The sequence below is a fragment of the Dyadobacter jejuensis genome (assembly GCF_003149085.1).
Taxonomy (GTDB): Bacteria; Bacteroidota; Bacteroidia; order Cytophagales; family Spirosomataceae; genus Dyadobacter; species Dyadobacter jejuensis.
The window spans coordinates 1-57,671 of the sequence record NZ_QGDT01000014.1; the positions used below are offsets into that span (position 1 = coordinate 1).

Here is a 57,671-nt window from a genome sequence, read left to right on the forward strand (position 1 = left end):
GTGCCACCGAAGTGACCCCTCGCCTTGCATGTATTAAGCCTGCCGCTAGCGTTCATCCTGAGCCAGGATCAAACTCTCCATTGTAAATTTTGTATTAATAGTTTGGCTGTTTCGAAAAACAACCATGTCTAAATACGAGTATTTCTTACTCTCTTGGTTTATCTCATCATGTCAAAGAACTAGGCCAATTGCGACTTTCTCTCTCTCTTTTCTGTTTCGCCGTCTGCGATTGGGATTGCAAAGGTAGGAAAGATTTTTAGAAATACATAAGACGGGCAAAAAAAATATTCACTTTTTTTAAAGTTCTTTATTCTTTATAAATTTATATAATCATTATACCACAAAATCCCCCTTTTTGGCCCTTTTACCCGATAAAAAACTTTTACCTTTTTTTAGGAATAGATCCGCTCAGCTATCTATTGCCAGGATTGCAGCCCTCCGTACTCCCCAAAGACCTGGCCCCATTACTTACCTGCCACTTCCTTTTATTACTATAATATGGTCCTACCCTCAACTTCTCTTAGCTTACTCGTACCACTACCTATCCAAGCCGGGGGGGTTCATTTGGCAATAGTCGGTATACCTAGGCTTCATCCTTAAAGATTCCTTAAAAGTTAGCCAGGTCCGTATTGCCCCTAATCAAAACATTTAGACTACCCTGCTCTATGTCCTCCCAAATTCCCCATCATATAATAAATGTAGCTGGCCACATGATAGGTATATCGAAGGACACTCCACCATCTTTTATCAAACTCTAAAAACATTTCGAACTTTAAGCCATTATATAGGATTACGAGATGAGCATTCCTATAAGTAGGAATAGCTATATTCCGCCGTACAGGCCAATTATTGGTCAAACCGATACTAAGTATGCCAGACATACTCCAAATAGGCTCAAATACAAAAATTGAAGGATGTGCTCAATGACTTTGTTCGTAATAAGCCTATCTAAGATCCTAGATGGAGAATATGCTGGAAATAGCTTCTTATCCACTATAAATAGAGGGGCTAAGCTCATATAAATAGCTTGGCCCCTCTTATTAGCTTCAAAAGGCTATTCGGTCGCTAAAAATGGATATTGATAACTTTTGGGTGAAACAAACGTTTCCTTGATTACCCTGGGCGACACCCACCGCAGGAGGTTTAAGATAGACCCGGCCTTGTCGTTGGTGCCCGATGCCCTGGCTCCCCCAAAGGGTTGTTGTCCTACTACGGCTCCCGTAGGCTTGTCGTTGATATAAAAATTACCTGCGGCATTCACCAGGTGTTTGGTGGCATATTGAATAGCATATCGATCGGTAGCGAATATAGCACCCGTCAAAGCATAGGGGGATGTAGCATCTATAATAGGAATGATGCCTTCAAAGTCATTTTCATCATAAACAAATACCGTCAGTACGGGTCCAAAAATCTCTTCGGATAGGGTCACGTAATTGGACTCCTTGGCTAGCAATATCGTTGGTTCAATAAAATAGCCATGCTCCTTGGTATACCCCCCTCCCGTTATTATTTCTACTGCATCACTTTTTGAAGCCTCGTTGATATAGTTCGTGATTTTATCGAAAGACTTTTCGTCTATAACCGCATTTACAAAATTACCAAAGTCTTCAACCCCACCCATTTTTATAGTAGCCAGTTCCTCAAGCATGATCGACTTTACTTCCTCCCACAAATTAGTAGGAATATAAGCGCGTGATGCGGCAGAACATTTTTGCCCTTGGTATTCAAAAGCACCTCTGATAAGTCCAATCGCCACTTCTCTCGCATGGGCCGATCGATGAGCCAACACAAAATCTTTGCCTCCTGTTTCTCCTACAATCCTTGGAAAGGATTTATAGCAATCCAGATTGTTGCCAATCGTCTTCCAAATGGTTTTAAAAACCGAGGTACTTCCTGTAAAATGTATTCCAGCAAAATCGGGATGGCTAAAAACAATATCCCCAGCGGCTGGCCCATCCACCAATATCATATTGATTACTCCATCGGGGAGGCCTGCCGCCTTAAATACCTTCATGATGACATTTGCAGCATAAACTTGTGTAAATGCGGGTTTCCATACCACTACATTACCCATTAATGCGGGTGCCGCGGGTAAATTACCCGCAATGGCCGTAAAATTGAAGGGTGTAATTGCAAAAACGAAACCTTCGAGCGGACGATATTCCATTCTGTTCCAAACTCCTTCCGATGATACCGGCTGCTGCTCGTAAATTTCTTGCATAAAATTTACATTCAATCTTAAAAAATCGATGAATTCACAAGCAGCATCAATTTCGGCTTGATAGGCATTTTTAGACTGGCCTAGCATGGTAGCCGCATTAATTTCTGCGCGGTACGGACCAGCTATAAGCTCAGCAGCCCTTAAAAAAATAGCTGCACGCTGTTCCCATGACATTGCTGCCCATGGTTTGGCGGCATGAAGCGCTTGACTTATGGCACTGCTCACATCCTTTTTATTCCCCTCATGAAAGTACCCCAATATATGTTGGTGGTCGTGTGGTGGAGAAATGACCCGTTTATTTCCAGAAAAAATCTCCTGGTTACCTATGTATTGAGGAATCTCAATTTGTTTCGATCTGGCTGCCACTAAGGCCTCTTTTAGCACAATAGTCTCTGGGCTACCTGGAGCATAGCTTTTCACTGGTTCGTTTCGAAGCTCAGGAACATTGAATTTACCGATTGACATGGTTTTTTGCTTTGAATTAAAGATTGATAGTGCTTATTGATTCCTAATTTATAAAGAATAATATAGACAATATAAGTATCATACCAAAAACTTGTAGCTTCCCTACAAGGTAAAGAAGCGCCTTCCCTCACCTTCTAACTGAGTACGTCAAGGATTATTATTTTTCGACGCGCTGAAAATATTAGACCACAAACCCAGAAAAAGTATTCCCTATACCCGGATTTTTCTCCTATAACAAGGTATCCAAAAGTATAACACGTAAATGCTGCGGTGATTTTTTGCTCCCGTTATTGGCCAAGTTACGGCACTCCCTTCAATATCCGCCTTTTCTTTTATTTGCTACTCATTGGTCATGGGGCGGGGAAATCCTGGTAGATACGTTTCAGTTCGGTTTTGATAAAGGGTATATCATCCCGCAAATCAGGGTATTTTTTAATGATGGGGTCGATAATACTGCAAAGTTCATCCAGCGTAAGTGATTCGTTGTTGCTAGAAGTTCTTAAATTTGCACTTACATGCATGCTTTCATAGTATTTTGAAAAGCTTAGCACCTTACCAACAGTGTAAAAAATTAATATAATTAATCTATAGAATATTAACTATATTAATTTTAGATAACTACATTTTTTATCACTTAAAGCCATGCATGTTGGGCCAGTTTGAATTAATAAAGAAAATAATAAATGATATTCTATAGTACAAAAACCAGCAGTCATAAAGCCAAGCTGGAGGAAGCTATTTTTAGGAGCCTACCACCCGACAATGGTCTGTATATGCCCGAGCATATTCCCTCCCTGTCCCAGGCTTTTCTGGACGATATTCAAAATAAGACCTTTAAGGAAATAGCGATAGAGGTAACTCATACCCTCCTTTCCGACGACCTTACTCGTCAAGAGGTAGTGGAGATTATCGATTTGGCCTACGATTTTGAAGCTCCCACCCAGAGAATATCCGAGGATGTATATGTTTTGGAATTGTTTCATGGTCCGTCTATGGCCTTCAAAGACTTTGGAGCTCGGTTTATGGCCGCCTTGATGTCCTATTTCCTAAAACGTAATAATAAGGAGCTCAATATATTGGTGGCTACTTCCGGCGATACGGGGGGAGCCGTGGCCCAGGGCTTCTTCGATGTACCCGGCATTTCAGTCACCATACTTTATCCGAGTGGTAAGGTAAGCGACATCCAGGAAAAACAATTGACTACTTTGGGTCATAACGTACAGGCTCTAGAAGTAGACGGTACCTTCGATGACTGTCAGAAGTTAGTGAAGGAGGCGTTCTTGGATCAGGAGCTCAATGAGCGCTTTAATTTGGCATCGGCCAACTCCATCAACATTGCCCGACTCATTCCTCAGTCCTTCTATTACTTTGCCGCCTATGCGCAACTTAAGCAGCTGGGCAAGCCCATCGTCTTTGCGGTGCCGAGTGGAAATTTTGGTAATTTGAGTGCAGGCCTTCTGGCCTTCCGTATGGGACTGCCTGCAGCACATTTTGTGGCGGCTACTAATAAAAATAACGCGGTACCTCGTTATCTGGAATCGGGAACGTACAATCCCTTGCCGTCTATCGAAACCATATCCAATGCAATGGATGTGGGCAACCCGAGTAACTTTGTCCGCCTGACCCGATTCTTCCAGGAAGATCTGAATTTGATTAGAGAAAAAGTATCGGGTTACTATTTCGACGATTCCCAAACCCGAGATGCCATGCGGGAATTGAATGATGCTTTAGAATATATAGCATGTCCCCATACGGCAGTAGCTTACCTGGGACTTGAGGCTTATCGAAAAGAAAGTAACTCCGATTTTGTGGGTGTCTTTCTATCGACGGCCCATCCGGCCAAATTCATCGATTTGGTAGAGCAAACACTGGGAAAAAGCATAGAAGTGCCAGAACGACTCCAAAAACTGCTTTCTCTTCCAAAAACAGCCACTAAGTTATCATCCGACTTTATATCTTTTAAAGATTTACTAATCAGCACTTTAAGCAAAAAATAGACAAAAACAAAGCCGATTAGAATCGTCTGTAGCAATTCTACACGTACGATCCCTCGCTACAAACAAAGGAAAAGGGGCGTAATTTTCATTAATTTGAAAATTACGCCCCTTCTTTTTTTTAATGGGAGACTAGTTGACCAGATCCCCTCTCAAATTTCGAAAACGTTTTCGTGCTTCGGCAATATGAATACTGCCGGGGTATTGCTCCAGCAATTTTTGATATTGCCTCATGGCTTCATCCTTGTTTTGGAATTTCTCCTCATAGAGCCTGGCCATTTCGAAAAGGCCGTCGTCGCCCAATATATCGTGCCCAAACTTTTGAGTGAGGATTTCTAGATTCTTTAATGCGGCCTGATTGCTGTCGAGGGTAATGTAAGTTTTAGCACTCAACCATAATAGTTCGTCGGTCAGGCTATGCTGGGGATACCTGGTCAGCATAGCCTGGAGGCTATCCAAAGCCTGATACTTTTTATTCTGGAATATCAGCAGTTCAATATTGGCATATTCCCCCATGGCCGTTTCACTACTATCGAGTCCGGTGTTGTCCATGATCCGTAACGAAAGTTCATTGGCGTCATTGGCGATTTCGCGGGTAGTGGCCTTTTTTAATATATTGAGTACGTCTTTGGCCAGGTCAAAATCTCCCTTATAATAATGGAGCTTGGCATTGCGTAGCTTGGCTTCGTACCCTAGTTGATCGTCTTTCTGCGATTTTTCTACCTGAGAATAAAGCAAAGAAGCCTCCCAAGGCTCCCCTTTTAAGAGGTATATATCGCCCAAATCCAGCTTGCAATGGTCTACAAAGCTGGATTCCTTACTCCCGGCAACTATCGCCTGATTGAGGGCCTTTATGGCATCATCGAAATTGTCCTGATAAAAGGCGTATAAATGGGCTAGGTTGCGCAATACCTGCACGGTTCTATCGTCCACCCCGAGCTCCTCCAGGAGCTTCTGATACTGCTCCACGAGCTTGCTTACCTCTTTCTTATTAATCGGAAAAGTATTCCGTACCTTTTGTTCCCGGGCAAAGATGGCCAATCGGCGGGCTATGGGGTAGACTTCCTCCCCCTTATGCTCCTTGACTAGGTAGTCGAAAATAGATCCCGAATTGCCATAATCCTGATTCTGTAGGGCCAGCATCCCCAAGTTATACAGCCTTTTTCCCTTATAGTTAAAGCGTTTATCCAGTGCTCTTTCCTGTATAAAAGCCTTATAAAAATCCTTCTTTTGTATTTGGTACCAAATGAGCAATTCACTATAAAACCCCTCGTTAGGATACGCCTGGATACGTTCGTACAGAATCTTCTCTAATAACAATTGCTCTTCCTCGGTTTTGAGGAAGTCCTGAAACATGTTTTGAACGATCTGGATGTTCTGATAGCGGGTACCATACGAAAGGAGTTCATCGATCATTTTTTCGGACTCGTCCAGTTCTTTATAGATACTGGCCACCTCTAGCTGAAAGAGATCACTCCGCTTAGCCTTGGTTCGGGCATCGTTAAGAGCAGCCAGTGACAATTCTGGATGTTGCAAACGGCGAAACTCTTCGGCCAATTGTCGATTCTGATCGATCCCTATATTAGGACGCTCTATGGCTTGTCCAAACTTTTTGAGGGCTTCCTGGGCCTTCCCTTGGCCCTCTAACAGCACTCCCCAATACAATAGGTACCAGCTCGACTCGGGTCCATTGGCCTTGCTTTGTTTTTTAAATAGCTTTTCAGCTTCATTCCAGGCCTTCAGCCGAATACTACATTCGGTATAATGCCTGAGGGAAAGCATATCGAAATCGTCCTGAAGGTAGGTTTGATAGAGGGCAGTAGCCTTGGCGCAATCGTCCGTTTTAAAGTATTCCTCGGCCAGCTGGCGCTCGCTCTGGGCCAGCACCGGGCCGGCCGCCCCGGAAATTAAAAAACTATAAATAACTCCCCTTATAATTTCCCTTTTCATAATAGAAAAAAATCTTTTTCCTTTTTTATTATCTTTCTCTAGCCCTGTGGATATGTCGATAAATAGCTTATTCACTGTAGATGCACATAGTTATTCACATTTTGTGGATAACTATGTGGGTTTCTCCACATAGTTATTAGTTACTTTCCACTTTTAAGTGCTTGGTTTACAAGATATGCATTTAATTATCGACATCATAGTGTGTATAACTATAGGAATTGCGTAATTTTGGTTATCCACAGAATCTATAGTGTATCAACGGGCTGTTAACTCTGAGTTGGATGTGAATTGTCCACTGTAGGTGACGCTCCACGTTTTTATCCACATATATACGTGGTTATCCACAAGGTTGTTCACAAAATTCAGTCGTTTTCCCACAGATTTTCGAACTTATTCACATACTTATCCACATATTGCGCATAAGTTTTAGGTTTATTGTGGATTATCCACGGTAATATCAATGCCACTAATCTCAAAATTGCTTTTGAGATGTAATTTTTCAGGTAAAAAAATCACGGTTTCGGGTTGAAGCCCCTTTTCTAGGTTCCCACTATCCCATTTTTGGTTGCGGTTGCTATCAAGGGTGAGTCGTAAGTAGTATTTTCCTTCGGGAATGTGGATAAAATGGTAGGGGTATTGGAAGGTCTGCTTAACAACCTGGTATTTTTCATCGAGCAACTCGATGATTACCGAGGTGGTCGAGTCTGCATTTAGGACGGTGCCCGATAGGGTTGCGTAGTCCTCTGGATCCAAAACAGGATGTTTCAAATGGGTGAGTGGCAAAGTATCTTGTTCTACACTGATGACAGCACCCAAGGGAATTTGCCATTTCAGACTGTCTATAGCCTTGGTATTTCCTTCTATTTTTAGCTCGTTATGGTAATCGTTCCAGGTTTGTTTTAGATCTGTAAGCGGTATATAAGTGACGCTATCGGTATAGAGTCGGATGGAATCGGCATCGAGAAAGGCAATGGGTTTGTTGAATTTTAACGAATAGCTAAATTCGTTGGCCAATGGCTTATTATTTTGCGGCTCCGTTGCCATGGTAAAGGGTTCTTTTTGCGGTGTTTTTCCCCTCTGTTGTTGGAAGGCAATTTTCTGTTGAAAGGTGCTATCTGTACCCAAAGAGTCGGTTACCTGGAGGTTTACAACTACCGTGTCGGAGTGGGGTTCTATGTTAAAGAATTTGATCTGGTTGGTTTCGCGGATATGGGGTAGGCTATCGGGGGTTTCGAAGCTCACCCTCGCTTTTTCTATTCCTTTGTTAAACACTACCGTATAGTTATTGACTTTGGGCAAGGTGCGTTGGATACGGATGGGGGTATTATCGGAAATGGCCATGGTAAGGTTGTAATTGGTGGAGTCGGCATCTCCGATAATATTTTCTTTTAAAAAGCCGATACGCTCGTCTTTTGCATTATAGAGCATATTTCTATTCTTATCTTCAATGGCTATGAGTCGGTATGCTTTTACCTGAACGTTTTCGATGCTAAATATGCCGGAGCTGTCGGTTCTAGAGAAGTAATAGGGTTTCGTTTTAGCCGGATTTAGTGTGTCGGTAGGGAGATACAACCCTACCAATACATCGAGGATGGGTTGATTGGTTTTTACGTCTTTAACCTTTCCGTATACCCTACCCGAGTCGAGCTTGGGTCCAGTGCTGAAAACTAGTTTTAGGTTTTTGGCGGGGTTTTTCTCTGCATAATCCTTAATTCCATCTCCAAAATTGAGGGTATAGGTCGTGCTATCTTCAAATTCCTTTTTGAAGTTAAGGATGACGGTTTCGCCGTTTAATTTGTAAGAATATGGATTATCAGCCTCCGGGGTTATCACCAGTTTCTGGTTGAGGTTGTCCACGATTACATATTCATCGAAAAGCAGTTCTACCCTATTATCTTTAAAATTAATGGTTCGATTCGGAGGATAGCTTTGGAGCAATATGGGGGCTAAGGAATCTTTTTTTCCTCCTGTTGGGGCCACTACCTGGGCGCAACGGCCAAAGATAAGCAGACTAATAACGGCTATGAATACGGTTCTTAAAATCATATTTGTAAAGATAAAAACCCCCAATACGACACTGGGGTATTGAGGGTTTTAGTGATGAGTGATCGATTTATTGAGGGGATACAATATATATTAAACTCGAGGTATTGTACGCTTGTGTGGGTCCCTTACGGCCCTTCCAGTTCGATAAGGAGCCTACCTTAAGGCTTTCGGCTAAGCCTGTACTCCCCTGTTGATATTTACTACTTAGCATACTTACATAGTAGGAGTCGAACCACATGGGGTCTATCCGCTCTATCTTCAGCTGATGTTTTTGTAGAAGCTTATCCATTGTGGAGGGAGTGAAATGGTACAGATGTCGGGGAACGTCGTAAGCGGCCCAAAACCGATGGTAATGTTGGGCATCATAAGATCCGGGATTAGGCACGGCAATGATGATTTTTCCCTTAGCCGTTACCCGATTTCGGAGCCAGTCTATGGTTTCGTTGAGCCGGTGTACATGTTCGAGAACGTGCCACATCGTTACGATATCGTAGTCTCCTTGGAGCTCGTCAATATGTGTTACAATTTCCGATTGCGTCTTTTGTTGGGCCTGTTTTCTGGCTTGGGGGTCTGGTTCTGTTCCGTTAATGGTCCATCCGTTTTGCTTACAGATCTGCAAAAAACTACCGGTACCACAACCCATATCGAGTAGGTTTCCTTTGGATGGTACGAGGCCGTTGATGAGTTTTAGTTTCTGATGGAGGGTATAGTCGCGGACCAGATTATAGGCGCGGCTCATCAAGTCTTTGGCCTCGTCGTGGTGCGATATATAGTTTTCTGATTGGTAAAACGCTCCTATTTCTTCTTCTGCCGGACGCGGGTTGGTAAACAGAAAATGACAGGCATTACACTGTTGTATCTTAAACTCCTGATGGGATACGGTATAATCTTCTACGTTCAAATAGTTGCTAAAACTATTGGTGGAGCATATGGGGCAATTGGTTATTTTTTCCATGTTTTATCGTCCTATAAATAGCATAAGTACCGAGATATCGGAAGGGCTCACTCCGCTTATTCTGGAGGCCTGTCCGATGGTGGTAGGCCGCGTTCTTTTTAATTTTTCCCGGCCCTCATAGGAGAGAGAGGTTACGGCGTCATAATTGAAATTTTCGACAATGGACAGGTCTTCCAATTTATTCATTTTCTCTACCAGCAGCATTTCTTTTTCTATATAGCTGTCGTATTTCAAATGTATTTCGGCCTGTAGGATAGCGTCGGCGGTATAGCCTTCCAATAGCTCCTGTATTGGCGGGTGTGCCTCCAGGATTTTGGCAATGGTGATCTGAGGCCGCTTAAGAAGTTGGTACAAGGAGGTTTTTTCTCGAATCAATGAGGTGTCGAGACGTTCTAACGCCGGGTTGATTTCGGCCGGTTGGTATTTGTGTTGGCTTAGCTTTTCGGATAGCTCGGCCATTTGTTTTTCTTTTTCCTGCACTTTTTCTAGCCTTTCTTGGCTTGCTAAGCCCAGGGCGTGTCCTTTGGCAGTAAGCCTGATATCGGCGTTGTCTTGGCGCAGAAGGGTCCGGTATTCGGCCCTTGAGGTAAACATGCGGTAGGGCTCTTCGGTGCCTTTATTGATCAGATCGTCTATGAGTACGCCAATATAAGCCTCCGATCTTTTAAGGGTAAAGGGTTCTTTTTGGTGCACATTTTGGTGGGCGTTGATACCCGCCATAAGGCCTTGGCAAGCGGCCTCTTCGTAGCCGGTAGTTCCGTTGATTTGTCCCGCAAAAAATAGATTGGAAACCAAATGGGTCTCTAAGGTCGACTTCAACTGGGTCGGCGGAAAGTAATCGTATTCTATCGCATAACCAGGACGGAACATTTTGGCATTTTCGAAGCCTGGAATTTTCCGCATGGCCGCGTACTGTACATCCTCGGGCAGGGAGGTGGAGAAGCCATTGACATATACCTCTACGGTGTCCCATCCTTCTGGTTCTACAAATATTTGATGGCGGTCTTTGTCTGCAAACCGGTTGATTTTGTCTTCTACCGAAGGGCAATAGCGTGGGCCGATTCCCTTAATACGACCCGAAAACATGGGCGATTTTTCGAATCCAGTTCTAAGGACTTTATGAACCTCCTCGTTGGTATAGGTAATCCAGCAGCTTCTTTGTTTGGCCAAAGGCTGGGTATCGGTATAGGAAAATTTGCTGGGTATTTCGTCTCCGGGTTGTTCTTCCATTTTCGAATAGTCCAGGGAGCGTCCATCAACCCGAGGCGGAGTTCCTGTTTTCATACGCCCCGATTCGAAGCCCAGGCCTACCAATTGTTCCGTCAATCCGGTGGCCGATTTCTCCCCGGTGCGTCCCCCACCAAACTGCTTCTCTCCTATATGGATCAGACCATTCAAAAACGTACCATTGGTAAGGACTACGGATTTGGATCGGATCGTGATGCCTAAGCTCGTAACGACCCCGCAGGCCTTGCCGTCTTCGAGTACTATTTCTTTGGCGGTGTCTTGCCAAAAATCCACCCTGGGATTTTCCTCCAAGGTATTGCGCCATTCTTGGGCAAAAAGTACTCGATCACTTTGGCATCGGGGGCTCCACATCGCCGGACCTTTAGAAAGGTTTAGCATTCGGAATTGGATCATCGTCCGGTCGCTAATGATCCCGGACTGTCCACCGAGGGCGTCTATCTCCCGGACGATCTGCCCCTTGGCTACGCCTCCCATGGCGGGGTTGCAGGACATCTGTGCGATGGTATGCATGTTCATGGTGATCAGCAGTACCGAGGACCCCATGGTAGCTGCGGCTGCTGCGGCTTCACATCCGGCGTGTCCGGCACCTACTACGATGACGTCATATTCTGGAAACATAGTATTTTACTTTTTGTGGATTCACTTTTGTGAAGTGTTCCACGTGGAAATTTTTTAAAATAATAAGAGATACTCATCCTCTTTGGCGCGCATGACCTGCTTTAGGTCTGGAGTGGTATCGTCAAAACCAAGTAGGTGGAGTAGGCCATGTACCAATACCCGCCTCAGCTCGGTTTCAAAGTCGCTATCAAATGATTCGGCGTTTTCTCTGACCCGGTCGATGCTGATATAAATATCACCCTCCACAATGCCCTCCTCTTCGCTGTTGTCGAAGGTGATAATGTCGGTATAATAGTCATGATCGAGGTATTCCTTGTTGATCTCCAATAGGTAATCGTCCGAACAGAAAATATAATTAAGTTCTGTGATTTTATAATCGTTTGATACACAGGTGTTTGTGAGCCATTTTTTTGTTTTGACTGGCTTCGGTATGTCAAATGCGACTTCTTCCTGGAAGAACTGAATCATGTATATTATAACGTGAAAAGGTCATGGTAATATATTCGTTTAGAACGAATTGAAATGAAAATTAGCGCAAAGATACTAAGTAGTTTATAAACTTAATGGGGGGAATTTGGGTAGGGAACTACATTGAGGCGCCTCCAAGTCCTTAGGGAGGGCCATTTATGCCGTAAAAAGGGAGGATAGCCGTGGTGGAGGGGATAAAAAAGATTCTTGATACCATGGAGTACGAATCCGTTTCTGGTACCAAGAATCCTGATTATTTTAATTTACCGATTCGTATTTTTTAAAGTACTGGTCCACCTCTTTTTTGTAATAGGGGGAAAATGTGGGGGGGATCGTACGAAGCAACTCCGTCTGTTTTTCTTTTTCTTTTATAAATTTTTCGAAGGCCGCAGGAGGTTTTCTAGGGAGCTGCCTAGCCGCTTGAGCCTTGCGTTGCTGATCCTCATCTTGCTCTTTCATGGCTTTCTCGGACTCTAGTAACCGTGTTTTTATTTCTTGGTTCCTTTTGATCAAGTCCGGGCCGATGCGTTTGTTGACCAGGTCCGTTTCGGTTTGGTCCATTTTGTCGGCAATTTCTTGTAGCTCCTTTTTTAGCTGCTGGCCTCCAGGGGTTCCTTTCTGTGCGTTTATCAAGTCCTGCACCATCTGACGGATCCGCGCTTGCTCGGCCGCCATACGGGCCAGTTGTTCGGACTGGTTGCCTTGCCCCTCCTGTCCCGATCCCAATTGTTTCATTTGCCCATTGAGCTTTTCTTGCTGCTCCCCTATTCCGGGTTGCTGGCTCTTTTGTTTTCCTTTTTTACCTTTTCCAGCCCCCGGCATGGCCATCGCCATCTGCTCTTGCATTTGGTTGAGCACGTCGCTGAGCATAAGGGCCAGGTTGTTCATGGAGGTCATGGCGGCCTGTTGCTGAGCCGTGGCCACCGGCAAGTGGCGTTCGCGGATATTGGTCATGCTACCGTCCATATAGCCCTTCATATCGTTGAGCTCTCTGGTCACGAAGGTCTGGATTTGTAGTACCCGATTGGCCAGCGCATAGAGGCTATCTTCTACTACCTTGGCATCGTCTTGTAACTTCAGCTGCTGCTGTCCCAATTTTACGAATCGCGGATCTTGTAAGCTTACTCCTCTGAAGTCCTTCATCAGCTGCTCCTGATCGAATGAAAGCGTGATCAGGTTTTCGAGGATATCCCTCAGCGCATCTAGATCCTCCTGCATTTGTTCCATTTCCATCGACTCCATCGATGCCGACATAGCCTGCGCGGTTTGCTTCATGGCTTTGGCCGCTTTTTTCATAGACTGTGAGGCTTTTGAGCTGTTCTTTTGGCCCAACTGCTTCTGGCTCTCTTGGAGGCTCTCAGAGGCCTCTTTTTGGCTTTCCTTTTGAGTGTCTACGGGTTGGTCTATCTCCTCACCCAGCGATTCTATTTCCTTAATAGATTCTTGGGCCTTTTCATATTCCTCCTTAATTTCCTGTTGCTGCTTGCTTAGGTTCTGTTGTTCCTGGTCCTTCTGAGTTCCTTGCTGTTGTTTTCCATTCTCTTGGGTTTTATCGGACAGTTGTTCCTCTTGCTCGGCTAGCTCTTCCAGTTTTTCGGCGAGTTGTTCTACCTTTTGCTCTAGCTGCATCTGTTTAAAGAGCTTCATAGTGCGTTCCAGTTCCTTCTCTAAGTTTTGTTCTTTATTGCGCAGCTTTTCCAGGGTACTGTTTAGGCGCTCGCTCTGCTTGTTCTCCAGGAGCTTCTTTAGTTCTTCATAAAGCTTTTCGGTGTCTTTGTCTAGCAAATCGTCCATGAGCTTTTGTAGCTTTTCTATTTTTTCCTGTAGCTCTGGACTTTGTTGGTTAAACTGCCTGGCCTTTTCAAATGTCGATTTATTTTGTTCCTGTAGGTCTTTAAGTTCCTGGATGAGCTCCTCTCGTTTCTTGAGCAGATCTTCCATTTGTTTTTGCTCTTTAAAATCGAATTCCTTATTGCGCTTGAGGCGGTCATCAATTTTTTTCAGATCCTTTTCCAGACTTTGGGCCTTTTGCAAGGCCGACTGCATTCGTTGTTGGGTGGCTTCTTCCGATTTTTTAAGATCGGCAGCCAATTCATCTTTGCTGGGAACCGTAAACTGTACCGATCTGGATCGGGTGCTCTTCGGGCCATTTACCCCATCGTTGTCGGATACCTGTACGAAGTAGGTGATCCGGTCTCCGGCGGCTAGCTGGAGGCTATCTACATACCATTGAAAGAAAAAGCTTTGATTATTGACTCCATTATTGAACGGTATGGGGATGCTTTTGTTGGGAGACGCGGCCTTCTCGTCCTTGCGTTGTAAGGCGTAATGAAGTTTCAAGTTCGAAAAACCATAATCGTCTCCAATGGTACCTCCTAGCACGAAATAATTATACAAGGTGGTATCCTGAAAATTCTCCAGCGTAAGGCTGGGGTATTGGTCGGGGATGACCTGTATGGCATAGGAAATAGGTTCTGGAATATGGGCGTCGTCATTGGTGAGCAACATCTGGTAGGCCGTCGACTTCACCGCCTTCTGCTTGATTCTGAAACCGCCACTCTCTATTTGTTGGGCCCTGTATAGAGTGGAATCTCCTTGTAGCTTAAGGGCCAAATCACCCGTTTCGGCCGTATTGAATGTCCATTCTATTTGAGTGCCTTCTGGGATGGTGAGGTTGCCTACATTCTTCAGTGATTCGCTGGGTTTTTTCAAGTAGGCCGGGTATTGCAGTCGAACATCGAAAGATAGTAAGGAAGGCTTAGCCAGGACCTGTAGCGTATAGTCGTCGGAAGTAAAACCTGCAGCCTCCAAGGAAAATGGAATGTCCCTTTGTACATTTTTGAATTGGTAGCTGTACCGCAGCTCATCGACTTTGTTGAGTTTGAATCGGCTGCCATTTTGAAGGATATAAACGGCCTGTGGGAGTGCCTCCCCTTCAAGGGTTAGCTGAAGGTCAAAGTCTTCGTTTTTGAAAGCTTTTAGCTCCTTATTTTCAATCTTAAAAGTAAAAGGGGCATAGGTGAAGTTCTTCTGAAAATGAATGATACGATCGGAACTTGTTGTAAAAAAAGTCGGATTGAATAACAGGATTGCGGCAATAGCTCCTAGTGGATAGAGGGTATATTTAAGCCACTTTTTGTTTTCGTTAAAATGAATGGCGTCCGAAAACTTTACGATCAGCAACTGGTTCGACTTCTGACGTATGCTGGCTTCGATCAGGTCGGTTTGGGTTCCCGTAATATGTTGCAGCTGGAGGGTGTTTAAGAGTTTGTCTCCGATATCTGGAAAGTGACGGCCTATCTGAAGTGCCGCATCTTCATCGGATAGAGGTTGCTTAATTCCCCACAAATGGATGAGGGGTTGTATGACCCATTGAAAAATACAAAAGGCTAAAACTCCCAGGAATCCAAATAATAAGCTACCCCTTATATACGAATTAAAACGCCCATAGTATTCTAGGGTATTGACAAACAAGTAGGCCGTTAGCAGCAATGCCACGGACCAAATAAGCCCCTTGAGTAGCCTATTTTGGTAATACTTCTGTCGGTATTCTTGTATCCTACCCAGTAGTCCACCCATTCCGGTATTGTCTGTTGCCATAGTTGATGGGTATTATCTTTATATTTTTAAAACGTCTATGATCTTAGTAACGTACCTGAAATCGTTTCCGGATACGGTTTGGCTAGTATATTTACGGTATCCTGTTAGTAAATTAAAAAATAATTTGTGGTTGCGTCGATATACCATTTGAAACTGTAATTTACCTATTTCGTTCCTTATATTTCATTTTGCAGGTTTTTTTAAATCGGTAAGGGCCGCCAAGTCAAGGAAATCGATGGTAAACGAGTTAAGACATAGTAATGGTAGGCTTTCCATCGAGTCGATAGGTTAGAGAATCTTTGATGCCAGGTCATATGGAGTAGGTAAAAAAGGTTTTTTTTAAAAATAATAAAATTTTATTCTGGAGATATAAGGGTGTACAGTTGCTTTTCGTATCAGTATAGTTGTAGAGCAAAATATTATACTTGGGTTTAATGCTCCTCATGCTAATAGGAACCAAATAATGGGAGTAACTAAAGCATTGGTATTGCTTTATTTCAACGGCCAACTCAACAACAAACAAAGTGTTAAGGTGGAGCAGTGGCTTAAAAGCGATCCGAATCACACACAACAGGCCTTGCACTGGCTGGCGCAAACAGCGTCCATAGATGAGGATTTGCAAAAGGAAATAGACCTCAAAAGGAGTGCTGTTTGGGAGAGTTTAGCGATACCCATGGCCGCAGACTTTAATATTGATCCGATTATTGTGCCGCTATACGATAACCGGTCCCATGAAAAGAAGGCCAACAGAAACAGGCTGAGATGGGCCAAGATCGCTTGCTCGGTAGCCTTGGTTTGTGGGTTTATCGTATTTTGGTCGTGGAGTCGACAGTCGGTCGATTTTACTACGGCCTATGGGCAAGTAAGTCGGGTTGTGCTACCCGATCGATCGGTGGTCGTCATGAATGGTAACAGCAGTTTACGTTATTTAGGATATCAATTACCCTCTTTTCTGCAACAATCCTTTCCACGAAAGGTTTGGTTAGAAGGTGAAGCGTTTTTCGATGTTAGGCATACCCTCGCCAACGATCCGTTTATAGTATACCTCGACAAGGGGAAGTCCGTTCAAGTGCTTGGCACCACCTTTAATGTGTCGCAACGTGGGAGTCAAAGTCTAGTTTCTTTAAAAACCGGAAGCATCGCTTTTGGTTGGAATGAAAATGGAGAAAAAGAGAAAATAGTACTGACCCCGGGGGATTTGGTGGAAGCCATAAATAAAGGAAATGGGGGGCAGATCGTTAGCAAAACCAGAGTCAATCCTGCTTTGTTCGAAAGTTGGGTACATGGCAAATGGGAATTGGATGCCACCACTTTGGAATCTCTATTAGCAAGATTGGAGCAGAGCTATGGGGTGAAAGTGGCGGTGAGCAATACCTCCTTACTGAAGCATACCGTGTCGGGTTCAATCCCAACGGGGAACATAAGCACCAATCAACTGATTGAATACATCGCTAGTTTATTTGACCTGCGCGTCGTAAAACGGGAGAAGGACATACTATTTACAGAGCAAGAATAAGTGATTTTTAAAGGGGAGCTGGGCCGCATCCGGTTAATTCCTACAGGTTTTAATTTTTTCTAATTCTCCACACTATAAGAAAGGGAGAACAACTTGGAAGCGAGTTTGAGCCTTATGGTTCTTTTGAAAAAAGGACCATAACCAACTATGTCCAAAAATACCGCACCTTTAACTACTCATCTAAATATGAAGACAACTTTAAGAACCTTATTTTTTCTGACGGCGGGCTTGATGGTTATGGCAGCGCCCTTACTGGCACAGTCGTATACTGCCTTTGCTAATCTGGATGTCCCTAAGACGCCACATTCGAAGCGCCAACCCCAAGGGGTGTTATTGAAAGACTATTTGAAAGAAGTAGAAGCTAAGTACAGGGTATCTATTGCCTATTCTACCGACATACTGAAGGACTTACGAGTCAATGCCTCGGTTCAGGAATATGTTCAAAAACAGGCCGTCTTGGAACATAGCCTCAATAAGATTTTAAAGGAATATGATATTTCCTATCGCAAATCGGGAGAGGGATTCTACATTTTGTATCCCACCAAGCCCAAGCAAGTTAAAGATACCCCAAAGGCCACAGAGCCCACTAGTATGCGTTTGGAATCCTCGGTGAAGCATCCGGATAATATACCAGCCATGGTGGTTGTAGCAGGAACGGTAACGGATATTCAGAATGGAGAAGGTATACCGGGAGTTAATATTTTGTTGAAGGATACCAATTTAGGAACCGTGTCTGCGGCCGATGGTAGCTATCGGCTCGAGCTCCCCGACCAAGGGGGAGTGCTCGTATTTTCCTATATAGGCTATGTGACTCAGGAGGTACTAATAACCAACCAAAATAAGCTGGATATACAATTACAAGAAAATGTGAATGCTTTGTCGGAGGTGGTAGTGACCGCCTTGGGGATTGCCAGGGAAGAAAAGTCGCTGGGTTATTCCATCCAAAATATCGATACCAAAGGCATCAATGAGGCTCGGGAGACCAATTTTGTAAACTCAATGCAAGGAAAAGTTGCAGGGGTTCAGATTACCGGAGCATCCGGTAATATTGGCGGATCGTCCAGGATTACCATTCGTGGTTCTAATTCTGTGTCGGGCAATAATCAGCCGCTTTTTGTAGTGGACGGTACCCCCATGGATAATTCTAGCTCCAACTCGGTGGACACGCAGTCGGGACAAGGGGGGCGCGATTATGGAAATGCCGCCCAAGATATTAATCCCGATGATATCGCCTCTATTTCTGTACTAAAAGGTCCCAGTGCAGCGGCCTTATACGGTTCTCGAGCATCGAATGGGGTAATCCTCATCACCACCAAAAGTGGGCAAGGGAAGCAAGGGTTAGGGATTACCTTCAACTCGAGTACCACCCTCGACAAGGTATATATGCTTCCAAGTTATCAGAATCAATATGGTGGTGGATTTAAGCAGACCTTCGATACGTATAATGGTGATCCGGTAGTCAACTTATCGGCCGATGAGAGCTGGGGCCCCAAGCTGGACGGGCAGCTGGTACGACAGTGGGATAGTTTTTTTCCGGGTGAGAACTACGGTAAGTTCACCCCTTGGGTCGCGCATCCCGACAACGTAAAGAATTTCTACCTTACTGGTAAAACTTTTAGCAATAATATTGCGCTGGTGGCTGGTGGAGAGCAGGCCAACTTACGTATCTCTTATACCAATGTGGATCAGAAGGGTACGTTACCGAATAGCAGCATGAAGCGCAATACCTTTAGTATCAACTCTTCTGCGAAACTTTCGCCTAAGTTGACGGCATCAGTAAAAGCCAATTATGTCAATACTTACTTGCATGGCCGACCGGTTACTGGCGATTATACCGGTACCGGTGCCATGAGTGTGGTTTCCTCCTTTAGTACTTGGTTTCAACGACAGGTGGACCTGAGTGCGATGCGGGATTATCGGGCTCCCGACGGCTCCTTGCGAAACTGGAACCTGAAAGGTCCCGATGATTTAACTGGTTTTTACTGGAACAACCCCTATTTTGAGCTCTATGAAAACTACAGTGATGATACCCGGCAGCGAATTTTTGGGAATATTTCACTGGCCTATGAAGTTACGCCCCATCTAACAGTAACCGGCTTTGCCCGTACCGATTTTTATGATCATCGTATCCAGGAAAGAACGGCTGAAGGACATGTCAATGGAAGCATGTATCTTTCCGACAACCGGAAGGTTCAGGAATACAATTATGAGTTTTTAGCTCAATATAACAGGGAGTTGGGTACTGATATTAGCTTTGCTATGAATGTAGGAGCGAATGCCCGAAGAGAAAAATACAACCAAAATTACGGCCGCACCAATGGGGGGTTGAATGTGCCCAATTTCTTCAACCTTCAGGCCTCTGTCGATCGCCCCGATATTACGGATTATTATCGAGCTCGTTCGGTCAATAGTGTCTATGGGAGTGCGACGGTGGGCTTTCGCGACCTGCTATATTTAGAAGGGTCTTTACGAAACGACTGGTCGTCTACTTTGCCTATCAACAACAATGCCTATTTATATCCCGCCGCTTCGTCGAGCGTAGTATTCTCCGAACTTCTTTCCAATTGGGATTTCCTTTCTTTTGGCAAGCTCAGAGCCAGCTGGGCGAAGGTAGGTAACGATACTGACCCCTATCGGCTAGGCATTACCTATTCGCCAAATACTCCTTTTGGGAGTCATCAAATTTTTAATGTTCCCGACGTGCTCAATAACGCCGTCTTAAAGCCCGAACAAACGCATTCTTACGAGATCGGTACGGATTTGAGATTCTTTGGTAGCCGTCTTGGCTTCGATGCCACCTACTATTTTGTATCGACTACCGATCAGATTCTGGATTTACCAGTTTCCTCCACCACGGGCTATGGGTATGCCATTGTAAATGCTGGTAAGATTACCAACCGAGGTTTTGAAGTGATGCTTACAGGTACTCCGGTGAAAGCAGATAATGGCTTTAAGTGGGATGTGGTCCTGAATTGGGCCCGCAATCAGAACGAAGTGGTGTTTCTTGCCGATGGACAGGACAATTATCAGCTAGCCACTTCTTACCGTAACCTGTCTATCAATGCTAGAGTAGGCCAGTCTTACGGTGCTTTAATTGGTACTGGTTTTAAACTCAATGACCAAGGAGAGCGATTGGTGGATAGCTATGGGTATTATATGAAGGAGACGGGTAAAGTATTGGGCAACACCCTGCCCGATTTTACAGGGGGGGTGAGCAACAGCTTTAGCTATAAGAACCTTACTGTAAGCGCTCTAGTCGATTTTCGCAAAGGAGGCAAAATATACTCGGTGACCAATGCTACTGGAACCTATGCCGGACTGTTAGCCGTAACGGCCGGTAATAACGACAAGGGCAATCTGCAGCGTTCTCCTGTAAGTGAAGGCGGAGGATGGCGGGCCGACGGGGTGTTGGAAAGTGGAGAGCCTAACACCACCTATATTGACGCTCAGAACTATTGGAAAGACATTAGAAATATAAATGAAGCGAGCGTTTTCGACGGGTCTTTTATTAAGCTAAGAGAAGTACGAGTAGGGTACCGTGTACCCAAAAGATGGATCAGCAAGACGCCATTCCAGAACCTATCTCTATCCTTAGTAGGACGTAACCTGGCAGTTTTCTTAAGGAATACTGACTTGTTTGATCCTGAAACGACCCTGGGTTCGGGTAATATACAGGGCATTGAATCGGCTCAATTGCCTAGTGTGCGTTCCTTGGGCTTCAATCTTAATGTTTCCTTCTAATCTAAAGTCTTACCGCTATGAATTTACGTAAAAACAACCAATTTTTTTACTTGATGCGCGCCAGCTGGCGGGTCTGTATTCTGGGCTTCTTTCTGGTGTTTTGGACTGGATGTGACAACGGTTTTGAAGAACTAAATATTGACCCAAATAATCCTACTAAAGTCCCGTCGGCCTACTTGCTAAGTAGTGCCCAACAGAATTTGATTAAAGAGATATTTGGGATGGCCAATACCTCTGGAAAGGATGTGATGGGCATGCGCTACATCCAGATGTGGTCTTCCACACTCTATACCGAAGAGGATCGCTATGTTGACATCGAGAGTGATTTTTCTACGATTTATAAGGGGGGCTTGACAGATCTTTATGAGTTGATCCGGCTCAATACCGATCCCAATACTGCTGTAGATGCGGCCCTATCGGGTCCTAACCAGAACCAGATAGCCGTTGCGCGTATCATGCGTGCCTGGACCTTCCATACCCTTACCGACATTTGGGGGGATATCCCTTATTTTCAGGCGGTACAGGGCCTAGACTTCCCTACCCCAGTATATGACCCTCAAGCGGATATCTATGCAGATTTGATTGCCGAACTGGATGCAGCAACGGCCGAAATGAGCCTAGAGGCGGGTAAAATCCAAGGTGATATTATTTATGACGGTGATATGGCCAGCTGGAAACGATTCGCTCAGTCTCTAAAACTGAGAATCGGTATGCGGATGTCGAAAGTAGATCCTGCCTTGGCCGAAAAAACGGTGACAGAAGCTCTTGCTAGTGGGGTATTTACCTCCAATGAACAAGGTGCCAGCTTCCAATACCTGACGGCTCAACCTAACTACAGCCCCTGGTACTACAGCTATTATGTGGGTACTCCTACCCTAGCTGTCGCCAATACCCTCATCGATCAGCTATTGGCTCTTGAGGATCCCAGAATATCAAAATATGCCAAAATTCCTGATAATGGAGGACAGTATACCGGGATTCCTTATGGGGTGAGTGCCGCCGTAGCAGGAAGTTTTGGGAATAAGAATGTTTCCTTCCCGAGCTTAGAAGTGCTATCTGCCGACGCCCAACGTAGTTTGATGTCCTATTCCGAGGTACTTTTCATAGAGGCAGAAGCCGCCGCAAGAGGCTGGATAACCGCCGATGCGGCCACCTTATATAACGATGCCATTGCTGCTTCTATGCGCTATTGGGGAGTGGATGAGGAGGATATAGCCCCTTACCTGGCCAAGTCAGAAGTTACTTTTAACGAAGCGAACTATGCCAAATCCATTGGGGAACAAAAGTGGCTCGCATTTTATATGCAGGGGGTGCAGGCATGGGCCGAATGGCGCAGGTTGGATTATCCGCAATTATTACCTGCTCCCGATGCTGCCAACGGTAGAGGTATTCCCCGGCGAAGGGGCTATCCCTTAGAGGAAATAAATCTGAATCGTGAAAACTATGCCCAAGCCATTGCACGCCAAGGAGCCGATTTGCTTGAAACGAGGATCTGGTGGGACCTAGAATAGCCCATGTTACTGCCCAATATATCAATTTATTATATCAACTTTTTCTTTACTCTTATGAATAAACTACGCTTGATTGTCTCGGTACTGGCCTTAATCGGGTCCACCGTGTTCTTTAGCCAATGCGAAACTTCGACGGCCTCAGGGGATAGCTCTGCCTCGGACCCTCGCTACGCACATCCACTGGACCCTCTCGATTCCATTGAAATTAAAATGGTGAAAGAGATATTATTAGGTGAAAAACTTTTTGGCAAGGACCGGTATTTCTCATTTATCAGCCTAGCCGAGCCACCTAAGGCTGAGGTACTGGCGTATGAATCAGGAAAAGGGTTCCGTAGAGAGGCTTTGGCGAGCGTCTACGATTTTCCTAAAAACTTACTGCTAGAAATAAAAGTGGACTTGAATGGCAAACAGGTACTTAAAATAGACACCATGGTGGGGCAGCAGCCGGTAGGGTTGCTCGGTTTTAAGGCCGATTCCATTGTACTCAGTCAAATAATGCCCGCCAATAAAGAATGGGTAGCCGCCTTGGAAAAAAGAGGGATATCTCTGGATTCGATCAGCTATCGAACCAATACGGCTGGCGATATGGGGATAGGCCCCAAAGAACATCGGGAGGAAGTGGTATCGGCTACCTATAAGAATAAGTCTCTTAGGAATTTAGGAATAACCGGATTGGCCGCTTTTGTAGATCTTACCGACCGTAAAGTCCTTAAGGTCGTCGATGATGGGGTGGGTTTCGATACGCCTATGAATATCAATTATTTTAAAGAAGATTCGGCTATTTCTACCACTCCAGATACCAAGCCTATAGAAATACAGCAACCGGAAGGGGTAACTTATGAAATAAAGGGGCATGAGGTGATATGGAACAACTGGAAGTTCCGATATGGAATTAGTGCTCGGGAGGGACTCATTATTTATCAGGCTTCCTTCCTTGACAACGGAGAATGGCGCTCGGTGATGTACCGAGGTTCTATGCCCGAGATGGTCGTAAACTACGGCTCTCCCGATCTGAAAACGGCCTCAAATAACTTTTTTGATGTGGGTGTTTATCGGCTAGGCCAAAGCCGGGCTAGGCCCATGGTTCCGGGTTCGGATGTACCCGCCAATGCTACATTTTTGTCTACGGTGATACAAAACGATACGGGTAAAGTAGCTCCCTTTGAGCGGGCAGCGGCTATTTACGAAGAGCTGGATGGTCCCTTGTGGAGACATAATAAAGTGAGCGTTCCCGCCACGAATCTGGCTATTAAATATTTCACCACCATCGGAAACTATGATTATGGGTTCAAATGGGTCTTCAAACAGGATGGTAATATCGATATTGTAACCGAATTGAATGGTATCGTTCAAATTCGTGGGGTTCATCGGACTAACGACCTTCCTGGTTCGCAAGATGAGACTTATCAGGGAAGTTATTTTGGAACCCTAGTAAGCGAACACGTGGAAGCGGTCAATCATCAGCATTTCTTTGTATTCCGTTTGGATATGGATGTAGACGGGCCCATCAACACGGCCGGGGAAATGAATACTATAGCCGTTCCGTCTGGTCCATCCAATCCTTATAACAACTCGATGGTGACTCAAATGGTCGATTTTAAGACGGAGAAGGAGGCTCAGCGATCCATTAGTGCGGGTACCGCAAGGCATTGGAAGTTTATGAATCATGCCAAAACCGATATTTTTGGACACCATTCTTCGTATATGCTGATGCCAAGTGCGGGAGTGAAACCCTTGGTCAATGAAAAGGCCTCCTTATTACGACGTGCTGGTTTTCTCAAAAATCATATGTGGGTAACCCCCCTCAATGAAAATGAAATATACCCCGCCGGTAAATATCCTGCTAGTAATATGCAAGACGCTGGCCTTCCAACTTGGACGGCCCAGGATCGGGATATCGAAGACAAGGATATAGTGCTGTGGTATGTAGCCGGGATTACTCATATCGTACGGCCCGAAGAGTGGCCCATTATGGCTCCCCATTATATCAAGTTTACTTTGATGCCTTACGGTTTCTTCGACCAAAACCCGACCGTGAAGATGCCTGACTTAAAAGAAGATAAGTTGGCGGCTAAAAAGGACGCCTTATCTAGGGCCTTTGAGTTAGCTGCTATCAATAACTTGCCCGTATGCGTCACGCCGTTGCCCACCACGAAAACTAAAAATTAAAGATTTTCCGGATTATAGATCAAAAAGGAATGAGCGTTTCGCTTGTTCCTTTTTTGTGCGTATAGTATTATCGACCAGTTAAATTGTACATTGCTAACATTCTGGTTTACAGCCTAAAATTATATATTCGGATGTTTCTTATATGGGCTGTGATTGCTTAAATTTATATAAATAACCCCATCAGTTTTTTTATTGCTAGCGTAGAAAATATGAGGAAATCTATACTTCCAGACCGAGAATTATCATTGCTTCTATCGGAAGGTTGTGGAGAAGCATTCAAGATATTATTTGAAAGAAATTACACTACGCTGGTTCGGGTATTAGGGAGATACTCCCAGGACCCCAACCAAATTCAAGATTGGATTCAAGAAATTTTTGCTAAAATTTGGGAAAATAGGGACCGGTTAAAGGAGTATGAAGTAGAAAATTTTACAGGCTACTTGGTCGTATCGGCGCGGAATCAGGCTTTGCGATTCATCGAAAAGAGGAAGCAAATGGACCTCGTATTTCAAGAGCATTTGAGCCATATGGAGATCGCCGACAATAACTTGGCGGAATCCTTAGATCGTGACGACCTACATGATGCTTACCTAGTTGCCGTAACTAAAATGCCCAAAAGAGTCCAGGAAGCTTTCTTCCTCAATCGAGAAAAAGGGCTTACCTATGGAAAAGTGGCCGAGGAACTCGGCACTTCCGTTAAAACCGTAGAGGCTCAGATCTCCCAGGCCATGCGGATACTCCGTAAGGAATTGACCGTATTTTTGAAGTAGGCTGGGGAGGGGGGGCATGTTCCTACGTATTTCATAACCTAGTTCAGTTCATATTTCTCCCGGTATAGCGTTGGACTTATGCCTATTTTCTTTTTGAATAGCCTTGAAAAATAGGGCGGATATTCAAAACCCAGTTTGTAGGCTACCTCTGCGATGGTTAGGTGGGGGTTCAATAGAATATTTTTGGCTTCATCAATCAGATACCATTGCAAATGTTCTGTCGAAGTTTTTCCTGTTTCTTTTTTTAATGTATCGCTGAGGTAGCGCTGCGATACCGATAGTCGGTCGGCGATTTGCTCAATGCTAGGGATGCCTTTCTCTTCTAACTGTCCCGAGTCCAGATAGCTCTCTAATTGCTGATTAAAACGCTCCAATAGATTATTGGATAGCTCTTTTCGGTTGAGAAACTGCCTTTCGTAAAACCGATTGGCATATTTTAAGAGTGTAGTCAGTTGCGAAATAATAATGTCTTTGCTGAATTCATCTGGATTGTTCTGGTATTCCATATCTATACTTTCCACAATAGATTCTATCTGTTTTTCTTCTTTTGGAGAAAGGTGGAGGGCTTCGTTGACCGTATAGGAAAAATAACCGTATTTCTTAATCTGATGCGCCAATTCAGAACCTTTCAGAAAATCTTCATGAAAATTGATAGAAAAACCTTTTTGTTCAATCACTACGCTTTTATCCCATTGTATGACCTGCCTTGGAGCAATAAAGAACAAAACACCATTTGTAAAATCATATTTGCTGCGTCCATAAGTTAGGCTTCCTTTAACGAATTTCTTAAAACTTATGGAGTAGCATTCATTGGTAATTGGTGGTGAACTCTCCTTCGGGCATGGCAGAAAACCCTTATCAATGGCCTTAAAGACACTAAACATGGGGTGTTCTGGCCTTGGGAGCTCTAGGTATTCAAGGTAGGCGGATAATGTTTTAAAATGTTTCATCTTGCTTTTTTTAATTCCTGTTGAGCTTTCAATAGCTGCGTGTTGTAATTATCGATTCGGGCATGTGCGGTACCATCAATGAGCAAAATGACCACCAACATCGCCATAGTGGTAATCATACTGGCGCGCCAAACTGGTGAATGGACGAATAAAAGCACGAGGGAACAAGCCATCATAAACAGGGGAATGGCCGTAAATACTATGGTTTTGTATTCCTTTAAAGTTGAATCGGCCCGCTTGAGTTCAGCTGCTACAAAAGCCGGCGCATCTGATTTATAAGCCATTTCAAATTGTGTTAGTCTTGATTTATTGGTAAAAAATAATCCAAGCCCAATGATTGTTAACAATCCACCGGCTACCAAAGTGGGGAGAATGTAGGCTTTGGCCATATCGGTTTTTCCTAACTGCCAAAATCCCATACTAGCTGCCAAAAAGAGCCCTCCAAATACTATGAAAAATGGGGTCGAAAAAAGTTCGGCTTTTGCCCAATCTGTTGCTGTTTTTAAAATATCCATGACGGTGTTTTTATGATTTATATTGGTTAATATACGGCCTCTTGTTAATCTTTTTGTGATTTTTTAAAGCATCTTTTCGATCAAGGAAAAGGTCCGGAATGGCCCTGCATGTCTTTTAGGTTCTACTGTATGAAACATCATGGTGACTGCAATAGATGGTTTTTGAGGCCAGCTATAGGCCAAGTTTTTTAACACAACAGTCTGTCTCTAATGGTTGGTTCAGCTGCGATTGGAACCAATTTTTTTGGAACGCTTAACACCCTCCTTTTAGAAACGCCACTTGTAGCCTACTGCCTCTTCCGATACTTCCCACAACTTTTCTGCTACACTTTTATCCTTTGCATGAGGCTCTAACTTGCACGCTCCAACGGGTCCGGTCCAATAACTTCGTCCTGTAGGTCCATAAAATCCACTTTGGTCTAAGTCCGTTTCTGTGGCACACATCAATTCAGGATAGGCTCCTTTCTCTGCCGATTGTACCAAGGGAGTTAACTTCATGATCTGCCACACGAAGCGTGTCATTAAGCTTCCGCTAGTTTTAATGAGCGAAGTAGCCGAGGCCCCTGGGTGGCAGGCATATACTTTTACGGTATCCTTGTCCGCTTTTTTTAGTCGGTCCTGCAATTCGTATACACACATAATTTGAGCGAGCTTGCTTTGGCTATATACTTCATTGGGGCCATAATTATTATCCCAGTTCATGTCCTCAAATTGTATGGTTCTGATGCCCAAGTTATAACCCATACTGCCTACAACGACAATACGTCCTGCAGATTCTTCTATTCGAGGGTAAAGTAATGCTTGAAGTAAAAAATTACCATAGTGATTTACACCCAACTGACTTTCAAAACCATCCACCGTAAATGTCTGCTTGGGTACTTGTGCAATCGCCGCATTGCAGATGAATGCATCGATTCGGTTAACCTTTTCCAGTACTTCCGTGGCTGCTTTTTTCACTGAAGCCTGTTGTGCTAGGTCCATCTGGATATTCATTACGTCGATGGAGTTACCAAGATCATGTTTCAAGGTGGCTATGGTTTCCTTCGCCTTGCTAAGGTTGCGGTTGAGCATCACCACTCTTGCCCCCTTCGACAGCAGTATTTTCGAGGCTTCGAACCCAGTACCACTGGTGGTTCCTGTAATAACGAAGGTTTTACCGCTTAAATTTTTTATTCTATCGGGTGTCCAGCCCTGATTGCCAAATTGATTCGTACGCATCTTTTCTTTTTTTTGTTTAAACAAAGTACGATACATTTTCCAGGTGAGGGCTTATACACAATTCCGAAAACAGTATACTTTTTGGTTCAATGATCCGAATAGCTCGTTCATCCCCTAATTATGCAATCAACACCTGACTTAATCGTCCGAATCCATGGACCAGTTTGCAGCCTCCACGAGCACCAAATAAGGATAGGAACCTGACAGCTGTTTTATATTTCCATTCGTCCGGGGTCGCTCACGACTCGTAACTGAAGTTGCTTGTGCCGTTAGAAGTCTACCACATCTGGGTCTATAATACTTCTTGAACCCTGAAAGGGCCGATTTGGGCTGTCGGCATAGGTATTAGGTGTTAAAAGCGGTCCGCCGCGCGGTCAAAGGTATTTAGGAGCCAGGAGTTAGGTATTAGGAATGGGGTGAAAGGATGAAGGTGGTCCGCCGCACGGTTAAAGGTCTAAGGTTAAATGCGGCCGCCGCTCGGTTAAAAGGCTGCGTTTATAGCCTCCAGCGTAATAAGTTCATCAACGATTGCCTAAAGCCTAAGGCCTAAAGCCTAATATGGTTAAAATCGGTCCGCCGCGCGGTCAAAGGTATTTAGGAGCCAGGAGTTAGGTATTAGGACTGGGGTGAAAGGATGAAGGTGGTCCGCCGCAACTGTTAAGAGGCTGTGTTTATTGCGTACAGCCTATAGCTTTTCAAAGGAAATGAATCATAAAGCCCTATCCGCCGGATCTTGTCGAAGGCCTACAGATTAGGTTTTAGGGGTTAGGTATTACGTAAGGTGTTAAATGCGGTCCGCCGCTGCTGTTAAGGTGCTGTGTTTAATGCCTACAGCATATAGCCTACTGCTTACAGCTGAAAAAATTGCTTTCCACAAGTTTTTGCATTGCTACGCCTTTCGTTGAAATGTTGGCTCATCGTTAGCGCTCATCCACTGGCGGTCCTGTGTCTACCACTGCTTGTAAACCCCGGAGGGGTGTCCTATTAATAGCAAAACAGGATTCCTCAAGTTCACGTAGCCCCAGCGGGGCGACATGGTGGCCATTGCGGTTGTATGTTAGGTGTTAGGTAAGTCGTTAAAAGCGGTCCGCGGCGCGGTCAAAGGTATTTAGGAGCCAGGAGTTAGGTATTAGGACTGGGGTGAAAGGATGAAGGTGGTCCGCCGCAGCTGTTAAACCCCGGAGGGGTGTCCTATTAATAGCAAAACAGGATTCCTCAAGTTCACGAAGCCCCAGCGGGGCGACATGGTGGCCATTGCGGTTGTGTGTTAGGCGTTAAAAGTGGTCCGCGGCGCGGTCAAAAGTTAAAAGTTAAAGGTTAAAAGCGGTCCGCCGCTGCGGTTAAGGTGCTGATTTTAATGCATATAGCTTACTGCTTACAGCTGAAAAAATTGCTTTCCAGAAGTTTTTTGCGTTGCTACGCTTTTCGTTGAAATGTTGGCTCATCGTTAGCGCTCATCCACTGGCGGTCCTATCACTACCACAGTTGCTGAACCCCGGAGGGGTGTCATATTAATAGCAAAACAGGATTCCTCAAGCTCACGAAGCCCCAGCGGGGCGACATCGCGGTCATGACGGTTTTATGTTAGGTGTTAAAAGCGGTCCGCCGCGCGGTCAAAGGTATTTAGGAGCCAGGAGTTAGGTATTAGGAAAGGGGTGAAAGGATGAAGGTGGTCCGCCGCAACTGTTAAACCCCGGAGGGGTGTCCTATTAATAGCAAAACAGGATTCCTCAAGTTCACGAAGCCCCAGCGGGGCGACATCGCAGCCATTGCGGTTGTATGTTAGGCGTTAAAAGCGGTCCGCGGCGCGGTTAAAGGTATTTAGGAGCCAGGAGTTAGGTATTAGGAATGGGGTGAAAGGATGAAGGTGGTCCGCCGCAATTGGTAAACCCCGGAGGGGTGTCCTATTAATAGCAAAACAGGATTCCTCAAGCTCACGAAGCCCCAGCGGGGCGACATCGCGGTCATGACGGTTTTATGTTAGGTCTTAAAAGCGGTCCGCCGCGCGGTCAAAAGTTAAAAGCTAAAGGTTAAAAGTTAAAGGTTAAAGGCGGCCACCGCGCGGTTAAAAGCGGTCCGCCGCTGCTGTTAAGGTGCTGAGTTTAATGCATATAGCATATAGCATATAGCTTACTGCTTATAGCTTAAAAAAATTGCTTTCCAGAAGTTTTTGCCTTGCTACGCCTTTCGTTGAAATGTTGGCTCATCGTTAGGGCTCATCCACTGGCAGTCCTGTGTCTACCACAGCTGCTGAACCCCGGAGGGGTGTCCTATTAATAGCAAAACAGGATTCCTCAAGTTCACGAAGCCCCAGCGGGGCGACATCGCGGCCATTGCGGTTGTATGTTAGGTGTTAAAAGCGGTCCGCCGCTGCTGTTAAGGTGCTGAGTTTAATGCCTACAGCATATAGCTTACTGCTTACAGCTAAAAAAATTGCTTTCCACAAATTTTTGCATTGCTACACTAATTGCTTAGTGACCTTTTTCTATGTAGCGGGAGCTGGCCAGGATCGCCTGCCCGGTCGCCCCATCGATCTTTGTGTTATGAGCCGATCGAGCGGAGGGATTTTGTGTATTGTGATAAAAAACCAAAAGGTCACTAATTGCTTAGTGACCTTTTTCTATGTAGCGGGAGCTGGCCAGGATCGCCTGCCCGGTCGCCCCATCGATCTTTGTGTTATGAGCCGATCGAGCGGAGGGATTTTGTGTATTGTGATAAAAAACCAAAAGGTCACTAATTGCTTAGTGACCTTTTTCTATGTAGCGGGAGCTGGCCAGGATCGCCTGCCCGGTCGCCCCATCGATCTTTGTGTTATGAGCCGATCGAGCGGAGGGATTTTGTGTATTGTGATAAAAAACCAAAAGGTCACTAATTGCTTAGTGACCTTTTTCTATGTAGCGGGAGCTGGACTCGAACCAGCGACCTTTGGGTTATGAGCCCAACGAGCTACCAACTGCTCCATCCCGCGGTGTTGCTGAATTGGAGTGCAAATATACAACAATTTTTTGCTAGTAAACAATTGTTTGCGTAAATATTTAAGGATACTTTTTTGATGGATATAACCTTTAGGGATCTAACTGGTTCATTGATAGGTTGTAAGCCTGTCGGTGGTTTTCCTGATGTCTTATGCCTTTTCGGCTGGGTTTGCCTGTTCTATTGGGGCCTGCGCCGTCCTTGGGCCCATTTTCTTCGAATGGTTTTGATGGCCGTTATGGGCAATGTGCCAGGATACTGTTTTACGGCTTGAGATATATCAATGGTTTATTGGTAGTTAGGGATAGCAATAGGATGGATAGAAAACCGTAGTTTTGTGCAAATATTGGTAGAACACCCCACTTCAAGCCGAACTTGTTGGAGTCGATAAGAGCAATGTACCCACTATAGTGGCTCAGATCAAGGCTTTTATAGATCAACTTAAGTATAAGTCCCATGGGCAGTAGCTGGTATATGGAAGAAGAGACGGGGTTTTGCTGAAAAAAGTAAAAAGAAAAAGAATAATGGAAAATAAAGAAGAAAATGTCCTCCATTTAAGAGACTACCGCGCTGGCTTTGTGAGCATCATCGGCAAACCCAATGTAGGGAAGTCGACGCTGATGAACGTGCTGGTAGGCGAACGGATGTCGATTATCACCTCCAAGGCCCAAACCACCCGTCATCGGATTATGGGAATCCTCAATGGTCGCCATGAGGATATCCCTTTTCAGTTGGTGTATTCCGACACCCCTGGAGTGGTAAAGCCCGCTTATAAATTGCATGATTCTATGATGACCTTCGTAAAAGGGTCTCTAGAAGATGCTGATGTGGTGCTTTTTGTTGCCGAAATAGGAGAAAAAGCCGCGGACCATGAGGTAACACCCTTATTGATTCGTACCGATGCTCCGGTGGTCTTGGTACTGAATAAAATAGACCTATCCGACGAAGAGACCGTCAACAGGAAAATCGCCGAGTGGGAAGAGGCTATTCAGCCCGCGGCTATCATCCCGATTTCGGCCCTCTTGAATGCGAATATCCAAACGCTCTTCGACGCCGTAATTACCAGGTTGCCGTTTCATCCCCCCTATTTTGAAGAAGATGAACTAACCGACAAGCCTGAGCGTTTCTTTGCTTCGGAAATTATCCGTGAAAAGATCTTTTTAAACTACCGCCAGGAAATTCCATACAGCTCCGAAGTGGTGGTTACCGAGTTTAAAGAAAAAGAGGATATCATTGTGATCCGCGCTGAAATACTCGTCGAGCGTAAAAGTCAGAAGGGTATTATTATTGGGGAAAAAGGCGAGATGCTTAAAAAGGTGGGTACCCAGGCCCGCCAGGATCTCGAGGCTTTCTTTGGCAAAAAGGTGTTCCTGGAGTCACATGTTAAAGTAGAACCCGACTGGAGAAGTAAGGAAAATAAGCTTCGTCAGTTTGGATATGGTGAATAAAAATTAAACAAGGAACGGAGGGAAAAGTAGCAACTTTTTCCGGATCAATTAAAAATGCATTAGCGCAATTATGGCAAATATAATTTCAATCGTAGGTCGTCCGAACGTCGGAAAGTCGACCCTATTTAACCGGCTTATCGAAAGCCGTAAGGCCATTATGGACAACCAAAGTGGGGTGACCCGCGACCGCCATTATGGGTATGGGGAATGGACTGACCAATATTTTACCGTGATCGATACGGGAGGCTATGTGGTGGGGTCTGAAGATATTTTCGAAGGAGCCATACGCGACCAGGTAGAACTGGCCATCGAAGAGTCGACAGTCGTCCTTTTTATGGTCGATACCATGACGGGCCTCACCGACCTGGACAAAGACTTTGCCAATGTCCTCAGAAGGTACGACAAGCCGGTTTTTTTGGTAGCCAATAAGGCCGAAACCAACGAACGTTACCAGTCGGCGGTAGAGTTTTACGAAATGGGTTTGGGGGACGTCATCTATCCCATTTCTGCTCAAACGGGCTTTGGAACCGGTGAGCTTCTGGACGAAGTAGTGAAGCACTTCGAGACGGCCGGTATAGAGGACCCCGAAGCGGGACTACCCCGGATCGCCATTATGGGGCGCCCAAACGTGGGGAAGTCTTCCTTCCTTAACGTGCTTACCGGTACCGATCGCAGTATTGTTACAGACATAGCCGGCACCACCCGCGACGCCATCCATACGCATTATAATGCCTTTGGAATGGAGTTTATTTTGACCGATACAGCCGGGATTCGTCGTAAGTCGCGGGTTAACGAAGATATAGAGTATTATTCGACGCTTCGCTCCGTAAAAGCCATGGAGGAGTCGGATGTATGTGTGGTGCTTATCGACGCTACGCAAGGGCTCGAAGGCCAGGATATGAATATTATTGGCCAAGCCGATAAGGCCAAAAAAGGAATTGTGATCATGGTCAACAAATGGGATCTGATTGAAAAGGATTCCAAAACCGCCGATACCTATAAGAAACAACTCCTTGAAAGGTTGGCTCCTATGAACTATATGCCTATCATCTTCGCTTCGGTGGTCGATAAGCAGCGTATTCACCAGGTTATCGAAACCGCCATGGATGTGTATCATAACAAGACGAAGAAGATTTCAACTTCCAAGTTGAACGAGGTGATGCAGGCTGAGATAGCCAAATACCCCCCTCCGGCGCATCGAGGCAAGTATATCAATATCAAATATATGATTCAGCTGCCTACTCCTTCGCCCACTTTCGTGTTCTTTAGTAGCAATCCTAAGCATGTTAAAGATCCTTATCTGCGCTATTTGGAAAATCGCATGCGGGAAAACTTTGATTTCTCAGGTGTGCCTATCACGATTTTCTTTAGGGAAAAATAGCGTAACCACGCTGGCAACCAGCATTTTTCTGGGGTTAGCCATCCATATTTCGAAATGCCTGCACCTGTTGCGGGCATTTTTTTTAATTATTCTCTCTCCCTCTGCAACCTTCTTGCCGCGTTTTACATCTATTAGACTACATATTCTTGTTTAAAAAGTTAATTTTTCAAAAAAAATATTAAAAACAAGGTACTATGTATTGCAAGATACCAGATAAAACACATATATTTGTAAGGTCAATTAGTTAAGTCCAAATGCCTATCGTATTTCTAAACAATTGAAGATCCATAGCCATGAGAATTTTACTTTCATTTATACTGATACTATCCCTGTCCCTTCAGGCGCAAGCTACTGGGTATGCTCATAATATGTTTGTAGCTCATAAAAAGTTACAAACGGTGAAAGAGGCTCCGTCGGCCAGCAAAAAGGAGCCAAAGGCTACCTCGGTTGCCCGTGTTAAAAAGCCCGTAAAGCCTGCTCAGGCGAGTCTGGTCGGTTCCGACGAATGGAGCGACAAAATGCAGGGTTATAGGACACTGAACCAAAGAATACTACACGAAACACGTCTTTCTTTTTTCGAGTCGGAGGAAGAGGAGTCTAGTACGACAAAAACCATTATTTCGGCCTTGATAGATGGGGTTAAAAGAATGATATTATCCGTATTAGGAGTTCGAAGTTAAGGGATGCTTCGTGTTTTTAGGGCCTAGGGCCTCCTTAGAGGCGTCCACAAAACAAAGAATTTTATTTTTAAATATCTATTGGAATCGGAAAAGGTTACTTTTTCGATTTTTTTTGGTGCCTAGGGGTAACACTTTTCTAAAGTCCTCCCTGTTATGGGTACCTCTGCCAATTACGATCTAATTAAAAATAGAGTGTTCAGCAAGCGCCTTTAGAAAAGATTAATTTTACTACCTAAGAGTTTGATCTTCAGAAGGTACAGCAAGCCATGGGGCTTCCCCATGGCTTGCTGTACCGTTAAGCTACTACATTGGTGAGTGTACCAATAGGTTCAATCGTGATATGAACGATATCGCCACTTTGCAGTGTAAAGCTCGATGGGGGTACGATGCCCGTTCCCGTCATCAGATAGCACCCTGTAGGGAACGACAGTTCTTTAAAAAGATAGTGAAGCAGTTCCTCTGGGGTACGCTTCATTTGGGAGAGGGTTACCTCCTCGTTAAAGACCTCTTCTCCCCCCCTTATGATGGAAAGGTCCACGACGGTGTCGGGAGCTAGGGGACTAGGGGTTATGTATAGGCAAGGTCCTAGGGCTGCGCTGCCGGTATAGGATTTGGCCTGAGGTAAGTAAAGGGGATTTTCGCCCTCAATGCTCCTCGACGACATGTCGTTACCGATCGTGTATCCAACCAAGGTACCATCGGAAGTAGCAAAAAGGGTAAGCTCGGGCTCGGGAACATCCCAGCTCGAATCCTTGCGGATGCGCACCTGGCCATGGTTGCCTACCACCCGCCAGGCGGTCGATTTGAAAAATAATTCGGGCCTGTCGGCGTCGTAAACCCGGTCATAAAAGCTTCCTCCTCCGGCTTTTTCCGATTCTTCCATACGGGCTGTGCGGCTTTTGTAGTAGGTTACCCCCGAGGCCCATACTTCTTGGGTTCCTATCGGTGCCAAGATATCCGTAATCGGCTGTTCGTCGGATAGGGGAATGGCTATCAGGGTGGTAGTTTGCCCTTGTAGCCAGTCGTACAAGTCGTTACGATTGACTACCTGGTCCCAGTCTGTCTCGTGCAGTCGGTAATACTGATCCTCCTGCTCGAGCAAGATCCCATGTTCGGTTTTGTATAATTTCATCGGATTTGGCGTTTAATACATGCTATAAAAGTAGGTAGAACGTGTACTCTACCCTACCATCCAGTACGAATCCAACGGTTCTTTGGACTATTATAGCCGAACCTATTCCTCTGTAATTTCCAATATTCCTCTATGGCTTTTAAGGCAACTTATGTTTTAGGAAGTCGGCGGTATGGTTGCCTTCTAGCTGGACCATGGCTTCGGGAGTACCCTCAAAGCTGAGATATCCTCCGCCCTCACCTCCTTCGGGACCCAAGTCGATAACCCAGTCGGCACATTTAATAACCTCCATATTATGTTCGATAATAATCACCGAGTCGCCCTGTTCTACCAAGGCATTGATGGCCTTTAGCAGTTTTTTGATGTCATGAAAATGTAAACCAGTGGTCGGTTCATCGAAGATAAACAGGGTTTTGCCCTTGTGCCCCCCTCCTTTCCCCAGAAATGAGGCCAGTTTTACCCGCTGTGCCTCGCCCCCGGACAGGGTGTTCGACGATTGGCCAAGACCAATATACCCCAATCCCACCTCTTGCAAGGGCATGAGTTTTTCTACCAGCTTTGGCTCCGAATCCTTAAAAAAGGCGATGGCTTCGTCGACGGTCAGGTCCAGTATATCGGCAATGTCTTTGCCATCGTACTTTACTTCCTGCACCTCTTGCTTAAAACGCCGGCCGTTACACCCCTCACAGGTCAGGTAAATGTCGGCCATAAACTGCATTTCTATCTTCACCTGTCCTTCACCCTGGCATACCTCGCAACGGCCACCGTCCACATTAAATGAAAAATGAGATGGTTTGTAGCCTCTCGATTTGGAGAGCGGTCGCTCGGCCATCATCTGGCGGATGTAGTCATATGCTTTGATATAGGTAACCGGATTGGAGCGTGAAGACTTTCCTATCGGGTTTTGGTCGATCATCTCGATGGCCTCAATCCTGTCGAGGCTGCCCGTAAGCTCCGTAAAGCGGCCTACTTCTTCGCTGAACTCCCCCTTGGCACGCATCAGCGCAGGGAAGAGGATTTTTCGGATCAAAGTAGACTTTCCTGACCCACTCACGCCAGTCACCACCGTGAGGCTGTTAAGGGGTATCTTTACGTTGATATCCTTGAGGTTGTTCTCTCTGGCTCCCTTAATTTCAATAAAATGCAGGGCCTTACGCCTCGAATAGGGCAATTCGATACGGTCATGATGTAGCAGAAAATTGAGCGTATAGCTTGTCTGTCCGTTGGTAAGGGAAGGAAGGTCTTCTGCACCTTGAAGATCCTGCCACGACCCTTGAAAAATGAGCTCTCCCCCTCCTGTACCCGCTTCAGGGCCAATGTCGATGATCTGATCGGCGGCATGCATCACTTCTTCTTCGTGTTCCACCACAATCACCGTATTACCCAAGTCCCGTAGCGATTCTAATACCCCTACGAGGCGTTTCGTATCGCGGGGGTGGAGGCCTATACTGGGTTCGTCGAGGATATACATGGAGCCTACTAAGGCACTTCCTAGGGAAGTAGCGAGTTTGATGCGTTGGAATTCGCCTCCCGACAGGGTGTTGGTGAGTCGGTTGAGGGTAAGGTAGCCCAAGCCCACCCGACACATATATTCAAGGCGGGTTTCTATTTCTGTCAAGATCCTACGCGCAACTTGTCGGTCGTTTTCGGTTAGTTCGATATCCTGGAAGAAGCTGGCAACCTCATGAATAGGCTTTAATACCAGGTCGGTGATAGATTTACCTCCAATTTTGACATAGGAGGCATCTTGCCGTAGTCGGGAGCCCCGGCATTCGGGGCAGGTGGTACGTCCCCTATAGCGGGAGAGCATTACCCGGTATTGGATTTTATGGGTCTGGCGTTCTAGCTCGGCAATAAAGCCATGGATGCCGGTAAAGTATTCATTACCGTTCCAAAGAAGCTCCTGCTGCTGGGGCGATAGTTCCTTATAGGGTCGGTGTATTGGGAAATCAAATTTTCCTGCATGCCGTACCAAAGGGGTGAGCCACTCGCTCATTTTTTCGGTACGCCATGGGGCAATGGCTCCTTCGTATACCGATAGGTTTTTGTCGGGGATGATCAGGTCGGGATCTATTCCCAAAATTTTCCCAAAGCCTTCACATCTTTTACAGGCCCCGTAAGGGTTGTTAAAACTAAATAGATTGACAGACGGCTCTTCAAATACGATCCCGTCTAGTTCGAATTTATCGGAATAGGTACTGCTATTCCCTCCGTACACCTGAACGATACAGACCCCCTCACCCTCAAAAAAGGCTGTCTGTATGGAATCGGAAAGTCGGTATTGGGTATCCTCATCGTCGTGTCGAACGCTGGCACGGTCGATCAGGACGAAAAACTCTGCCGTTTCATCGGCCAATTGGTCGGAGTCCTCCAACAGGGTTTCTATTTGAGTTACTTCTCCGTTGCGAATGACCCGGTTATATCCTTTCGATAGGAGCAGTCCTAGCTCGACCTCCAAGGAACGCTCCTCACGGAGTATCAAGGGGGTTTGAATGAGTACACGGGTACCTTCTTCCAGCGACAAAATATCGTTGACTACGTCGGTTACCGTGTCTTTCTGTACTTGCTTGCCAGAAATAGGCGAAAAAGTATGGCCAATTCTGGCGAATAGGAGTTTGAGGTAGTCGTATATTTCGGTGGAGGTCCCTACTGTGGAGCGGGGGTTACGCGTGTTTACTTTCTGTTCTATAGCAATGGCCGGAGAGATTCCCTTAATATATTCTACTGCCGGCTTTTCCATACGTCCTAAAAACTGACGGGCATAGCTGCTCAAGCTCTCTACGTACATGCGTTGCCCCTCGGCAAAGAGGGTATCGAAGGCAAGAGAAGACTTGCCGGAGCCCGATAGACCCGTAATGACGACCAATTTGTTTCTGGGAATGGCTACATCCAGATTCTTAAGGTTATTGACATTGGCGCCTTTGATAAGAATAAAGGACCTAGGGTCCAGGGTGTCGAATTCATCGGCTTTTACGCGTGACAGGGTCAGTTCAGTCATAGGGTTATTCAAAATCAACGTTAGGGTCAAACCTCTATGACCCGATCTGTTACTAAACCCAAAAATCGTACCTTTAGTTTAGCTTTCCTAGTAAGGCCTTTGCCGAATAGCCAATTTAAGGGTTTAAGACTGCCATCAATGAGGCATAGAAGGCTAGTTTTCTGCTAATCGGACCAGTACGATCCCGTAATGTTCGTAGTAGGTATGCTCAATCTGGAATCCCTTTAGGCTCGCCTTCCGGCCAAAGACCAGGTCGCCAGGGAGTGGGGACCGCTCTTGAGCAAACTGTGTGGCATAGTAATAGAAGCTGGGGTTATAATGATTCATTACGACGATGTTCGTAAGTTCCTTTCTCTTGGCCAATAAGGCGGCTTCTTTTACGGGAGCTTGTAGTAAGGCGCCTAACCGGGGCATCCACAGTATATTGACAGTTACTAAGGTGACTGCTCCTATCATGATGGATCTGAGCTCGAGCGGAATCGATTTGAGCCATGCTGCCAGTAGGAGTATCCCTATCAAAGCTCCCATGCAAAGGGCGTAGGTGAATGAAAAGACATCGGGAACCCCGGCAATAATGTCGAGGGCGTAGGCGTCATGGATGGTGGGGGTGACTCGGTGTACGACGAAAGGTATCGTAGTGAGTAGAAACATGAAGAGGAGTGACGGCCATACCAAAGGCAGTGACTTGGCTTGGGTCATATACCAGCCCCCAATGGCGCACAGAGGGGTGTAGCCGTAGATGATATAATGATGAAGCTTGGTTCCCGACATAGAAAAGAGAACAAAAACGAATAAGAACCAGAGCAACAGAAAGGAAAACCAGGAGTCGTGCAACAGGAATCTTACCCGCCCCAGTGCCCTTAGCACGACGGCCGTGAATGGTAACAGTCCCAAAATTAGGACCGGTACGAAGTATAATATTCCTCCATAATGCCCCTCAAAGGCGGTTTGGAAGCGGTTTACGTTATGGGAGAGAAAGAACCCGTTTATAAAATCAATCCCTGATGCCTGATAGGCCAGGTAGTACCATGGGCCTGCAATAGCCACAAACAGCAGCAGGCCTATAGGATCCCAGATTTTCAGAAGGAGGTTCCAGCGATTCCAGCGAAGCAAGAAGAGAAGAAAGGTAGCCCCAGGAACGAGCACGGCTATGGGCCCTTTGGCCAGGAAGCCAATGCCCGTAAGTACAAAGAACATTCGCAAAAACTTCTTGTTTATCCCCTTGTCTATTGCTTCATAGAGGCAGAATATGGCTCCGGCTAGCGTGGCGTTGAGCAGAGAGTCGGCCAAAGCGGCCTTCCCAATGATGGTGATTTGCAGGGAGGAGGCGGCGACGAGGGTGGCAAAAAAGGCCGCACTTTCACCAAGCCTTCTTTTACAGAAGAGATAAATGAACGTCATCCACATTAGCGCAGCCAGGGCCGAAGGGAGGCGCATGGCCCATTCGCTCCAACCGAACACTTCCGCGCTGGCATACTGTAACCAATTGGTAAGAGGGGGTTTGTCGAAGCGCTGTTCTTGGTTGACGAACGTGGAAACGAAGTCGTTGCGAAGGACCATTTCCCTCGTTCCTTCGGCAAAGAAGGCCTCATCTTCATCGAAAAGTGGGGCTTGGCCTAGGCCCCAAAGAAAGCCAAATGAAACATATAGTATTAAAATTATTTTTCTGCTGGTGGGGGTGAGCTTCATAGGGGCCAATTGAAGATATCAGGATTAGACGTTCCAGGCACCACTGTCCAATGCTCGGGCAGGTAGGCGCTGAAACCAATATTTACAGGCGAAAGTTGAACCCAATGCGAACCCCAAGCCAATCATAGCGCCTATCCATACATCGGCCGGAAAATGCGCCAGGAGGTACATGCGGGAGAAAGCAACGATGATGGCTAGCAGTAGGCAGATGAACTGAATGGTTTTGTACTTGCTAAATAACGCTAGGCACATAAAAACGGCAAAGGCGGAGGTGGTATGTCCTGAGGGGAAGCTTCCGTGGTGTAGCCATTCGATACCGGGGGTATGGTGTAGGTAGGGTAGTTTTTGGGCCAAAACTACTGGCGGTCGATAGGCGTCGGCATAGACCACCCGCTTAAGAAACTGAACCAAGAGTCCCGAGACGATGTAGCTGATCAGAATTGAGATTCCGAGCCTATAGGACCCTATAAGGGCTAGCAGCCCCAGCACTACGCAGAAAACACCATCACCCAGAAACGTTAAGGGGGGGATGGTATGGTCTAGAAACGGGCTCCAATGTGCGTTGATCGCCAACACCATGTTATTTTGACCTAAAACGGCCTGTAATAAACCAAAAGCTACCCAGACCAGGCAAAAGCAGGTGAGGAGTAGGCGACGGGAAAGTACAATGCTTTTCATAGCCTGATGGTGTAATTAACGTATCGATTTGGTGGTAGTCTGCAGGGCTCCAACGGCTCGGTCGAAAATAGGCTGAGCCAAATGTTCGAAATGGGTAACATCCGACATGCAATCGGTAAGGATGACCAGCTTTTTTACGAGTTCGGGGGCATAATCGATAATTTGCTGTATGCTGGTAGCCACACAGTGCGACCGAGCCTCACCACATACCAGTAGGCGATCGAAGGAGGAGAGCCGGTCTAGCAAAGGTTGGTTGAGAGAGGTGCCCTCGTCGCCGGCAACGGGTACCTGAGCGCGGAAAATACCGAAGTGTTCGCTCAAAGGGTTGAGTCCTTTTACCACGGCCGTATAGTCCCGGCCTGTCCTGTGCGACCAGCTCACGATGGCCTCTGCAATAGTAGCGTCCAGGGCGGCACCTGGAGTACCGATGAGGCAATGTTCGGGCCATATAAAGTGCTGGAAACTACCTTGTTGCTCCAGAGTGTCCAGATACTGAAGTACGGCTTCGGGCTGTCGGCGGGGGATCCACCGGCCTTCTCTCACCGCCTGTGCCGTTATACGGGTAAAGGGCGCTACGGTGGTGCCATTGGGGTCCTCCCAAAACAACGGATGCGCTATGTCCATAACCCGATGCTGGTCAAGGCTCACGAAGATTTCGGTGATCTGCTCCCCCTGTTCACCAATGAGGGCGGCAATACGCTGCACGTCCTGCTCGGCGCCAGGCACATATAATGCACCATTTGGATGGCAGAAATCGTATTGCGCATCGATGATCAGTAAGGCCGTTGTTTCGCTCATATAGGACGGTATTTTTAGTAGTATTTCCCTAAAGTTCCAAAATTCCTAAAAAGAAACCTGAACCGACCCTATCGAAAGGTTAAAAGATCGTTAATTTTCGATATTTTGTGGTAGGCCGATTTGCCGGGCGTACATTTTGGAGCAAAGGGCATAGATCCATTCTAGCATCCGGTTTATATCGCTTAGGTAGTCGAAACGGTAATCATCTTGCAGGCGGTTAAAGGCCGTCAATACGGTGTTGGCCTTTTTGGCTAGGTATAGGGCACAGGTGTCGGCGCGAGAGGAATAAGTCTTTAGTAGGTCCTGCTGGGCCTCCATGATGGTAAGCAACAAATACAGGTTCAGATCAAGTGCTGCCGATTTATCCTTGGTGATTTTGACGTGATAACTAATAGCCCCACTCAGGTCGCGCATGTCCATCATGAGCCAGCCAGGGGTGTCATGACGCCTAGCCGCTGTGCGGTCTATTCTCGAACGTATTTCGTCCCGGCGCTCCTCCAAGGTAGTCCCCTCTTCAATGAGTTCGAAATGCAAGCGGTCCACAAGCGTACTATCTTTAGCCACTAATCGTAGGAGGAGTTTGTCCTTTTCTTTTGTGGGCATTTGTAGGATCGCCGTTTTTAGTGCGTTGGGTAAGGCCATTAATAAGGTGTAATTGATGTATGATTTGTCCTGTAAGTATAAGGCCATCTCAGCAAAATGTCAATAAATAATAGGGGTAAGCGCCTTAAGTCGTAGTCAGTTAAATAGTTATACAGGGAAAATCTGTCGTTTTGTTTCTATATTTTTTAGATTCTACGTTAGAATAAACTTGGTGGTAGCGCCCCTTTAATCATTCGTTTACAAATAGAAAAGGCGGAAATTTCATAAACTTAATAATTGCGTCTAAATTGCAGCCTTTTCACTTCAATGACATTGAAAGTAGTTTATGATTTCAGTAGCCATGTGTACTTATGGAGGGGAAAAATACTTGCCCCAACAGCTTGAAAGCATTGCTAATCAGACGATTCGAGTAGATGAGCTGGTGGTTTGCGACGATCGTTCTAAGGATAGCACGATAGCGGTTTTAAAGTCGTATGCCGAAAAATTACCCTTTCCGGTACGAATCATTCAGAATGAAGAGAATTTGGGGTCTACCAAGAATTTTGAAAAGTGTATCTCACTTTGTGAGGGAGATATTGTGTTTTTAACAGACCAGGATGATATTTGGCGGAGTGATCGAGTAGAAAAGCAGCTCAATTTTTTAGAAAAGCATCCCGAACAAGATGCCGTTTTTTCGAATGCTATGATGATCGACGACGACTCCCTGCCCACCGGAAAGACGATCTGGGAAGAGATTGAGTTTGATGCACGAAAGCAAGAAAAATGGAGACAAGGAAAGGCGCATGAAATTCTTTTTAACGGATTTGTCGTTACTGGTGCCACCCTCACCCTACGCAAAAGCTGCTTGGAGCGTTTACTCCCTTTTCCAACCCATGTACCCGACCTCATTCATGATGCTTGGATCGCCATGGTATTGGGCTTAGAGAATAAAATTTCCTTTATCCCCGAAAACCTGATAGACTATCGCATACATGCCAGCCAACAAGTAGGGTTCGGAAGCAAGACCGATTATGTGAGCCTGAAGGAACGCATGTCGAGAGGGAGGGATGAAAAACTGGTTCCACTTAAGGAAAAGGCAGAAAAGCTTAACGACCTATATGTACTATTACGGTCCATTCCTTTCGTGCCCCGGGAGAAATTGATAAAACTATACCTAGCCAAAAGGCATTTTGAGAGTCGCTCCAGTTTACCTCATAACCGATTTTTGCGCCTCACCCCTATTATGAACCAAGTGGTAAGGGGTCAATATATTTTTAGTAGCAAGGATTGGTGGATACCCGCCATCGGCGATCTTTTGGAATAACCACCCCTATGATGTCCCAAACCGAGTCTGAAACCAAGCCTTCCGTTGTAGTCGTTATTCCGATCTATAAGGTGAGTTTGACAGAAACCGAGAAAAGGTCTCTTCGGCAATGTATGCGCGTATTATCGGCTTATCCTATCCGGCTGCTAACGCCCGAAGGGTTGCCGGTCGGCACTATTCTGGCGGAATACCCCCATCTAGAATGTATTACTTTCGAAAAAACGTACTTTGAAAGTATTGCAGGATATAATTCACTATTGACTTCTGCCGATTTTTATCGTGCCTTTTCGGCTTACGACTTTATGCTCATCTATCAGCTCGATGCCTTTGTTTTCGAAGATCGATTGGCCGAATGGTGTGCTGCAGGTTTCGATTATATAGGCGCGCCCTCCTTGCACCATCCCACCTACGACGCCCTGGAAGAGACGCAGGCGCAAGATTTTGCTCAGGCTTTAAACAGCCATAGAGTGGTACTTAACGGTGGACTTTCATTGCGGCGTATCAGCGCGATGATCCGCTATCTAAAAATTTATGCGTTGTTTTATCCCGTTTGGAGGGGCAATGAGGACATGCTTTTTTCACAGGAAGCTACTCGCTTATTACCCATGAAAGTTTTTCTGAAAACTCCCAAATGGAAGCAGGCCCTAAGTTTCGCCTTTGAGAAGAGCCCTGCAGCCTCCTATAGCCTTACCCAGCGGCGCTTGCCCTTTGGATGTCATGCCTGGGAGCGATACGACTATGCGTTTTGGAAACCTTTAATGGCCGCATCGGAGGCTGGGCTTTAACAATTTTTAACAAACTATAAGCGTTAAATTGTCGTTTTCAGTGGGAATCGTCAACATAATAGTAAACGAGAACTATGAAAATCTATTCCATCATCTATGTGATAGCCCTATCTGCCTTAGCCTTTACGGAGTCCTGGGGGCAGGTAACGGAGTCGCCTCGGGTAGAGGAGCGATCGGTGCAGGACGTGACCATCAAACGGGTGGAACTTACTGATCGGTATACCATTGTGCACTTGCAATATGTGGATCGTCAGCGGTCTGTTCAGGGAATGCCTATTCCGGGAATGCAACGTAATGGGGCCACTATCTGGCTCGATCCGGAAACCAGGCTGTACAAACCCGGAGAAATTAATACGAAATTTAAGTTGATAAAGGCGGAGAATATCCCCACCAAGTCCCAGCGTATGCCGGTAAAAGGGGGACAGGTGGTCGATTTTGTCGCTTATTTCGAAAGGTTGAGTCCTGGGATTGAGGTATTCGATTTCTATGAAGGGCGGGCTACCAACCCCAACGAACAAACCTGGAACTTCTATGGTATCCATATCAAGAATCCTAAAAATAAACCAGCAGAGAAGCCGGTAAAGGTGGCTCCAAAGCCAGCGCCCCAAGCAACAGAGCCCCAATTTATTGAGAACCCCGACGAGGTGGCCGAGGAGCCTGTAGTGCAGAAACCGATTTTTGGCCAGCTGCAAGGAACAATTTATGATGCCCTTACCAAGGAACCCATACCGGGGGTGATCCAGTTCAGCGAAGCAGGCGACTCCCTGTCGGTACGTACCACCTCGGGGGCATACCGGGTAGGGCTAGACCTCACCCAGGCCTACACCTTTCGGGTAGGTGCCAAAGGGTACTTCGGCGAGGCGTTTACCGTGTCTCCTGCCGATTCGTCAGGGGGGCAACAGTTCACTAAGGACCTATTCTTAAGGCCTATTAAGGTAGGAGAGTCCTTGGCCATGTCCAATATTTATTTCGCTACGGGGAAGTACAGCCTATTGCCTGAGTCGACACCGGGGCTGGAGCGGTTGGTGCAGCTGATGGAAGAAAACCATACGATGCAGATACGAATTGAAGGGCATACCGACAATGTGGGCGACTTCGACAAAAATCTTGAACTCTCGCGGCAACGGGCCGAGGCCGTCAAAGATTATATGGTTCAAAAAGGAATAGATGCCAGCCGTATTGAGGCCAAAGGGTATGGGTCTACCCGTCCTGTTGCCAAAGACCAATCGGCGGAGGAACGTAGCCGAAACAGGCGGGTAGAGCTGGTAATTACCCAAGAATAGGGGTCGTTTGCGTCTTTTTTTGTACAAAAAAAGGCCTCAAAAACGGGCAATAGCATCGGGTGTTTAGGCATTTAACCCCCTATCCCTCAGTTTTTTTTGATAAGTATTTGACAAATCCAAATACTTTTCTACCTTTGCAGGCCTAAATTCGGAGTAAAGTAGATTTTATAGCGCAATAAATTGATATACAGATGAAACGTACATTTCAACCTTCAAATCGCAAGAGGAGAAATAAGCACGGTTTCCGTGAGAGAATGTCTACTCCTAACGGGAGCAAAGTAATAACCAACCGTCGTAAGAAAGGACGTTGGAAATTGTCAGTATCTGACGAAAAACGTCATAAGCAATAGGTTCTGTTGGACGGTTGTAGATCGGTTGAAAGCGCGGCTTTCAGAGTCAGCCCTATTCATTAATTAATAAGACTGGCCAAATCATTAACAACTTGAAGCAAACTTTCAGCAAAAGTGAACGTTTATGTAGCCCCAAGATCATTGGAAGGCTATTTCAAAGGGGTAGTTCGGAAGTGCACACGTTCTACCTCTTTCCTTTTAGGGTCTTGTATATCTACGACCCTGAGCGTGAGGCGCTCCCTACACAAGTGCTATTTTCAGTTTCCAAAAGGCAATTCAAAAAAGCCGTAGACAGGAACCTGATCCGACGACGCTGTCGTGAGGCCTTTAGGCTTCATAAATCCCAAATGTATACCGTTGACCCCGCCTGCCGCCCGGCATATGTGGCTTTTTTGTATCTTGCGAAAGATTCAAGCACTTTTAGCGTTATTGATACGGCTATGGAGAAGTTGCTCGGCCGATTGGTTCGAAGCTCCGAAAGCCAACCCTAACGCTTTCCATTATTCCTGAAGATCCATGAGAAAATACCTTCGTACGGCCTGGTTGGCCCTACCCTTGCTCGCTGGCCTGGCACTGGTGTCCTTTCGCCAAGATGACCGGTTATTTGAAATAGCCAAAAATCTGGATATTTATGCGACGCTATTCAAAGAGTTAAACGCCTACTATGTCGACGAGATAAATCCCAATAAACTCATCAAATCGAGCATCGACAATATGCTGAAGACGCTGGACCCCTACACGGTGTACTATGCCGAGGATGATATAGAGGATTATATGACGATGACCACCGGGAAATACAATGGCATAGGAGCCATGGTGAGTTCGGCAGAGGGTAAGCACCAGGTGATGATGGTGTATGAAGGCACACCTGCACAGAAAGCTGGACTACAGCTCGGCGACGAGATCATCAAAATCAACGACGTGGATATAGAGAATCGGGAGGACTTCGACACCGGCAAATTGCTGAGAGGACAGACTCAGACCAGTGTAAAATTGACGATCCGGCGTTTTGGAAATCCTACTCCCATCGTGATCAACTTAAGCCGCGATGTGGTAAAAGTTACTAACGTACCCTATTATGGCATGATCGCCGACGGAGTCGGGTATATCGATCTTAAAGACTTTACGGCGACCGCCTCAAGAGAGGTTCGTAATGCCTTCCAAGAATTGAAGGGTCAGGGAATGAAATCGCTGGTGTTGGACCTTAGAGACAACCCCGGAGGACTGTTGAATATGGCCATCGAAATATCTAATATTTTTGTGGCCAAGGGCGAGGAGATCGTTTCTACCAAAGGCAAAGTGAGCGAATGGAACAAGACCTATACCGCTTATAACCCGGCATTGGATACCGAGATACCGATGGTTGTGCTGACCAACAACCGCAGCGCTTCGGCAGCGGAGATTGTAGCCGGAGTGATGCAGGACTACGACCGTGGTGTTTTGATAGGGCAGCGCACTTATGGCAAGGGATTGGTACAAACTACCCGCGACCTTTCCTTTAACACCAAAATGAAGATTACTACTGCCAAGTATTATATACCCAGCGGCCGATGCATACAGGCCATCGACTACAGCCATCGCAATGAAGACGGTAGCGTAGGGAAGCTCCCCGACTCCTTGATGACCAGCTTCAAGACCCGTAATGGCCGGGTGGTTTATGATGGAGGTGGTATATTGCCCGATATTTTAACCGAAAGGGAGACCTACTCCCCATTGGCCATCGCTTTGGGGCGCAACCGACTGTTCTTCGACTATGCCGTAGAATACCACTCCAAGCACGCCACGATAGCCACCGCCGCCAAATTCCACCTGAGTGATGCCGAATACGATGCGTTTGTGAAATGGCTGTCCGATAAGGAGTATGACTATACCTCCCAAGTGGAGCGTGACTTGGCTAGCCTCGAGGAGTCGGCCAAAAAGGAGAAGTCCTACGAAAGTATTCAAGGGCAACTGGCCGCCTTGCAGTCCAAGTTAACGCATAACAAAGACAATGATTTACAACTCTTCAAGGCTGAAATTAAGAATATTCTCGAAGAGGAGATCATTAAACATTATTACCTTGAAAAAGGAATGAGAGAGGCTTCTTTTGAGGAAGACGAGGAAGTGAAACAGGCCCTTGCCTTATTCAAAACCCCTACCCGTTACAAGGAAATATTACAAGCGAAATAATTTAAATGCTGACCGGGTGGTGCCTACCACCCGGTACACCTTTTTTATATGCTCCTTCTTAGCATCGACAGTTCTACCAGAGGCTGTTCTGTAGCCCTTTATCAAGACCAAGTTTTGCTGGCTACCAACGACTTGTTTACCGACCGGTCGTCGTCGGCCATGCTCACCATCCTTCTCGACAACCTGGTGCGGTCCACGGGCCATAGCCTGCACGATCTGGATGCCGTAGCGGTGGCCAAGGGACCCGGATCCTATACGGGGTTGCGGGTGGCAGTCTCTACGGCAAAGGGGCTTTGCTTCGCCTTGGAAAAGCCCTTGTTGGCTGCCAATACCTTGGCGGGTATGGCCCAGCAGGTATATGGGTTTTTCTCTGACGACACCTGGTTCTGCCCCATGATCGATGCCCGAAGGATGGAAGTGTATGCAGCCATTTACAATGCCCAAGGACAAGAAATGGAGCCCACCAAGGCCATAATCCTGGATGAGACTTCATTTGCGGAGACCTTAGACAGTCATCGACTGGTGTTTTTTGGCGACGGTGCCGCCAAATGTAAGCCACTCTTAGGAGCGCATCCTCAGGCTATCTTTCTGGACGAAGAGATTCGTCCTAGTGCGAGTACCATCGGAAAACTAGCCCTTGCCGCTTATGAAGCGGGTGATTTCGAGGATTTGGCCACTTTTGAACCCTATTATCTCAAAGATTTTATGTCGCCAAAGCCCAAAAAGTCGCCTCTGATTCCTTAATGTGCGTTTTATTTGGGGTCAGTCCAAACATTTTTTTGATGAGGGTTGTTAGCTAACTACTACCCATCAACCCAACCGAAAGGGGTAGCAATCAGATCGATCATATGGAAAACGAAACAATTGTGAATCGAGTGGCTGGCAGCGGCTTGATATCCTTAGACTTGGAAGATTATTACCACCCAGGTGAACGGGTGATTTACGATATAAAAGACAACCTTTTTCAAGGGATGATTCTCAGAGAAAAGGACTTTCGAGAGTTTCTGAAAGGTCATGACTGGGCCACTTACACCGATAAGAACGTGGCAGTGATATGCTCCGAAGACGCCATAGTGCCTACCTGGGCCTATATGTTGTTGGCTACCAAACTGGAGCCCTATGCCCATTCCGTGGCTTTTGGTTCTTTAGAAGCACTCGAAGCCCTGCTTTTTGAGGAGGCTATCAGAACCCTGGATATCGAGCCCTTCCGCGACAAAAAAGTAGTGGTAAAAGGCTGTAGTAACAAGGCCGTACCTACCTCTGCCTATCTACAAATTACCCTGAAGCTTAAGCCCGTGGTTCAGAGCATTATGTTTGGGGAACCCTGTAGCACCGTGCCGGTATATAAAAGGCCTAGAGCCTAATGGGTACTGTTGCCTAAACATTCACTGTAGAAAAGAGTGCTATGCAGTAACTGCTGTTTGCACATGGTTAGGATTTTATCCTTTACCCCATTCAATTCCCTTCATGTTCATTGGCAGGCTTCTTGGATTTTGTATAGGCACAAAATAGCGCGATGCGCTAGTCAACGGTCATTCTCGGCCGTAACCCTGCTCACTTATCGAATCAAAAAAAATAGCCAATATATAACCCAAATACTATGAAATTATCTTCCTTGTTTGCCGGAGTGGCCTTACTGGCGGCATCCTTATGCCTTGTTTGTTGCGGACCGGCAGAGGAAAAATTCCCAGAAGAGCTTGTCCAGTTCAAACCCTACGCCAAAAATCCGATTTTTGAAGGCACCGGAAATCCAGAAAACTGGGATGAGGTGATACGTGAAAGGGGTTATATTCTAAAAGAACAAGACCAGTATTATATGTGGTATACGGGGTATACCAAGGCTACGGGCGAGGAGATGAAATACCTTGGGCTGGCCACTTCCGACGACGGGTTATCATGGACGCGATATTCGGAAAACCCTATTCATACCACTTTATGGATTGAAGATATGTGTGTGATCAAGGAGGGGAAAACGTATTATATGTTTGCTGAAAGCAAGGACGATATAGCGCATATGCTGACCTCCAACGATCGTATCAACTGGAATGACCAGGGCTACCTCGATATCCGAATGAAAGACGGCACTCCCCTGCCCAAAGGCCCCTATGGAACTCCAACAGTCTGGAAGGAAAATGATACCTGGTACCTATATTATGAACGTAATGATGCCGCAATATGGTTGGCTACCAGCGAGGACCTTAAAGTGTGGACCAATGTGCAGGACACGCCTGTACTAGATGCCGGTCCTGAAGCGTACGATGCTTTTGCGGTGGCTATGAACAAGATTATTCAATATAAGGGCTATTATTATGCGTATTACCACGCTTCGGCATTCGAGGACTGGCACGAATGGACGACGAATATAGCTGTGTCGAAAGATTTGATCCATTGGGAAAAATATGCGGGTAATCCCATTCTTGGCAATAATATGTCGAGCGGTTTTCCCCTCTTCGATGGGCAACAGTACCGTTTTTACACCATGCATCCCGATGTCAGGGTCTATTTTCCCGAGGAAATAGACCCTTAAAGTGGCAAAATCTTGTTGTTGGTTACATAACGGCAAGCTTGTTTCTTGGCCCCTACTCCGATTATAGATAATTGCGGTTAACCGAAGCTATTTCATAAGATGGTCGACCCGTATGCTATCGGCATATATCTTTAAAATGATCTTCTTTTCGACAGGATAACCATTGGTATAGTATCCAAATTGGTGTGTCAAAGTGTCGATGCTGGAGGCCAACCGATACTGGAGCATATAGCTACCGTCTGTGTTGGGCATTGATTCAAAGCCAAATGGGACTAAAATAGTGGCTCCAGTAAGGAGGCTATATGCCTGTGTAATGCCTTCCTTTTGATGATTGGATAGGCGTAGAAAATCGATGTCCTGAGGAGAATGGTTGTTTATTTCGATGACCACCTCTCGAGGCGCGTCGAGGATCTGACAGCCACCAAGCATGGCTAAAAGGACGATGATGCCGTATCGGTACATGATTGAAGTTTGCGTGTGTCTAAAATCGATAGATCTGTTAAAGGTAGGAAATACATCCTTGCCGCTGGTTTTTATTGAGTAGGCGGTGTTGGCTCCTTGAGTAGCCGAAAGCTCATGCGGTGGAAGGGGGTGGTACCATGCAGCTTTATGGCGGATCGGTGTTGGAGGGTGGGATAACCTACGTTTTGCTCCCATCCATACTGTGGATAGGTGTTGGCCAGGTCAGCCATTAAGGCATCTCTGTAGTTTTTGGCCAAAATAGACGCTGCCGCAATGGATAGGAACTTGGAGTCGCCCTTTACGATGCAAGTATGGGGGATCATCGGAAAGGGTACGAACCTGTTGCCGTCGATGAGCAGGTGCTCGGGACGAAGCACAAGGGCATCTACTGCCCGGTGCATAGCCAAAAAGCTCGCTTTTAAAATATTGATCTGATCTATTTCTCGATTATCGACCTCGGCAATGGCCCAGGCCAATGCCTCCTTACGTATCTCTTGGTCGAGCAGCAGTCGTTTGGCGCGGGTGAGCTGTTTGCTATCGTTGAGGTAAGCATGGTGGTAATCGGGCGGCAGTATCACGGCGGCGGCTACAACCGGGCCAGCCAGGCAGCCTCTACCGACCTCGTCGAGGCCTGCTTCGGTGATATTGGCAGTATAATAGGGTTTTAACATCAATCTTCGAGAATATTGGCCATAAAGGTGCATTTGGTTCCAAAAGAAATGAGCAACAAGGTAATGGCCCAATAAAGGTATATACGGTAAAAGTCTTTTGTATCGCGGGATACTACATCCTTGGTCTTTATTTTTTCTAGCTGGTCTATTTGTTCGAATACCGAGGCTAGGGCGTTATTGTCGGTAGCTCTGAAAAATTTGCCATCGCCAATGGCTGCTATTTTCTGTAGCTCTCCCTCATCGACCAATGCGGACCTCCGCAGGAGGGTATCGGCTTTGGTGGGTGACTTTGGTAGGCCCACAGCAATGGTATAGACGCGTATTCGGTAGGCTTCGGCGAGCTGTGCCGCCGTTGTAGGGCCTAGGCTCCCCGAAGTATTGTCCCCATCACTGATCAGGATAGCCACCTTGCTGGCCCCACTGGTTTCGCGCATACGATTTACAGCCACAGCCAAAGCACTCCCTATGGCCGTTCCGGGTATGGGGATCATGTCGGGTTGAATTTCGTCCAGAAAGCGACCGAGCAGGTCGTAATCGGTGGTGAGAGGACAGAGCGAAACGGCCTCTCCTGCAAATATGACCAGCCCAATGCGGTCTTGTAGCCGGCCTTTAATAAACTTGCTTGCGATGGATTTGGCCGATGCTAGTCGGTTAGGGCTGAGGTCCTTCTCCATCATAGAATCCGATATATCCATGAGTAGCATAATATCGATCCCTTCTGAATACTGGTCGGTGCGCTCCGATATGACCTGCGGCCTTGCTAGGGCTATTAGCACCATAGCTATGCCCAGGGCTGCGGTGACCGGCTGAAGGTAACGTAACAAGGTAAGCCACTCCCAAGGACCGCTAGCACGGGAATAGGTCATTACCAGTTTCTGTTTTCGTTTCCGATGTAGCGCATTTCGTAGCCAGAAGAAAACGGGGATAAGCGGTAAGGCGAATAGGAAATAAGGATACTCCCAATAGTAATTACGAAAAGTGTCGTAGCCAAACCATTCAATTGAAAACCAGTCCTCCATAGTTCATTAAGCCGATTGGCGTTCCAAGATTTGTTTTCTTCTATTCTTATAAATTTTAGTGCCGCCGTCTTTTAGTACCTCCAAAAAGACGTTCATTTTACTAGACTTTACCTGTCCATAAATAATGCCGTCTAAGTTTCTGAGGGCTTCTGCGAGCTTGGCATCGGGCATGTTGTCGATAATCTCCCGGGTGGTGTAAGTGGCAAAGGGTTTTTTCTCAAGCCTTTCCAAATAGTTTTTCCAAATAATGATCGCTTTTTCAGCGTCTTTGGTGTTTTCTTTTTCTCTGGTACTGCGCAGGAGTCTGTTGAAAGAGCGGAGGTATTCCAAGTGTCGGCGTTGCAATTTCAGCAATTGCCATTGTTTGTAAATATCTCGACCAAAAACCCAGTAGATCAGGGTTCCAAACCCTATCACCAAGGCTAAAGTACCCAGCGCCACCGAGACGTTGAATTCGTCTTCTAAGGGGACGAGTACGGCCATAGGTTCTACAGCAGTTTGATTTTGGAGGAGTATTCTATCGGCGTTTTTTAAAAAGAGGGTGTCGGGCTTGCAGAATATCTGGGTGCAATCGCGTCCGTTGTATAAAAATAAAGGGAGGCGTAAGGACTGGATGGTAGCCACTTCAAAACTAGTCAGTTCGTACAAGGCACTATCGAGGGTAAGGCCTCCGTCGGTTACCGAGCTAAAGGTTTTCTTGCCGACCATTTCGAAAGGGGCGAAGTCGTAGGTAGAGTCGGGAAAGAAGATTTCATCGGTAGTTGCATGCCGGTAACTGAGGGAGAAATATACTGGGCGCCCTATCACCAGGCTATCGTTCAAAAAATACCCTACGGGCTGCTGATTTACTTGTGCCTCTGCGAGCCCAATGCTGAGCCACAGAATAAGGGCACAGAGGGCCCCTAAGCCCTTGGTAGCAAGCTTGGGTGAGTTGTGGGGACGGGGGAGTCCGAGGACAGGTATGATGTATAAATAATGGCGCATTTCAGGAATTAGTAGCTACCCCGCGCGCATAGCGGCGCACCTTAAACATATGCAGCAAAGCGGGGATATAGTCTTCTTGGGTATTGATGGCGATGTAATCGGCCCGGTTTTGGCGGCATAGCCTTTCTAGTTCCGTACATCTGGTTTTAAAACGGTTTAATCTTTCTTCTCTATACTGATTCGATGAGGTGTTGACCCATACTGTTTGGTCCGATTCGGCATCATATACCGGGATGATGCCCAAATGAGGGAGGGTCGTCTCTCGCTGGTCGTATAGATGGATCACAATCAGATCGTGCTTTCGGGCTAGGGCCTTTAGGTTGTGCTGGTAATTGTCATCGATAAAATCTGAAATGATAAAAATCAGGCTCCGTCTTTTCAGCACATTTAAGGCGATATATATGGCTTCGGTAATATTGGTTTTGGCCGATACCGGGTCTATTTTATATATTTCGGACAGGACTCTATAGCCATTTTTCATGCCGGCGGTAGGTCTAATATAGCGCTCGTTCCGGTCAGAAAAGCAGAGGAGCCCTACCCTTGTAGCTTCCTGAATGGCCGAGAGCGTCAGCACGCCACAAATTTCCTTGGCAACGTCCAATTTTAGTCGGCCGGTCTCCCCTATTTTTTGAGAAGCACTCACGTCAAGCATAAAAAAGGCGGTCTGTTCCTTATCTTCTTTGAATATTTTGATAAAGGTACCATGCCCTTTGGCAGAGGTATTCCAATCTATAGCCCGGACGTCGTCGCCGTATTGGTAGAGGCGCAGGTCGTCAAATTCAAGACCGGAACCCTTAAAAACGGAATGGAAGTTACCATGACGTTCGCTGGTTACGGCCTTTCTCATGCGAATTTCGAACTTACGCAACTTGCCTAAAAACTGTTCAAACATAGGATTTGCGAAAAAATCACCAACTTTGTGGCAAATTGGACAAAAACAAAGATAAGGATTTTGAGAGTCACTAATCGAACCCATCAGAATTTTACCCGAATACTAGCCTTGATACTGGCTTGTGGGGTGTGGTTGGCGGCCTGTACCAATGAGGATCAGGTTCCTTCCGGAACGCTTTCTAAAGAAAAAATGGCGGGTATTTTGGCCGATATTCACCTAGCGGAAGCACGAATTACTAAATTGCAGCTCAAAACAGTCGATTCCTCGGCGATGGTCTACGAAAAGTTGAAGCTGGATATATGGAAAAGGCATCAGGTAGATACCCTGCAGTATAGGACGAGTTATGAATTCTATGTGACCCACCCTAAGCTGATGAAGGAAGTTTACGAACAAGTAAAAAAGAATTTGGAGAGGCGGGAGAAGGAGAAGAATATTAAAATATAGGTATTAGTCACATTTTAAATCAATCAAATCAAGAGCCGTGAACCAAAGTATTGTCCTCATTCCTACCTATAACGAAATTGAAAATATTGAGGCTATTATTCGTAAGGTCTTTAGCTTAGCCCATCCCTTTCATTTATTGATTATTGACGACGGCTCGCCAGATGGCACCGCATTGGTGGTAAAAAAACTCATGGAGGAGTTTCCGGATCGACTCAACCTGGAGGAACGCCAAGGTAAGCTCGGGCTCGGAACCGCCTATATACATGGTTTTAAATGGGCTTTAAGCCGAGGATACGAATATGTTTTCGAAATGGATGCCGACTTTTCCCATCCTCCCGAAGACCTGGTAAGGCTCTACCAGGCTTGTGCGGTCGATGGCAACGACATTGCCGTTGGGTCGCGGTACATCAAAGGAGTTAATGTGGTCAACTGGCCTATTAACCGGGTGTTGATGTCCTATTTTGCGGGTTATTATGTGCGTACCGTTACGGGTATGCCTATTATGGATCCCACTGCCGGTTTTATCTGCTACACCAGCAAGGTGTTGAGAACCATCGATTTAGATAAGATTCGGTTTATAGGCTATGCTTTCCAAATTGAAATGAAGTTCAACGCATGGAAATTTGGATTTAAAATCGTGGAAGTACCCATTATTTTTACCGACCGCACCCTGGGAGCCTCCAAAATGTCGGCAGGAATATTTAAGGAGGCTATCCTCGGAGTGATAGCCCTTAAAATTAGCAGTTATTTTAAACGGTATATCCCCGATCAGAAAGTTCTGAAATAGCCAGCCAGCTCATCAGTCCCGTAGAGATTTCCAAGGCCGACTCGTCGATGTTGAAGGTAGGCGTATGTACTCCAGAGACGATCCCCTTGGCTTCGTTGCGGGTACCTAGCCTGTAAAAGCAGGAGTCCACCACTTGGGAGTAAAAGGCGAAGTCTTCCCCTGCCATCCATAAGTCTAGGTCTACAATATTTTCGGCACCCATATAAGAAGTGGCGGCGGCTCTTACTCGGCGGGTAAGTTCGGGATGGTTCTTCAGGAAAGGGTAGCCACGTACAATCTGAAAGTCACAGCTTCCTCCCATGGATTCGGCCATCATTTCGGCCATCTTTTTCATTCTTTGGAGTCCGTCTTCGCGCCATTCTTCATCTAAGCAGCGCCAGGTTCCCTGGATATTCACTTCGTTGGGAATGACGTTCGTTACGCCGTCCGCTATAAATCGGCCAAAGGATAGTACCGATGGGTTGGCCGGGTTACGGTTACGGCTGATAATCTGCTGCAAGGCCACTATGATATGAGAGGCCATCAGCACGGGGTCTACCAGCTGGTGGGGTGCAGCGGCATGGCCCCCTTTGCCTTTTACGGTCAGGTATAGTTCGTCGGTACTCGCCATGTACATGCCCTCACGAAAGCCTATCTTACCTACCGGCACATTGGGCGCTACATGTTGGCCAATCATGCTAGCAGGCTTAGGGTTCTCTAAGACCCCCTCTTTTATCATGATCGAAGCGCCTCCAGGGGCTTTTTCCTCGGCCGGTTGAAATACCAGCTTGAGCGTCCCTTCAAACTCTTCTTTTAGTTGACTAAGAATATTGGCAGTACCCAGCAAGGAAGAGGTGTGTACGTCGTGCCCACAAGCATGCATCACACCGGGATTCAGCGACTTGTACGGGACGTCGTTGGCCTCCTGAATGGGGAGAGCATCCATGTCGGCACGTAGGCCTACTATTTTGCTGCTGGGGTTGCGGCCTTCTATCAGCACCACCAATCCGGTACCTGCCACTCCTTCTTGAGGCTCTAGGCCATAAGATTTTAGCTCCCTGGCTACGAATTCGGCGGTTTTATGTTCTGCAAACGAAAGCTCGGGGTTCTGGTGAAGGTGGTGACGGTTGGCTATTACCCGTTCCGATTGTTGTTTTGCGAGTGCCTTTATCTTTTCTTGTATGTCAATCATAGATCATCGTTTTTAGTTTCGGTACTATTACGGCCATTTATTCCCGTAAAGGTACAAAGTTAAAGTGGCTGTGCCAGCCCATGAAATTGACAAAGGAGGCCTCAATTTTTTTTTCCGTTCCCGAATTACCTGCCCTGCTTTTAAAGGACTTTAAGAAAAAAAGGTAATTTTGGCAACAAATTATCAATCTATAACATCGAAATGACACACCAGGATTTTCTTCAATCGTTAGTTTGCCCCATTACGGGAGGCCCCCTTAAGTTATCGGAAGACAGTAAAACGCTTACGAGTGAAGACGGCACTACCTACGAGGTAGGGGATTCGGGCATTGTCAACATGCTATATCCCAAAGAGTTACTTCCTGGTGATGCACGTGAGCAATACCTGTACGACCAAGCGTTTTTAAGGTATGACCGGGGTGTTTCCTGGGTGTTCGAAACGCTGAATCACTCGGACGAAGCCGCTACTCGGAAGTTTTTTATAGACCTG

The 57,671-nt window shown here is 46.0% G+C and carries 43 protein-coding genes, 1 tRNA gene and 1 rRNA gene (1 of these 45 running past the window's edge); 21 read left to right on the forward strand and 24 right to left on the reverse strand.

Annotated elements, in window-relative coordinates; all coding sequences use genetic code 11:
• Together CLV98_RS23795 and pruA are read right to left on the reverse strand one after the other, a co-directional pair.
• Nucleotides 1-84: ribosomal RNA gene (locus CLV98_RS23795) — 16S ribosomal RNA — on the reverse strand; the annotation flags it as partial.
• A 970-nt stretch (nt 85-1,054) separates the two neighbouring features.
• Nucleotides 1,055-2,686, reverse strand: a complete 1,632-nt coding sequence (gene pruA / locus CLV98_RS19540; RefSeq protein WP_109677150.1) for an L-glutamate gamma-semialdehyde dehydrogenase — start codon at nt 2,684-2,686, stop codon at nt 1,055-1,057.
• A gap of 683 nt (nt 2,687-3,369) precedes the next feature.
• On the opposite strand from pruA, the gene thrC reads away from it, so the two are divergent.
• The gene (thrC, locus tag CLV98_RS19545) at nt 3,370-4,683 is read left to right on the forward strand and encodes a threonine synthase (protein ID WP_109677152.1); all 1,314 of its coding nucleotides are present in this window, start codon (nt 3,370-3,372) and stop codon (nt 4,681-4,683) included.
• 129 nt (nt 4,684-4,812) lie between these two features.
• Here thrC and CLV98_RS19550 read toward each other — a convergent pair whose 3' ends face one another.
• The 6 genes from CLV98_RS19550 to CLV98_RS19575 form a co-directional block, all read right to left on the reverse strand.
• Nucleotides 4,813-6,630, reverse strand: a complete 1,818-nt coding sequence (locus CLV98_RS19550) for a tetratricopeptide repeat protein (protein ID WP_229203469.1) — start codon at nt 6,628-6,630, stop codon at nt 4,813-4,815.
• A gap of 432 nt (nt 6,631-7,062) precedes the next feature.
• Complete coding sequence (locus tag CLV98_RS19555; RefSeq protein WP_229203470.1) at nt 7,063-8,676, reverse strand: Ig-like domain-containing domain; 1,614 nt, start codon at nt 8,674-8,676, stop codon at nt 7,063-7,065.
• A 67-nt stretch (nt 8,677-8,743) separates the two neighbouring features.
• Nucleotides 8,744-9,631 carry a class I SAM-dependent methyltransferase gene (locus CLV98_RS19560; RefSeq protein ID WP_109677155.1) on the reverse strand — a complete coding sequence of 296 codons (888 nt, stop codon included), beginning with the start codon at nt 9,629-9,631 and terminating at the stop codon, nt 8,744-8,746.
• Between the two features lie 3 nt (nt 9,632-9,634).
• Nucleotides 9,635-11,497: a tRNA uridine-5-carboxymethylaminomethyl(34) synthesis enzyme MnmG gene (mnmG, locus tag CLV98_RS19565; RefSeq protein WP_109677157.1), complete on the reverse strand. Its 1,863-nt coding sequence runs from the start codon at nt 11,495-11,497 to the stop codon at nt 9,635-9,637.
• A 54-nt stretch (nt 11,498-11,551) separates the two neighbouring features.
• A complete protein-coding gene (gene ybeY / locus CLV98_RS19570; RefSeq protein WP_109677159.1) occupies nt 11,552-11,965 on the reverse strand; it encodes an rRNA maturation RNase YbeY in 414 nt (137 codons plus the stop codon).
• 258 nt (nt 11,966-12,223) lie between these two features.
• Nucleotides 12,224-15,565, reverse strand: coding sequence for a DUF4175 family protein (locus CLV98_RS19575; protein WP_229203471.1), 3,342 nt, complete (start codon nt 15,563-15,565; stop codon nt 12,224-12,226).
• A gap of 463 nt (nt 15,566-16,028) precedes the next feature.
• On the opposite strand from CLV98_RS19575, the gene CLV98_RS19580 reads away from it, so the two are divergent.
• The 5 genes from CLV98_RS19580 to CLV98_RS19600 all read left to right on the forward strand — a co-directional run bounded on the left by CLV98_RS19580 (nt 16,029) and on the right by CLV98_RS19600 (nt 25,272).
• Nucleotides 16,029-17,081: a FecR family protein gene (locus tag CLV98_RS19580; RefSeq protein ID WP_109677161.1), complete on the forward strand. Its 1,053-nt coding sequence runs from the start codon at nt 16,029-16,031 to the stop codon at nt 17,079-17,081.
• Between the two features lie 186 nt (nt 17,082-17,267).
• Nucleotides 17,268-20,822 carry a SusC/RagA family TonB-linked outer membrane protein gene (locus CLV98_RS19585; protein ID WP_229203472.1) on the forward strand — a complete coding sequence of 1,185 codons (3,555 nt, stop codon included), beginning with the start codon at nt 17,268-17,270 and terminating at the stop codon, nt 20,820-20,822.
• A gap of 17 nt (nt 20,823-20,839) precedes the next feature.
• A complete protein-coding gene (locus CLV98_RS19590) occupies nt 20,840-22,333 on the forward strand; it encodes a SusD/RagB family nutrient-binding outer membrane lipoprotein (RefSeq protein WP_109677163.1) in 1,494 nt (497 codons plus the stop codon).
• A 54-nt stretch (nt 22,334-22,387) separates the two neighbouring features.
• Nucleotides 22,388-24,502 carry a copper amine oxidase gene (locus CLV98_RS19595; protein WP_158281299.1) on the forward strand — a complete coding sequence of 705 codons (2,115 nt, stop codon included), beginning with the start codon at nt 22,388-22,390 and terminating at the stop codon, nt 24,500-24,502.
• 209 nt (nt 24,503-24,711) lie between these two features.
• Nucleotides 24,712-25,272 carry a sigma-70 family RNA polymerase sigma factor gene (locus tag CLV98_RS19600; RefSeq protein ID WP_109677167.1) on the forward strand — a complete coding sequence of 187 codons (561 nt, stop codon included), beginning with the start codon at nt 24,712-24,714 and terminating at the stop codon, nt 25,270-25,272.
• Between the two features lie 38 nt (nt 25,273-25,310).
• Here CLV98_RS19600 and CLV98_RS19605 read toward each other — a convergent pair whose 3' ends face one another.
• From CLV98_RS19605 to CLV98_RS19620, 4 genes are all read right to left on the reverse strand, one after another.
• The gene (locus CLV98_RS19605; RefSeq protein ID WP_109677169.1) at nt 25,311-26,222 is read right to left on the reverse strand and encodes a helix-turn-helix domain-containing protein; all 912 of its coding nucleotides are present in this window, start codon (nt 26,220-26,222) and stop codon (nt 25,311-25,313) included.
• Nucleotides 26,219-26,737 (reverse strand): hypothetical protein, encoded by a 519-nt coding sequence (locus CLV98_RS19610; protein WP_109677172.1) that lies wholly within the window; start codon nt 26,735-26,737, stop codon nt 26,219-26,221. The genes CLV98_RS19605 and CLV98_RS19610 overlap by 4 nt, the downstream gene beginning before the upstream one ends.
• Before the next feature lie 267 nt (nt 26,738-27,004).
• Nucleotides 27,005-27,955 (reverse strand): SDR family oxidoreductase, encoded by a 951-nt coding sequence (locus CLV98_RS19615; protein WP_109677320.1) that lies wholly within the window; start codon nt 27,953-27,955, stop codon nt 27,005-27,007.
• 2,895 nt (nt 27,956-30,850) lie between these two features.
• Nucleotides 30,851-30,923, reverse strand: a tRNA-Met gene (locus CLV98_RS19620).
• A 529-nt stretch (nt 30,924-31,452) separates the two neighbouring features.
• Between CLV98_RS19620 and era the strand changes: the two genes are divergently transcribed.
• From era to CLV98_RS19640, 3 genes are all read left to right on the forward strand, one after another.
• The gene (era, locus tag CLV98_RS19630; protein ID WP_109677176.1) at nt 31,453-32,376 is read left to right on the forward strand and encodes a GTPase Era; all 924 of its coding nucleotides are present in this window, start codon (nt 31,453-31,455) and stop codon (nt 32,374-32,376) included.
• 70 nt (nt 32,377-32,446) lie between these two features.
• The gene (gene der, locus CLV98_RS19635; RefSeq protein ID WP_109677178.1) at nt 32,447-33,757 is read left to right on the forward strand and encodes a ribosome biogenesis GTPase Der; all 1,311 of its coding nucleotides are present in this window, start codon (nt 32,447-32,449) and stop codon (nt 33,755-33,757) included.
• Nucleotides 33,758-34,050: 293 nt separating this feature from the next.
• Nucleotides 34,051-34,437, forward strand: a complete 387-nt coding sequence (locus CLV98_RS19640) for a hypothetical protein (protein ID WP_109677180.1) — start codon at nt 34,051-34,053, stop codon at nt 34,435-34,437.
• 295 nt (nt 34,438-34,732) lie between these two features.
• Here CLV98_RS19640 and CLV98_RS19645 read toward each other — a convergent pair whose 3' ends face one another.
• The 6 genes from CLV98_RS19645 to CLV98_RS19670 all read right to left on the reverse strand — a co-directional run bounded on the left by CLV98_RS19645 (nt 34,733) and on the right by CLV98_RS19670 (nt 42,422).
• The gene (locus CLV98_RS19645) at nt 34,733-35,569 is read right to left on the reverse strand and encodes a fumarylacetoacetate hydrolase family protein (RefSeq protein ID WP_109677182.1); all 837 of its coding nucleotides are present in this window, start codon (nt 35,567-35,569) and stop codon (nt 34,733-34,735) included.
• A 139-nt stretch (nt 35,570-35,708) separates the two neighbouring features.
• Nucleotides 35,709-38,567 carry an excinuclease ABC subunit UvrA gene (gene uvrA, locus CLV98_RS19650; RefSeq protein WP_109677184.1) on the reverse strand — a complete coding sequence of 953 codons (2,859 nt, stop codon included), beginning with the start codon at nt 38,565-38,567 and terminating at the stop codon, nt 35,709-35,711.
• 153 nt (nt 38,568-38,720) lie between these two features.
• Complete coding sequence (locus CLV98_RS19655) at nt 38,721-40,256, reverse strand: ArnT family glycosyltransferase (protein WP_109677186.1); 1,536 nt, start codon at nt 40,254-40,256, stop codon at nt 38,721-38,723.
• Nucleotides 40,257-40,280: 24 nt separating this feature from the next.
• Nucleotides 40,281-40,934 (reverse strand): phosphatase PAP2 family protein, encoded by a 654-nt coding sequence (locus tag CLV98_RS19660; protein ID WP_109677188.1) that lies wholly within the window; start codon nt 40,932-40,934, stop codon nt 40,281-40,283.
• 15 nt (nt 40,935-40,949) lie between these two features.
• Complete coding sequence (locus CLV98_RS19665; RefSeq protein WP_109677190.1) at nt 40,950-41,732, reverse strand: cysteine hydrolase family protein; 783 nt, start codon at nt 41,730-41,732, stop codon at nt 40,950-40,952.
• 90 nt (nt 41,733-41,822) lie between these two features.
• Nucleotides 41,823-42,422 (reverse strand): hypothetical protein, encoded by a 600-nt coding sequence (locus CLV98_RS19670; RefSeq protein ID WP_229203473.1) that lies wholly within the window; start codon nt 42,420-42,422, stop codon nt 41,823-41,825.
• Between the two features lie 238 nt (nt 42,423-42,660).
• Between CLV98_RS19670 and CLV98_RS19675 the strand changes: the two genes are divergently transcribed.
• The 9 genes from CLV98_RS19675 (at nt 42,661) to CLV98_RS19715 (ending at nt 50,752) form a co-directional block, all read left to right on the forward strand.
• On the forward strand, nt 42,661-43,638 hold the full coding sequence (locus CLV98_RS19675; RefSeq protein ID WP_109677192.1) for a glycosyltransferase family 2 protein: 978 nt from the start codon (nt 42,661-42,663) through the stop codon (nt 43,636-43,638).
• A gap of 8 nt (nt 43,639-43,646) precedes the next feature.
• Nucleotides 43,647-44,423 carry a DUF5672 family protein gene (locus CLV98_RS19680; protein ID WP_229203474.1) on the forward strand — a complete coding sequence of 259 codons (777 nt, stop codon included), beginning with the start codon at nt 43,647-43,649 and terminating at the stop codon, nt 44,421-44,423.
• Between the two features lie 74 nt (nt 44,424-44,497).
• Nucleotides 44,498-45,706: an OmpA family protein gene (locus CLV98_RS19685; protein WP_109677196.1), complete on the forward strand. Its 1,209-nt coding sequence runs from the start codon at nt 44,498-44,500 to the stop codon at nt 45,704-45,706.
• A gap of 191 nt (nt 45,707-45,897) precedes the next feature.
• Nucleotides 45,898-46,056 carry a 50S ribosomal protein L34 gene (rpmH, locus tag CLV98_RS19690; RefSeq protein WP_109677198.1) on the forward strand — a complete coding sequence of 53 codons (159 nt, stop codon included), beginning with the start codon at nt 45,898-45,900 and terminating at the stop codon, nt 46,054-46,056.
• A gap of 92 nt (nt 46,057-46,148) precedes the next feature.
• A complete protein-coding gene (gene rnpA, locus CLV98_RS19695; RefSeq protein WP_109677199.1) occupies nt 46,149-46,547 on the forward strand; it encodes a ribonuclease P protein component in 399 nt (132 codons plus the stop codon).
• A gap of 25 nt (nt 46,548-46,572) precedes the next feature.
• Nucleotides 46,573-48,225: a S41 family peptidase gene (locus CLV98_RS19700; RefSeq protein WP_109677201.1), complete on the forward strand. Its 1,653-nt coding sequence runs from the start codon at nt 46,573-46,575 to the stop codon at nt 48,223-48,225.
• Between the two features lie 48 nt (nt 48,226-48,273).
• Nucleotides 48,274-48,969, forward strand: coding sequence for a tRNA (adenosine(37)-N6)-threonylcarbamoyltransferase complex dimerization subunit type 1 TsaB (gene tsaB / locus CLV98_RS19705; RefSeq protein WP_109677203.1), 696 nt, complete (start codon nt 48,274-48,276; stop codon nt 48,967-48,969).
• Between the two features lie 104 nt (nt 48,970-49,073).
• The gene (locus CLV98_RS19710) at nt 49,074-49,589 is read left to right on the forward strand and encodes a DUF2480 family protein (RefSeq protein ID WP_109677205.1); all 516 of its coding nucleotides are present in this window, start codon (nt 49,074-49,076) and stop codon (nt 49,587-49,589) included.
• A gap of 236 nt (nt 49,590-49,825) precedes the next feature.
• Complete coding sequence (locus tag CLV98_RS19715; protein WP_109677207.1) at nt 49,826-50,752, forward strand: glycoside hydrolase family protein; 927 nt, start codon at nt 49,826-49,828, stop codon at nt 50,750-50,752.
• Nucleotides 50,753-50,839: 87 nt separating this feature from the next.
• Here the strand turns inward: CLV98_RS19715 and CLV98_RS19720 are convergent, their stop codons facing one another.
• The 5 genes from CLV98_RS19720 to CLV98_RS19740 form a co-directional block, all read right to left on the reverse strand.
• Nucleotides 50,840-51,214, reverse strand: coding sequence for a hypothetical protein (locus CLV98_RS19720; RefSeq protein ID WP_146202312.1), 375 nt, complete (start codon nt 51,212-51,214; stop codon nt 50,840-50,842).
• A 71-nt stretch (nt 51,215-51,285) separates the two neighbouring features.
• Nucleotides 51,286-51,885 (reverse strand): ribonuclease HII, encoded by a 600-nt coding sequence (gene rnhB, locus CLV98_RS19725; RefSeq protein ID WP_109677211.1) that lies wholly within the window; start codon nt 51,883-51,885, stop codon nt 51,286-51,288.
• The gene (locus CLV98_RS19730) at nt 51,885-52,904 is read right to left on the reverse strand and encodes a vWA domain-containing protein (protein ID WP_109677213.1); all 1,020 of its coding nucleotides are present in this window, start codon (nt 52,902-52,904) and stop codon (nt 51,885-51,887) included. The genes rnhB and CLV98_RS19730 overlap by 1 nt, the downstream gene beginning before the upstream one ends.
• A gap of 6 nt (nt 52,905-52,910) precedes the next feature.
• Nucleotides 52,911-53,888, reverse strand: a complete 978-nt coding sequence (locus tag CLV98_RS19735; protein ID WP_229203476.1) for a hypothetical protein — start codon at nt 53,886-53,888, stop codon at nt 52,911-52,913.
• 1 nt (nt 53,889) lies between these two features.
• Nucleotides 53,890-54,780, reverse strand: a complete 891-nt coding sequence (locus CLV98_RS19740) for a DUF58 domain-containing protein (protein ID WP_109677215.1) — start codon at nt 54,778-54,780, stop codon at nt 53,890-53,892.
• A 60-nt stretch (nt 54,781-54,840) separates the two neighbouring features.
• Between CLV98_RS19740 and CLV98_RS19745 the strand changes: the two genes are divergently transcribed.
• Nucleotides 54,841-55,224: a DUF4296 domain-containing protein gene (locus CLV98_RS19745; protein WP_229203477.1), complete on the forward strand. Its 384-nt coding sequence runs from the start codon at nt 54,841-54,843 to the stop codon at nt 55,222-55,224.
• Between the two features lie 37 nt (nt 55,225-55,261).
• The gene (locus tag CLV98_RS19750; protein ID WP_109677216.1) at nt 55,262-56,011 is read left to right on the forward strand and encodes a polyprenol monophosphomannose synthase; all 750 of its coding nucleotides are present in this window, start codon (nt 55,262-55,264) and stop codon (nt 56,009-56,011) included.
• Here CLV98_RS19750 and CLV98_RS19755 read toward each other — a convergent pair.
• The gene (locus tag CLV98_RS19755) at nt 55,974-57,182 is read right to left on the reverse strand and encodes a M20 metallopeptidase family protein (RefSeq protein ID WP_109677218.1); all 1,209 of its coding nucleotides are present in this window, start codon (nt 57,180-57,182) and stop codon (nt 55,974-55,976) included. The two genes, CLV98_RS19750 and CLV98_RS19755, sit on opposite strands and share 38 nt — an antisense overlap.
• Nucleotides 57,183-57,383: 201 nt before the next feature.
• Here CLV98_RS19755 and CLV98_RS19760 point away from each other — a divergent pair, with 201 nt between their 5' ends.
• Nucleotides 57,384-57,671: the 5' portion of a class I SAM-dependent methyltransferase gene (locus CLV98_RS19760; protein ID WP_109677220.1), read on the forward strand. It continues 594 nt past the right edge of the window; 288 of the gene's 882 nt are visible here — the first part of the coding sequence; its start codon is at nt 57,384-57,386; its stop codon lies beyond the right edge, outside the window.

Excerpts from the sequence above, each read along its gene's own strand:
- pruA (WP_109677150.1), bottom strand. The coding sequence starts at position 2,686 with ATGTCAATCGGTAAATTCAATGTTCCTGAGCTTCGAAACGAACCAGTG.
- thrC (WP_109677152.1), top strand. The coding sequence starts at position 3,370 with ATGATATTCTATAGTACAAAAACCAGCAGTCATAAAGCCAAGCTGGAG.
- CLV98_RS19550 (WP_229203469.1), bottom strand. The coding sequence starts at position 6,630 with ATGAAAAGGGAAATTATAAGGGGAGTTATTTATAGTTTTTTAATTTCC.
- CLV98_RS19555 (WP_229203470.1), bottom strand. The coding sequence starts at position 8,676 with ATGATTTTAAGAACCGTATTCATAGCCGTTATTAGTCTGCTTATCTTT.
- CLV98_RS19560 (WP_109677155.1), bottom strand. The coding sequence starts at position 9,631 with ATGGAAAAAATAACCAATTGCCCCATATGCTCCACCAATAGTTTTAGC.
- mnmG (WP_109677157.1), bottom strand. The coding sequence starts at position 11,497 with ATGTTTCCAGAATATGACGTCATCGTAGTAGGTGCCGGACACGCCGGA.
- ybeY (WP_109677159.1), bottom strand. The coding sequence starts at position 11,965 with ATGATTCAGTTCTTCCAGGAAGAAGTCGCATTTGACATACCGAAGCCA.
- CLV98_RS19575 (WP_229203471.1), bottom strand. The coding sequence starts at position 15,565 with ATGGCAACAGACAATACCGGAATGGGTGGACTACTGGGTAGGATACAA.
- CLV98_RS19580 (WP_109677161.1), top strand. The coding sequence starts at position 16,029 with ATGGGAGTAACTAAAGCATTGGTATTGCTTTATTTCAACGGCCAACTC.
- CLV98_RS19585 (WP_229203472.1), top strand. The coding sequence starts at position 17,268 with ATGAAGACAACTTTAAGAACCTTATTTTTTCTGACGGCGGGCTTGATG.
- CLV98_RS19590 (WP_109677163.1), top strand. The coding sequence starts at position 20,840 with ATGAATTTACGTAAAAACAACCAATTTTTTTACTTGATGCGCGCCAGC.
- CLV98_RS19595 (WP_158281299.1), top strand. The coding sequence starts at position 22,388 with ATGAATAAACTACGCTTGATTGTCTCGGTACTGGCCTTAATCGGGTCC.
- CLV98_RS19600 (WP_109677167.1), top strand. The coding sequence starts at position 24,712 with ATGAGGAAATCTATACTTCCAGACCGAGAATTATCATTGCTTCTATCG.
- CLV98_RS19605 (WP_109677169.1), bottom strand. The coding sequence starts at position 26,222 with ATGAAACATTTTAAAACATTATCCGCCTACCTTGAATACCTAGAGCTC.
- CLV98_RS19610 (WP_109677172.1), bottom strand. The coding sequence starts at position 26,737 with ATGGATATTTTAAAAACAGCAACAGATTGGGCAAAAGCCGAACTTTTT.
- CLV98_RS19615 (WP_109677320.1), bottom strand. The coding sequence starts at position 27,955 with ATGCGTACGAATCAATTTGGCAATCAGGGCTGGACACCCGATAGAATA.
- era (WP_109677176.1), top strand. The coding sequence starts at position 31,453 with ATGGAAAATAAAGAAGAAAATGTCCTCCATTTAAGAGACTACCGCGCT.
- der (WP_109677178.1), top strand. The coding sequence starts at position 32,447 with ATGGCAAATATAATTTCAATCGTAGGTCGTCCGAACGTCGGAAAGTCG.
- CLV98_RS19640 (WP_109677180.1), top strand. The coding sequence starts at position 34,051 with ATGAGAATTTTACTTTCATTTATACTGATACTATCCCTGTCCCTTCAG.
- CLV98_RS19645 (WP_109677182.1), bottom strand. The coding sequence starts at position 35,569 with ATGAAATTATACAAAACCGAACATGGGATCTTGCTCGAGCAGGAGGAT.
- uvrA (WP_109677184.1), bottom strand. The coding sequence starts at position 38,567 with ATGACTGAACTGACCCTGTCACGCGTAAAAGCCGATGAATTCGACACC.
- CLV98_RS19655 (WP_109677186.1), bottom strand. The coding sequence starts at position 40,256 with ATGAAGCTCACCCCCACCAGCAGAAAAATAATTTTAATACTATATGTT.
- CLV98_RS19660 (WP_109677188.1), bottom strand. The coding sequence starts at position 40,934 with ATGAAAAGCATTGTACTTTCCCGTCGCCTACTCCTCACCTGCTTTTGC.
- CLV98_RS19665 (WP_109677190.1), bottom strand. The coding sequence starts at position 41,732 with ATGAGCGAAACAACGGCCTTACTGATCATCGATGCGCAATACGATTTC.
- CLV98_RS19670 (WP_229203473.1), bottom strand. The coding sequence starts at position 42,422 with ATGGCCTTATACTTACAGGACAAATCATACATCAATTACACCTTATTA.
- CLV98_RS19675 (WP_109677192.1), top strand. The coding sequence starts at position 42,661 with ATGATTTCAGTAGCCATGTGTACTTATGGAGGGGAAAAATACTTGCCC.
- CLV98_RS19680 (WP_229203474.1), top strand. The coding sequence starts at position 43,647 with ATGATGTCCCAAACCGAGTCTGAAACCAAGCCTTCCGTTGTAGTCGTT.
- CLV98_RS19685 (WP_109677196.1), top strand. The coding sequence starts at position 44,498 with ATGAAAATCTATTCCATCATCTATGTGATAGCCCTATCTGCCTTAGCC.
- rpmH (WP_109677198.1), top strand. The coding sequence starts at position 45,898 with ATGAAACGTACATTTCAACCTTCAAATCGCAAGAGGAGAAATAAGCAC.
- CLV98_RS19700 (WP_109677201.1), top strand. The coding sequence starts at position 46,573 with ATGAGAAAATACCTTCGTACGGCCTGGTTGGCCCTACCCTTGCTCGCT.
- tsaB (WP_109677203.1), top strand. The coding sequence starts at position 48,274 with ATGCTCCTTCTTAGCATCGACAGTTCTACCAGAGGCTGTTCTGTAGCC.
- CLV98_RS19710 (WP_109677205.1), top strand. The coding sequence starts at position 49,074 with ATGGAAAACGAAACAATTGTGAATCGAGTGGCTGGCAGCGGCTTGATA.
- CLV98_RS19715 (WP_109677207.1), top strand. The coding sequence starts at position 49,826 with ATGAAATTATCTTCCTTGTTTGCCGGAGTGGCCTTACTGGCGGCATCC.
- CLV98_RS19720 (WP_146202312.1), bottom strand. The coding sequence starts at position 51,214 with ATGTACCGATACGGCATCATCGTCCTTTTAGCCATGCTTGGTGGCTGT.
- rnhB (WP_109677211.1), bottom strand. The coding sequence starts at position 51,885 with ATGTTAAAACCCTATTATACTGCCAATATCACCGAAGCAGGCCTCGAC.
- CLV98_RS19730 (WP_109677213.1), bottom strand. The coding sequence starts at position 52,904 with ATGGAGGACTGGTTTTCAATTGAATGGTTTGGCTACGACACTTTTCGT.
- CLV98_RS19735 (WP_229203476.1), bottom strand. The coding sequence starts at position 53,888 with ATGCGCCATTATTTATACATCATACCTGTCCTCGGACTCCCCCGTCCC.
- CLV98_RS19740 (WP_109677215.1), bottom strand. The coding sequence starts at position 54,780 with ATGTTTGAACAGTTTTTAGGCAAGTTGCGTAAGTTCGAAATTCGCATG.
- CLV98_RS19755 (WP_109677218.1), bottom strand. The coding sequence starts at position 57,182 with ATGATTGACATACAAGAAAAGATAAAGGCACTCGCAAAACAACAATCG.